Below are 55,029 nucleotides of genomic sequence, written 5' to 3'. Positions count from 1 at the left end.
GGTGGTGGGACGTTGCTGGCGGGTTCCGCCGTCGTACTTCCGCCGTCGTACTGCCTGCCGCTTAGGCGGCGAGGCTCATGGCCCGGCTCCTCGCCCGGGGTGCCGGGTGCGTACCCGGCCGCGCGGGTGCCAGGTCCGTCGGAGCCAGAACGCTGATGTTGCATTCCGACTGGAGCGGATCAATGGACTCCGGCAGGTGGTGGGATTCCGAACATGCCTGCAGCTGCTCCATTGCAGCCGGCTCAACACGTGCGTGGCTCACATCCACCACCAAGTGGAGTCCTTCCTTCAAATGATTTGCCCTCTTCACAACCACATACAGTGCCTGGATGCTTTTGGCCGTCACATGGCCCTGGGCTGCTACTTCTGCCTCTCCGCAATCGAGGTCGAGCTTTACTAAAACCTTGAGTTTGTCGTTCAAGTGTTTCCCCTATTCCTGCATGGCCGCGACGCTGCGACCGCCATCAGCCTATGGAGCGGATGTGACCTACGCAACACTTCGCGTCACATGTGGACCGAGTGGCGTTACGAACGGCGCGGACCGTTGAACCCGGCTGCGGCATGGGGTAATGGGTTCGCCTACGATGGAGCCGGTGAGGATCAGGACATTTGTGGCGTGGATGGAGGGCCGCCAGATCGGCCTGTATCTTGCCGCGATCATCGCCGGCGGTGCCGCAGGATTGCTGGCTCCCGGGGCGGCTGCAGCCATGGAAGCGGCCATCAACCCGGTGCTGGGACTGCTGCTCTACGCCACCTTCCTGGGGATCCCGTTTGCGTCGCTGGGGCGGGCTGTGCGCGACATGCGGTTTATGGCCACCGTGCTGGTGCTCAACTTCGCCGTGGTTCCGCTAGTGGTGTTCGGGCTAAGCCGGTTCGTCGCCGGGGACCAGGCACTGCTGGTGGGCGTGCTGCTGGTACTCCTGACCCCGTGCATCGACTACGTGATCGTGTTCAGCGGCCTGGCCGGCGGAGCCAGCGACCGGCTGCTCGCCGCGTCCCCGGTGCTGATGCTCGCGCAGATGCTCCTGCTCCCGCTGTACCTCCTGGTGTTCGTGGGCCCGGAACTGGTGTCCTTGATCGACCCGGCACCATTCGTGCAGGCCCTGGTGGGGCTCATCATTGCCCCGCTGGCCCTGGCGGCGCTGACGCAGTGGCTGGCGCGCCAGGCGGGCGGCCGGGAAGGCGACCCACCCGGCGTCGGGCGTTCCGCCGTCGGTCGCTCCATCGTCGGGCGTTCCGGCGTCGGGCGTTCCGTTATGGCAGCGATGCAGGCGCTGATGGTGCCGCTCATGATGGCAACGCTGGCCGTGGTGGTGGGCTCGCAGATCGCGGGCGTGCGCCAGGAGTTGGGTTCGCTGCTGGCGGTGGTGCCGCTTTACGCCGCGTTCCTGGTGGTCATGGTTCCGCTCGGCCTGCTCGCGGCCAGGCCGGCCCGCCTTGACGCGCCTTCAACCCTGGCCGTGGTGTTCAGCGGCGCGACGCGCAATTCGCTGGTGGTGCTGCCGCTGGCCCTGGCGCTTCCGGAGCCGCTGGCCCTCGCTGCACTGGTCGTGGTCACGCAGACCCTGGTGGAGCTCGTCGGCATGGTTGCCTACGTGCGTTTCCTGCCGAGGATTGTGCCTGCCGATTCGCGGCTCCGGCACGTGAGCTAAGGGCCGGCGGCGCCTGGGGAAGCCTCGGTCTCAGAAGGCTTGTCACCGCCGGCCCAGCTCAACGTGATCCGGAACGCTGTCCGGGCCAGTTATCGGACTGGCGGGAGTTCCCAGGGGGACCAGGTCCTCCGCCGACCGACTCCTCAAGACTATTTACCGCCAACATCCTGTGCGTGAGTGGCCACTACTTGTCTTTAAGTTGCTCGAGTAACGCGCTGTGCAGGGCGCTACGCAGGGCATAAGCGGACCACTCTATCCCCCGGTAGCGAACGCGTGTGCCTGCGGCGGAATAGCTTTATATATTGAGTCAATGACCCAGACTCCAGTGCAGCACCCAGCCGACAACACCCCTGCGGCCGCCGCCCCCGTAGCCAGGAAGGTCCCCTTCGAACGGACCCACCACGGCGACACCTTCGTGGACAACTACGAATGGCTGCGGGCCAAGGACTCCGCGGACGTGGTGGAGCACCTCAAAGCGGAGAACACTTACCAGGAATCGGTCACCGCCCACCAGAAACCGCTCCGCGAAGCCATCTTCCAGGAAATCAAGGGACGCACCCAGGAGACAGACTTGTCTGTCCCGAACCGCAAGGACGGCTGGTGGTACTACACCCGCTCCGTCGAGGGCAAGGAATACGGCATCCAGTGCCGCGTCAAGGCCCACAACACCGGGGACCCCGTGGCCGACTGGACGCCCCCGGCGGTGGAGGCCGGCGTCGAACTTCCCGGCGAAGAAGTCCTGCTGGACTGCAACGTGGAAGCCGAAGGCAAGCCGTTCTTCGCCGTGGGCGGCACGGCCGTGACCGTGGACGGCAACCTGTACGCCTATGCCGTGGACAACGCCGGCGACGAACGCTTCACGCTGCGCTTCAAGGATCTGCGCACCGGCGAGATGTTGCCGGACGTCATCGAGAACATCTTCTACGGCGTCTCCTTCTCCCCCGACGGCACGCGCCTGTTCTACACCGTGGTGGACGACGCCTGGCGCCCCTACCAGGTGAAGTCGCACGTGCTGGGCACGCCGGTCACCGACGATGAGGTGATTTACCAGGAGGACGACGTCGCCATGTGGCTGGGCTTCGACCTCTCCTCCGACCGTCGCCACCTCGTGCTGAGCATCGGCTGCTCGGAGTACAGCGAGACGCGGCTGCTCCGCTTTGACGATTACGACGCCGGACTCAGCACCGTGATTTCGCGCGACGAACGCGTCCTCTACGAGGCCGAACCGTTTCTGCTCGACGGCGCAGAGAAGATCCTGGTGACGCACAACCGGAACGCCATCAACTCCATGGTGTCGCTGGTGGACGCGGCCGAACTCGCCAAGCCGCTGGCCGAGCAGCAGTGGACCACCGTCGTCGAACATTCCGACCAGGTGCGCGTCAACGGAGCAGGCGTCACCTCCACCCACCTGATTGTGTCCGTCCGGAAGGACACCATTGAACGCGTGCAGGTGCTGCCGCTGGCCGGGCTGGGCACACCGGCGCAGGGCGATCCTGTGGAGCCTGCGTTCGACGAGGAGCTCTACACCGCTGGCGTGGCGGGCTCGGACTACGAGGCCCCGGTGATCCGGATGGGCTACACGTCCTACTTCACGCCGTCGCGTGTGTACGACTTCGTACTGCCCACCGATGCCTTGCCTGCGGGTGAGCTGCTGCTGCGGAAGGAAAGCCCCGTGCTGGGCGGCTACTCCCGGTCCGACTACGTGGCCACCCGTGAATGGGCGACGGCGGCCGACGGCACCCGCATTCCGCTTTCGGTGCTGCGGCACGCCTCAGTGGCCCAGGATTCCTCCGCGGCGGGCCTCGTCTACGGGTACGGCTCCTACGAGATGAGCATGGACCCCGGGTTCGGCATCCCCCGGCTGTCCCTGCTGGACCGCGGGATTGTGTTCGTGATCGCGCACATCCGCGGCGGCGGCGAGCTGGGCCGGCACTGGTACGAGGACGGCAAGAAGCTCCACAAGAAGAACACGTTCACGGACTTCATCGCGGCCACGGACTGGCTGGCTTCTTCCGGGTGGGTTTCCCCGTCCCGGATTGCGGCGATGGGCGGATCGGCGGGCGGGCTGCTGATGGGCGCCGTAGCCAACCTGGCGCCGGAAAAGTACGCCGCCATCGTGGCCGCCGTGCCGTTCGTGGACGCGCTCACCACCATCCTGGACCCGGAGCTGCCGCTGTCCGCCCTGGAGTGGGAGGAGTGGGGCAACCCGATCACGGACCCCGAGGTGTACGCGTACATGAAGTCCTACACTCCGTACGAAAACGTTGGCGCGCTGCCGTATCCGAAGATCGCCGCGGTGACCTCGTTCAACGACACCCGCGTGCTGTACGTGGAGCCGGCCAAGTGGGTGCAGGCGCTACGGTCTGTGACTACCGGCTCGGAGCCCATCGTGATGAAGATCGAGATGGATGGCGGCCACGGCGGAGCGTCCGGCCGGTACGTCCAGTGGCGCGAACGGGCCTGGGACTACGCCTTCGTGGCCGACTCCGTGGGCGCGACGGAGCTGCTGCCGGGGGCCGGGATTAAATAGGGGTCGTTCCGGTCTGGCTGGCTGCGGGGCGGGTGGCTGCGGGGCGGGTGGCTGAGCCTTCCGAACCCCCTCGGCGATTTGACGATTTTGGCCGCTATGCGAAGTGCATAGCGGCCAAAAGCGTCATGTGGATGAGCGCACGGGCCCAACCACAGGGTTACCGCTGCGCAGGCTCCAGCGGGAGCGGAACGATGGGCTGGTCATTGGCCGTCAGGTCGATGCCGAAATCCTTGGCAAAGACGAGCCGTGTGTTCTTGTAGATTCCCGGATGGTTCTCATCCAGTTCGAAGACGCGGGCTCCGCGCAGTCGGTTCCGGTCGGCGCCCGGCAGTCCATAGGCGCCGAATCCTGTCCCCGGCGCGTAGCCCAGCTGAACGCCGTAGTAGTTGCCGACGTAGGTGTTGACGTGGTCGTGCCCCACAAAGTATCCGAGCACATCCCCGCGTTCCAGGAAGGCGTTGAAAAGGCCGGAGTTGATGGGGCCGGGGCACTCGTCTTCGTTCCGTTCTCCAACGATATTGTGCTTGGTGAGTGCCCGGGCGTGATCGGCGTCCGTTCGTGAGTCAAGGCTGGAGAACCACATGTTGCGGTGCTCGTGGAGCGCGATGTGGCCCCACATGAGGGACGGTACTTTCTTGCCGTATTTCTGCTCGGTTGCGATGGAGAGATTCCGGTACCAGGCCACCTGGTCCATGCGTACCCAGTCCCAGTCCGGGTAGCCCTCGAAGTTCTGGCCGTTGATGGTGTCCGGGGCGTAGCGGCCGGTGTCGATGAGCCACAGCCCGAAGGCCGGCGCCTTGGACCGCGAGGATTGCACCAGCAGCTGCGAGTTGGAGGTGCCGGTGAGTTCCGGGGCGGAGTCTGCGTTCATGTTGAATGCATAGCTCTGCAGGAACTGGAGCATTTTGGCCTCGGTCATGCCGGTTCGCTGCACTGAATCTTCATCGTGGTTGCCGAACGTCACGGCCCACGGGATCTGCCGGCTTTCCATGGGCTGCACTACATGGTTGAGCGCCTGCTTGACCTCAAGTTCCGAGTCGCAGCCACCATTGATCACGTCTCCGTTGATCACCACAAAGTCCGGCTTCTCGGCATCCAGGGTCCGGTTCATGAGTTCTATCGTGCGGCGGTCCGTCTGCTCGTCGTCCTGGGTGTCGTTGAACTGGACAATCTTGAACGTGCCGTCGGGCCGGAAGAGCAGGCTCGGCTTTGGCGCCTTCGCTCCCGGCGCTGCCTGGCTGCCGGCCGCTGCGGCCACGGTCATTCCCAGCGCGCCAAGCGTTCCGGCAGCAGCCAGTGCCGCTCTCCTGCTGAGTTTGGGCTGGTGGATTCTGGTGTTCATTGAGACCTCTCCTTGCAGATGCTGCACAGAGGCGGCCGCAGTTCCGGGCCGCCGTTATGCCCAGACAGTAGGAGAAGGAAACGTCCCGCCTTGAAACGTGCGGTGAACGCGCAGTGCCACGCTCCGGAGGTCAGGCGTTCCGGGCCGCCCATTCGTCACGCAGGATGGCGTAGACAACTTCCGTGGCCCACTCCCCCTTGTACCGCCACTTGTCCACGTGCCGCGCCTCGAGTCGCATGCCGAGCCGTTCGCAGATGGCCGCCGAGGCTGTGTTCAGCGCATCCAGCTTGGCGTCGATCCTGTGGAAGTTCAGGCCCTCGAAACCCAGTTTGAGCACCGCCTCCGCAGCTTCGGTGGCGTAGCCGTGGCCCCGCGCGCCGGGCGCCAGGCTCCAGCCCATCTCGGCCTGCCCGAAGCCCGGCAGCCACTTGAGCACCACTTCGCCGATCAGTCCGGGCGAGTCCGCAGCCTCGATCGCCAGCGCCACCCAGTCGCCCTCTTTATCAAACACAAAATTGGCGTACTGCCCCACCCGTTCCATGCACTGCGTGTAGCTCTTGGCCTCCCCGGGAAGGAACCGTGCGGTGCCGGGCAGCGAATGGTAGGCATGGAAGGCGTCCAGGTCCGCGGCCTCGAAACGGCGCAGGACCAGGCGGTCGGTGCGGATGGGCAGTCTGATGTCCGGCATGGATCGAGCGTACCCGTGACCCGCGAAACTAATCATGCTTACTATTGTGTGCACCTCGTTTCCAGCCGAGGGGTCAACTGTCCGGGGTCAACGGTCCGGGGTCAACTGAAGGAGCAGTCATGGCGCTAAGCAAGGGAACGTCCGTGGAATGGAACACGCCCCAGGGGCCCACCCACGGGAAGATCGTGGAGAAGAAGACCAGCGACTTCGAGTTGGACGGAAACAAGCACCGGGCCAGCAAGGAGGAACCCCAGTACGTGGTGGAGTCCGCCAAGACCGGTGCCCGCGCTGCCCACAAGGCGTCCGCCCTGACCGAGAAGGGTTAGGACGGTGGCCGGCCCGGAGCACCACGACGTCCTGATCATTGGCGGCGGAAACGCCGGAATCTCCCTGGCGGCGCGCCTGCACCGCTACGGCGTCAAGGACGTGGCGGTGGCCGAACCCAAAGACCACCACCTCTACCAGCCGCTCTTCTCCCACATCGCCGGCGGCCGGGCCACGGCTTCCGAAGCCATCCGGCCACAGGCTTCCGTCACGCCGCGGGGAGTGACCTGGCTGCACGACGGCGCCACCGCCGTCGACGCCGCCGCCAACACCGTCTCGCTGGCCTCCGGCGCAAACATCACGTATGGCCACCTGGTGGTGTGCCCCGGCCTGCAACTGGACTGGGACCGGATTCCCGGGCTGGCCGAGGCAGTTCACTCGCCGCACGGCGCTTCCCACTACGAGTTCGAACTGGCGCCAAAAGCCTGGGCCCTGCTCAGCACCTTGAAGTCCGGCATCGCCGTGTTCACCATGCCCGCCGGGCCCATCAAATGCGGAGGTGCCGCGCAAAAACCCATGTACCTGGCCTGCGACTACTGGCGGGAGCAGGGGGTCCTGGACGACATCCGCGTGGTGATGGTCCAGCCCTACCCCACCGTATTCGGCGTGCCGGGCGTTGATGAGGAGCTGGACCGGAAGGTGGCCGAATACGGCATTGAGCTGCGGCTCAACAGCGAACTGGTCTCCGTGGACCCGGCGGCCCGGACGGCGCACATCCGGAACAACTCCGACGGCGGCATCGAGGAACTCAGATACGACGTCCTGAATGCGGTCCCGCCGCAGTCGGCGCCGGACTGGCTCAAGCGCACCGACTTGCCCGCGCCCGGCGACGCCGGCGGCTTCGTTCAGGTGGACCCGGAGACTCTGCAGCATGTCCGCTACCCGAATGTCTGGTCGCTGGGCGATGCCGCCGGCACCACCAACTCGAAGTGCGGCGGCGCATTGCGCAAGCAGACCAAAGTGCTGGCCAAGAACCTGGTGTCGGCCCGCAAAGGCAAACCGCTGAAGGAGAAGTACAACGGCTACGCGGTGTGCCCGTTCACCGCCTCCCGGTCAACCGTGGTCTTCGCCGAATTCGACGACCAGTACCAGCCGATGCCCACCATCCCGCGTGTCCCCACGTGGAAAGAAAGCCGGGCTTCCTGGGTGGTGGACCGCGACGTCTTCCCGCAGGTCTACTGGAACCTCATCCTGAAGGGCCGAGCCTGAGCAGGAACGATTTGCCACGAGTGAGAGAGCGTCCCGGGAAAAGCGGTCACAAGTGAGAGAGCGTCCCGGGAAGAGCGGCGAAAACTGAGTAAGCGTCCGGGTCAGGAGGCGGAATGCACGACGGCGGCGGTCGCCTCCGCGATGGCGCGCTCCTCGTCCGTGGGAACCACCAGGACGGGGATCAGCGACGCGGCCGTGGAAATCACGCGCGGCTCCTTGGACCGCTGACTGTTCAGCCCGGCGTCGAGCTCTATGCCCAGCGCCCCCAGTTTGTCCCCCACCAGCGTGCGGAACTGGTGCGAGTTTTCGCCAATGCCGGCCGTGAACACCAGCGCCTTCGCGCCGCCCACGGCCACGTGGTACCCGCCGATGTACTTGGCCAGGCGGTACGACGCGACGGCAAGCGCCATGGCCGCGCGGGCATCGCCGGCTTCGGAGGCTTCCACCACGGAGCGCATGTCGTTGTTCCCGGCGAGGCCCTTGAGCCCGGATTCGCGGTTGAGCAGGGAGTCGATGTCCTCGGTGGACCAGCCGGCCCGGCCCAGGAACACCAGGATGGAGGGGTCCAGGTCGCCCGAGCGCGTGCCCATCACCAGCCCCTCCAGCGGGGTGAAGCCCATGGACGTGTCCACGGACTTACCGCCGCGGATGGCCGTGACAGAGGCGCCGTTCCCCAGGTGGGCGATCACGCCGTCGAACTCGTCCACCGGAAGATCAAGCAGCGCCGCCGCCTGGTGCGAGACGTATTCGTGCGAGGTGCCGTGGAAGCCGTAGCGGCGGATTCCGTGGTTGGTGTACAGCGAGTCCGGTACCGCGTAGCGCCACGCGTGCTCCGGGAGGGTGCGGTGGAAGGCGGTGTCGAACACGGCAACCTGCGGCATGTCCGGCCACTTCTTGGCGATGGCGCGGATGCCCAGCACGTTGGCGGGGTTGTGAAGCGGGGCCAGCGGATTGAGCCGCTCGATGGCGCGGGTGATCTCGTTGTCGATCAGCACCGGCTCGCCGAAGCGCTCACCGCCGTGCACCACGCGGTGGCCCACGGCATCCAGCGTCCGGTCCCCCAGCACCTCGTGGATGGCTGCGTCCACCTGCTCCAGCGCCTCCGCGTGGTCCCGCGGGCCCTCGATCTCGCCGTCACCTTCCCCGCCGTTGCCCATGCCGATCTTTTCGATCAGTCCCTCGGTGAGGACGCTGTGCGATGCCACGTCCCGTACCTGGTACTTGAGCGAGGACGAACCGGAGTTGATGACGAGGACGAGCACTGGGCCTCCTAAGCCTTGGCTGCTGCGGTGGTCGGTGGAAGTTCGATCGTAGCGCCATTGCGAAAGGTTCTGCGGGCGCTTAGAGTCGGCGGACAAATTGGACTACGCAAGGAGGGCCTTTCCATGACTGACAACGCCAGCGAGCCGGGCAGCACCGCGCCGGACACCACCGCGACGGACACCGGGGCGAAGAAGCCGGATCCCACCGGCGTCGAAGGCGCCAACCCGGCCCTGGACGACACGGGTAACGTCAAGGCCGCCGAGGTGGGCGAGTCCCCCGAACCGCCCGAGAACGTGGAGGACCTGGACCTCACGCCGGAGGGCCTGTCGGACGAGCCCGCCAAGCAGGAAGACCCGGACAGTCCGGCAGAGCCGGAAAACAGCTAGCCGGAGGCAGCTGGCCGGACAACAGCTGGCCGGCTCCGGAAGCGGAACCGGCACCGCGGCTAGGCGTGCGGCTAGGCGTGCGCAGCCGCGGCTGCCGGCTCCACGGCCGGCTCCACCGACTGCGCCTGCACTGCAGTGATGGCCACCGTGTTCACGATGTCCTCCACCGTGCAGCCGCGGGAGAGGTCGTTCACCGGCTTGCGGAGCCCCTGCAGGACGGGCCCGACGGCGACCGCACCCGAGGACTGCTGCACCGCCTTGTAGGTGTTGTTGCCCGTGTTGAGGTCCGGGAAGATGAACACGGTGGCCTGCCCCGCCACGGACGAGCCGGGCATCTTGGACTGCGCGATCGCGGCGTCCACCGCGGCGTCGTACTGGATGGGACCTTCGACGGCGAGGTCCGGGCGGCGGCCCTTCACCAGTTCGGTGGCCTGCCGGACTTTGTCCACGGCCTCGCCGGTGCCGGACCCGCCGGTGGAGTAGGACAGCATGGCCACGCGCGGCTCCACCCCGAACTGGGTGGCCGTCTCGGCCGAGGCCAGCGCGATGTCCGCCAGCTGCTCCGCGTTGGGGTCCGGGTTGACCGCGCAGTCGCCGTACACCAGCACCCGGTCCGGCATCAGCATCAGGAACACTGAGGAGACGATCTTCACGCCGTCCCGCGTCTTCACGAACTCCAGCGCCGGGCGGATGGTGTGGGCGGTGGTGTGCGCGGCACCGGACACCATGCCGTCCACCACTCCCAGCTTCACCATCATGGTGCCGAAGTAGCTGCCGTCCAGCATGACCTCCAGGGCCCGCGCCAGGTCCACGCCCTTGTGCGCGCGGAGCTCCGCATACTTCTCGGCAAACTTCTGGCGCAGCTCGGACGTGGCGGGATCCACGATCGTCATGCCGGAGAGGTCGATGCCCTGGGTGGATGCCAGCTCCCGGACATCCGACTCGTTGCCCAGGATGGTGAGGTCGCAGACGTCCCGCCGGTGCAGGATCTCCGCGGCCCGCAGGATCCGCACGTCGTTCCCTTCGGGCAGCACGATGTGCCGGCGCTGCAGCCTGGCCCGTTCAATCAGGTCGTGCAGGAACCGCAGCGGCGTCATGCGCTCCAGCCGCGGCAGGTGCAGGCGTTCCACCAGTTCGGCCTCGTCCACGCGCTTGGCCCACAAGCCGACGGCCGAAGCCACCTTGCGGCGGTGCCCGGACCAGATTTCGCTGCGGACCTCGGACACGCGCTTGGCAGTTGTGTAGGTGTCGTCCGGGCTGGCGAAGACCGGGAACGGCGCCTGCGCCAGCAGCGAGTAGATGTTGGGCTCCGGGGCCAGGCCGCCGGTAAGGATCAGCGCGGACGGCACCGGGAACTCCGGCGAGAACGATGACGCCAGGCACGCAACCATCACGTCCGCGCGGTCCCCCGGGACGATCACCAGCGCGCCGTCGTCGAGCACGTGCAGGAAGTTGGCCACACTCATGGCCGCCACCTTGATGGAGTGGACGTCCCGTTCCATGTCCTGCCGGCCGGCCACCTGGCGGATCCCCAGGGCCGTGGCCACCTCGCCGGTGGTGGGCCGGGCAATATCCTCCAGCTCCGGGAAAACGTACACGGGCCGGCCGGAGGCGCCGGGCTTCACGGCGGCGACGATCCCGTCCACGTCCTCCGGGTCCGCGCGGTTCACCATGATGGCCAGCAGGCTGCAGCGTTCCGCCGCCAGTTCCTTGCGGGCAACTTCGACGGCGTCAGCCGCCTCCTCGACGGTGCGCCCCTTCGCGCCCACCACGGCCACGACGGAGGCGGCCAGGTTGTTCGCGAGGCGTGCGTTCAGGTCAAATTCGACGGCGGCGTCCTGGCCGGTGAGGTCGGTACCCTCCACGATCACCACATCGCAGTGCCGTGACATTTCGGCGAAGATTTCCACGCAGCGGGAGTCGATCTCCGCCCGGTTTCCCTCGGCCAGCAGCGCACGGACCTCGGCGTACGTCAGGCCGCCGCGGCAGCGCTCGTCGTCGAGATCGAAGCGGGACTTCATCAGCGCCACCATGGGGTCCGACGCGGCGTCGGGGCCGTGGACCACGGGCTTGAAGAAGCCGATGCGATCCGCGTGCCGGTGCAGCGTGTCCGCAAGCCCCAGCGCTATGAGCGACTTACCGGATCCCGGTGTGGTCGCGCTGACGTAAATCCCCTTGGCCATGATCCGCCCTTAGGTAGTGACGTGGTGGTGCTCCGTCCCTCCATACTTTCACTTGTTGGCCGGGTTTCTCCACGAGGCTTGCGGGGGCGCCCCCGCCGCCAGGTCGTTGATCCGTTCAGTGGCGGCCCAGCTGGCGAGCAGACGGAGGCGTTCATCCGACGGTGATCCCGGCACGGCCGGATAGACCGTGAGCCGGAAGCCCGGGTCCTCGGCAAGATCCATGGCTTCGTACGTGAGCTCGAGTTCCCCCACCACCGGGTGGTGGAACATCTTGGTTCCGGCGTAATGGCGGCGCACGTTGTGGGCTGCCCAGCGGGTACGGAATTCCTCGCTGCGGGTAGACAGTTCCCCGACGAGGTCCGCCAGGCGCTTGTCAAAGGGGTTTTGGCCGCTGCTGGTGCGCAGGATTGCCACGTTGGTGTTGGCCGCCAGGTCCCAATTGGGGTAGAAGTCCCGGGCCCTGGGGTCGAGGAAGATGAACCGGGAGTGGTTGGCCGGCCGGGCGGGCCCGCGGTACATCTCCGAATACAGGGCGTAGCCCAGCTGGTTGGCCGCCACGATGTCCATGTGCTGGTTGCCGATGAATGCCGGCGCCGCGGTGATGGAGTCCAGCAAGAACTGGAGGCCCGGGCGCACGGTGCCGCTCTGCAGGGGCTGTTGCCTGCTCCTGCCGGATGGGCTGGCCGCACGCGCAAGGTTGTAGAGGTGGTCCCGTTCGGCCTCGTCCAGTTTCAGGGCCCTGGCGATGGCGTCAAGCACGCTCTCGGACGTGCCGGACAGGTTTCCGCGCTCCAGCTTCGTGTAGTAATCCACACTGACCCCCGCCAGCATGGCGACCTCTTCGCGGCGCAAGCCGGGAACCCGCCGTCGTCCGCCAAAAAGCGTCAGTCCGGCCATCTCGGGGGTGATCTTGGCGCGTCTTGAGGCGAGGAACTCCCGCACCGCCAACCTGTTATCCACCCGTTCACGCTACACCGGCACGGCGCAGCGAGGGAGGTACTGGCAGAACCCGGATAAGGAGAGCCGTAGCTAGGAAGGGCGCCGCCCGGTTGACTTGGAATCCAACCCGAAATCATCACTGGAACGGAGCCTGCATGACCGCCATCGGCACCCCGGAGCACGCCACCTCACCCGGGCCTGCTCCCGCAAAGAATGCCGTTGGCCGGCCGCTTGCGGTGCTGCTCGGCCTGCTGACAATCTTCGGTCCGGTGTCCATGGACCTCTACCTTCCCGTCCTCCCGGCCCTCACCGCCGGCCTCAAGAGCACCACGTCCGTGGCGCAGCTGACCATCACCGCCTGCCTGCTCGGGTTGGCGATCGGCCAGGTGGTTGCCGGCCCGCTCTCGGACCGGTTCGGCCGGCGAACGCCGCTGCTCATCGGCGTGATCGCCTACACCGTCACATCGGTCCTGTGCGCGCTCAGCCCCACTGTCGAAACCCTCATCGCCGCCAGGTTCGTCCAGGGCCTGGCCGGCGCCGTGGGCATCGTCATCGCCCAGGCGGCCGGCAGGGACGTGTACTCGGGCGGGAAGCCGATCAGGTACTACGGCCGCCTGACCGTCCTGGGTGGACTGGCCGCCATCATCGGTCCCGTGATCGGCGGCCAGCTCGCAGCCGTCACGGACTGGCGCGGGGTCTTCCTGTTCCTCGCGGCGGTGGGTGTGGCCATCCTCGTGGCGTGCCTGATGATCTTCCGCGAGACGCTGCCGGCGGAGCGGCGTACCACGGGAGGACTCTCCCACACGGTCAACGACTTCCGCAGGCTCCTTGCCGACCGGATGTTCGTGGGAGCCGTCCTGATCACCGGGTTCACCTATTCCGCGATCTTCGCCTACCTGAGCGGGGCAACGTACATCCTGCAGGGCTTGTACGGCCTCTCCCCGCAGGGCTACTCGTTCGCGTTCGGGCTGAACTCCCTGGGCTTCGTCATCTTCGGGTTCATCGCCGGCCGCCTGGCCGAGCACTGGTCCGAACGGGGAACCCTCGCGGTAGGCCTGGCCATGGCCCTCGCCGGTGCCCTGGGCTTGCTGGCGACGGCGGTGCTGCACCTGCCGTTGATCGCCATCATCCTGTCCCTGTTCACCATGGTCAGCGGCGTGGCCGTCACCAGCCCGCCCGCCACCTCGCTTGCGCTCAGGGGGTATCCGGACATCGCCGGCACAGCGTCCTCACTGCTGGGCCTGGCCCGGTTCGCGTTTGGCGGCCTGGCTGCACCCCTGGTGGGCATCGGCGGCGCCAACGATCCGGTGCCGTTCGGCGTCGTCGCGGCCGCAGCCGCAGCCGCAGCAGCGCTCAGCCTGGGACTGCTCCGCCGTCGTCGTAATCCTGTTGGTGAGGCTCAGGCTGTTTCCGAGTCCGAATAGGGTGCCCGCGGGCGCCACAGCGGTTCCAGCGCAAAGTCGTTCACCGCGACGGAAACCATGTCGCGTTCCTTGGTCGACAGCGGCCCGCGGCCCTGGATGTAGGCCAGGACGGGCTGGTAATCGAGGTTCCCGCCAATGCTCAGGTAGTGCAGCCAGAGCGTGAAGGGATCAATGGCCAGTTCATGGATCACCGTGGCAGTGAGCGCCTGCTGATCGTCTTCCCGCATACCAGTACCTCCCCGGTTCCACAGATTCAACATTTCCCCGGTAGAGGTTCGGAACGGTGGTTCAGCAGGATGGGTCCGGTTTTTTGGCAGATGGCTTTGTGGCGGGCCCTCTCAGCAGTGCGGGCCCTGTCAGCCGTGCGGGCGGGGGCGCGGTCGCCGGCGGGGCGGGGGGTCCGGGGGCTGGTGGTTGGCCTGGACCAGCTCCTGGATGAAACGCCCCAGCGCGCCCGCGTCTTCCGGATCGTCGGCCAGGGCCACGAGACCGCACGCGATGCCGGCAAGCTTGATGTTCCTTTTGTTGCTGTAGTTGGTCAGCAACTTGAAGGCCACGGCGGATCCGATGCCCAGCCGCCCCATGAGGATGCCTTCGGCCTTCGTGATGGTGCTCCGTGTACCCAGCGCGCCGCGGACCGCCTCACGCGCGGCCAATTCCGTTTCCCGATGGATGGTCGACGTCAGGTCAAGCATGACTCCCGAAATAGTGGACACCTTCCCGGCTTCATCCAGCACCGCCTCCCCCGCCGTCAGGACCTTGCGCTCGCGCAAAGCGGCATCGATCACGCGATGGTAGATGGCGACATGGCCTCCGTGGGCATAGACCTCAGCACTGATCTCCTGGATCCGGGCCAGGTCTTCAGGGTGTTTATGCGCCAGCAACAGTTTCTGGGTCGGGACGACGTCCCCGCGACGATAGCCGTGGATGGCGTAGAGCTCGTCGGACCACTCCATGGTCCCGGCCTTCACATCAAAAACAAACGTTCCGGCCAGCAATGCAGACGCTCCCAACACACTGGAATACGTCTCCGCCCGCCCCAAAATTCCATCCATTGGGCCCCCGTTCTGGGTAGGCTTCCCCCCGCCTCTGATCGTACCCCCGATGTCTGGGGATACGGCACCGCCGGCAGCGGTGATCAGGTGCGGGCCGCCGTCAGGATTTGAGGGCCGCCGCGGCACACGGCAGGATCCCCAACCCCTTCAGGTCGGGGATCCTGTGGAATCCGGGGCGATTCCTCTAGCCGACCAAGGTGGTGATGAGACGGATCGAGGAAGCGACGATGGCGATGAGGCCGATGGCGCCGAACAGGTTTTGCCACCATTTGTTGCGTAGGTCGCCCATGACGGCCTTTTTATTGGCCATGATGACAATGAGCGCGCCGAGCAGGGGCGCGATGAGGACGGTCAGGGACTGGGCTATCACGATGAGCCCGACCGGCGAGGACTGGAAGGAAAGCGTGACGACCAGACCGAAGGCCAGGATGACACCGGTGAATATGCGTGCAGTCGGTGATCCGGCCTTCGCGCCGCGGCCGAGCCCGTCGGAGAGCATTGTGCCGCCGGCAGTGGCATTGGCGATCATGGATGAGAACGCTGCACCGGAGAGGCCAAGTGCGAAAAGCACGGACCCGACGGGCCCCGCCAGTGGCGCGAAGACGGAGGCCAGGGCGTTGATGGTGCCGGCTTCGGCGCCCGTCTTGCCGAGCACTGCGGCGGCCACCATGATGACCAGGGCGGTCATGATGCCCGGGGCAACGATGCCTGGGATGGTGTCAACGAGGGTGATGTCGCGGTAGTCGGCGCGGGTGCGGCCATTTTCCTTGATGCCGTACGAGGTGTAGAAGGCGGCGTTGATGGAAAAGTTGGTGCCGACCAGGGCCACGATGAGAATTTCGCTCCCTGCCGGAAGGCTCGGGACCATGCCCTCCATGGACCGGTACCAGTCGGGCTGCGCGACGACGGTGCTGGCTATGAACGCTATTCCCATCAGGACGACGATGATGAGCAATGCCTTTTCCACGACTCCGTAGACGTTGCGGAAAGCCAGGACGAAGCCGACAGCCGCCGTGCAGACGACGGACCAGATTACGGGAGAACCGCCAAACACGAGCGAAAGGCCCAGGCCTGATCCGACGGCATTTCCGACCGAGAACATCAGGGTGATTCCAAAGACGCCGAGGCCGGCCAGCACGCCGACCCATTTTCCGAGGTGCTGCTTAATGGCCGTGATCAGGGAACCGGGAGCGGTAATGCCGAGACGGACGCTCATGTCGGTGAAGAAGATCATCAGGACGGTCGAGACGGCAATGACCCAGACCAGGCTGTAGTCGAACCGACTGCCGGCCTGCACGGCGGTGGTGAGGTTCCCGGGCCCGAATTGCCAGGCGCCAACGACGAAAGCGGGGCCCATAAGGGCGAGATAGCCGAGGAAAGTCCGGTGCTTCTTCGCTCCGGCTTGGGCCGGGATTCCTTGCTGGGTTGCCATCTGTTCTTCCCTGGTTCCGGGGCGGGTGATGGTCCTATTCTGCTCGCGCATGGGCGAGTCCTCCTTATACAGCGACGTTGCTGGGGTCGTCATCGACCGGGATGGAGAGTAAGAGACTTTGGAACGGGTGGCGGGCCCGGGGCCCGCCACCCGAAGGATCCGGGAAAGCGGGATCAGACGCTAACGGTGACGTTGCCCAGGTTGGCGGACTTCAGGGCGAGCGCGATTTCCTCGCCCGCACCTTCGGCCAGGGGCAGCAGCGGCGGGCGGACGGTGGCGTGCTCGAGGATGCCGCGGGCGACCAGGCCTTCCTTGAGGGCTACGGTGCCTTCCATGTGTGATCCGCGGTGGTAAACGTTCTTGGTCACAGGCAGGAGGCGGTCGTGAATGGCGCGGGCCGCGGCGTAGTCCTTGGCCTTTCCGGCGGCGATAAGCTCCACCAGCGGCTCGGGGGCGAGTCCGCCGTAGCCGACGAGTGCGCCGTCGACGTCGAACATGGTGTGCAGCAGGTACTCGTCGTGGCAGGTCAGGATTTGCAGGTCCGGATAGGCGGCCCGCAGGACCGGGATCTCGGTGTCCCAGCGCTTCATGTTTCGGACACCGTTCTTGGTCGCGAACACACCTTCCTGGCCCGCGATCTCCAGCTGCGTTTCGAGGTCGTAAGTGGCCTTGGTGGCGTCGGGGTACTGGAAGAGGATCAGCGGCAGACCCGAGGTTTCGTAAATTTCCTTGTAGCGGGTCTGCGGGGCGCCCTTCTGGTACCCGAAGCGAAGCCAGCCGTGGGACGGGTAGACAAGCCCGGCCGCGGCCCCGGCTTCAACCGCACGCTTGGCTTCAAGGGCGGCGACCATGTTGCCCTCACCGGTGATACCGGCGATGATGGGCAGCTCGCCGTTGACAGCGTTCTTGAACTCGCGGATCACCAGGGCCTGCTCGTCCTGGGTCAGGAAGGTTCCTTCGCCGGCGTGGCCCAGCACCACTAGGCCCTTGACGCCGTCAACACTGGCAAGCCAGCCGCCGAGCCGGTGGATCGCGTCGACGTCGACGCTGCCGTCGCGGTTGAACGGGGTGACAGGTGCGGGGACCAGCCCACGGAGATCGATGGTCATTGGAGTTACCTCATGTCTTCTTTGATGGTCGGCAGTTCCGCTAGGATGAGAACGTTTGCGGGAACGTTTTCAATCTTGCAACGTGTCCCACCTCACTGTCAAGAGAACGTTTGCAGAAAGGAGGAATAGAGTGTCTCTTACGCCCATTCTGAAGAGGAGAACCGCCATGGAACCGGCCATCCCCGGCACTATCGTCACACTCAAGGACGTTGCCGCAGCCAGCGGCGTGAGCATCTCTACGGCCAGCCGCGCGCTGGACGAGCGCATGACGTCGCGTTCCGCATCTGCAGCGCACGTTAGAAAGATTGCCGAAGAGCTGGGATACCGGAGGAACTCATTCGCTTCCAGCCTGCGCCGGGGCGAAACGCGGACCCTGGGCGTGCTGGTGCCGCGCCTTAGCGACACTGTGATGGCGCTTATGTTCGAGGAACTTGAAAGAGCTGCGGCCGGCCGTAGCTACTTCGCCATGGTCGCCACCAGCGGCGATGATCCGGAGGACGAACGCCGAGCCGCCGAAACCCTCCTCGACCGCAACGTTGACGGCCTCATCCTCGCAACGGCCCGTCTCGACGACGAACTTCCGCGCCTCCTCCGCCAACGCGGCGTAGCCCACGCCCTTGTCCTGCGCACGGACGGGGAAAGCCCTTCAGCAATCGGCGACGACGAAGTGGGTGGATATTTGGCCGTCCGGCACCTCATCGATCTGGGCCATCGGGACATCGCCGTCGTCACCGGCCCCACCTTCACCTCCAGCGCCGTCGCCCGCCTTGCCGGCGCCCGCAGGGCGCTGGAAGAGGCCGGCATCCAAACACCGGAGGAATGGCTGATTGCCGCAGGTTACGGCATCGAGAATGGATACTCAGCAGGAGAATCCCTCCTCAGCGTCGACCGGACCAGACGCCCCACCGCCATCTTCGCCGCCAACGACAACATAGCCATGGGCATCATGGCTGCAGCACATCGCGCGCACGTCACCGTCGGGGAGGACCTTGCCCTTGTTGGCTACAACGACACCCCGCTCGCCGCACGGCTCCCCACTCCACTGTCATCCGTGCGTGTACCGCTGGACCAAATCGCCAGCACTGCCATCGACCTCATCGTCAATCCAGGCAAGGAACCACGGATCCGCAAATCCATGCCGGCGCTAATCCCCCGCGCATCAAGCGGGGCGCCAAAGCACTCCCCGATCATCCCGTCCTAGTCAGGGCTTCCGGGCTTCGATCAGGATTTGAGGGCCGCCGCGATCTCCGCCGTCCAGGCATCTACCGCGTCCCAGTCCCGGAAATCCCCGGCGGGCAATGCATCTTTGGCGGCCGGCACGAGCTTCATCAGCTTCTCAGCCACCCCGACGGGCGGCGCTTCCGGATCCCGGGCGCCGAAAAAAACTTGCTCCCCGCGGGCATGCACAAGCCCGGACAGCTTTTCGAACTCCTTGGGCCTGGTGGACTCCAGGACATCGTGGCCCTCAGCATCAACACGGTCAGTGCCCAGCGGGCCGCTGCTGAACAGCCAGACCGGCCGGCCGGACAAAAGAACCTCGTGGGTCTTGATGAACGCAGTGACATCCTTCATGACATGGGCCATGTACGTAGCCCCGCCGATCACGAAGGCGTCATACGGGGCGGCGTCGAAGTACTGGCTCACTGAGCGGGCCTCGGCATCGAGTCCGGCCGTCTCCAAGCCGGCAGCGATCCGTTCGGCAATCCCGGCTGTTGCGCCGTGCTTGCTCGCATAGGCCACAAGCACCTTCATAGGAGTTCTCCTTCTCAGCGTCCGGGCAGCAGCGCCGAAGCAGCAGCTGGTGTCGTTTCATGATCGCCGGTGGCAGCCGCCGGGAGATAGGGGCTTCCGACCCGAACCCCAGCCGAACCCCGGCCCGAACCCCAGCCCGAACCCCCGGATCAGCACCGAAATCGTTGCCGGCTCTTGACAGCATGCCCCAAAATGGGATTACCTAATGAACATTCGGTAAATAAAGCTGGAGGCAATGACGCATGGCTGAAGCAACACTCTCCGGGGCTACCCACCCCATCCTTGAAAATGACTATGCCTCCGAATGGATGGGCATCGAAGTCCTCGCCGTCAGCGACGGGCACGCCACCATCCGCATGACCCTCCGGCAGGAAATGCTCAACGGTTTCGGCATGGCCCACGGCGGAATGATCTTTGCCTTCGGCGATACCGCATTTGCCCTGGCCTGCAACCCGGCCGGGCCGCAATTCGGCGCCAACGACGCAGTGGGCGCAGCCGGAACCGGCGCTGACACGATCACCGTAGCCTCCGGCGTCGACATCAATTTCCTTAAGCCGGCCTTCACCGGCCAGGTGATCACCGCCGTCGCAAACCGCCGCGCCCATGCCGGCCGCAGCGGGCTGTACGACGTCCAGATCTTCGCCGCTGATCCCCACCCCGCCGGCTCCCCCGCGGGACCATCCGCCGGTGCCGGCCCAGATGAAACCCCGGGCGAGCTCATCGCCGAGTTCCGCGGCCGCAGCCGCACCATCTCCAAGAAATAGAAACAGGGACCCCCAGATGACCCTCCACGCCACTGAACCAGCAGCTGCCACCGACGCCGTGCTGGACCGCGAAGAAACCATATCCCGCGACGAACTGGAGGCACTGCAGCTGAGCCGCCTCCAGCACACGGTCGCGTACGCCTACGACCGCGTTCCGCTGTACAAGCGCAAGTTCGACGAGGCCGGCGTCCACCCCACGGACCTCCGCGAGCTCTCCGACCTGGGCAAGTTCCCCTTCACCACCAAGGAGGACCTCCGCCTGGAGTACCCGTTCGGCATGTTCGCCGTGCCGCAGCACGAAGTGGCCCGGATCCACGCCAGCTCCGGCACAACGGGCCGCGCCACGGTGGTGGGCTACACCAAGAAGGACCTCGCCGACTGGGCCAAGCTGGTGGCCCGCTCCCTCCGCGCCTCCGGCGTCCGCCCCGGCATGAAGGTCCACAACGCCTACGGCTACGGCCTGTTCACCGGCGGCATGGGCGCCCACGCCGGAGCTGAGGCACTCGGCTGCACGGTCATTCCGATCTCGGGCGGCCAGACCGAACGCCAGATCACCCTGATCCAGGACTTCAAGCCCGACGCGATCCTGGCCACTCCCACCTACCTGCTGACCATCGCCGACGCCATGATGAAGCAGGGCATCGACCCGGCATCCACCTCGCTCAAGTACGCAGTGCTGGGGGCCGAGCCGTGGACCGAGGAGATGCGCCACGAACTCGAAACCACCATGAACCTCAAGGCCTGCGACATCTACGGGCTCTCCGAGGTCATGGGTCCGGGCGTGGCCGGCGAAGCCGTGGAAACCCAGGACGGCAGCCACATTTGGGAGGACCACTTCCGCCCCGAGATCATCGACGCGTTCGACCCCACGAAGGTCCTGGACAACGGCGAACACGGCGAGCTGGTGTTCACCTCGCTCACCAAGGAGGCGCTGCCCATCATCCGGTACCGCACCAAGGACCTCACGCGACTGCTGCCCGGCACCGCCCGCCCCGCGCACCGCCGCATGGGCCGCATCACCGGCCGCAGCGACGACATGATCATCCTGCGCGGCGTGAACCTGTTCCCCTCCCAGATCGAGGAGATCGCGCTGCGCATCCCCGAGCTGAGCCCGCACTTCCAGCTGGAACTCACCCGGCCAGAGGGCCAGCGCATGGACCAGCTCACGGTGAAGATCGAACGCCGGGAATCCGTCACCCTTGAGGGAACCACGACGGCGGCACGCACCCTGCGCGAGCAGATCAAGATCCACGTGGGTTCCTCGTGCACCGTGGATGTGGTGGAGCCCGGTTCGCTGGAGCGTTCAAACGGCAAGCTCCGCAGGATCTACGACCTGCGCCCGAAGGCGTAGCCTCCAACATAGGGATGGTCCCCGGCTGCTGCAGCCGGGGACCATCCTTTTACGGGAGGCATTCAGCGCACTGCTGCCAATGCGCGACAGCGCTGTGACGTGCCGATAGCTAACCGCCAGCCGGGCAGCCCAATGTGCCTGATCCCGTCCCGGTCTATGAAACTGTGTGAGTGCGAACCGGCCCCCGCGCCGATCGTGACTCCTATAAGTTTTCTAGCACCGGGGCCCCGGACAGGCAAGGGATTTCGGGTACATGACACCGGATGCGCCTATTGACCGAACGTTCATGAGAAAATAGCCGGTATGTCTCCAACTGATGCACCAACTAAGCGCGGCCGCCCGGGATACGACCAGCAGTCGGTGCTGCAGATCGCCGTCGAGGTCTTCAACCGGCACGGCTACGACGCCACGTCCATGGGCATCCTCGCCGAAAACCTGGGCATTTCCAAGTCGGCCATCTACCACCACGTGCCTTCCAAGGGCGATCTCCTCAAGCTCGCCCTGGAAGAAGCGCTGGGCGGGCTCGAGGCCATCCTTGAACAGCCGCAGGCCCAGGCCGGGAGTGCCGAAGCCCGGCTGGAGTTCGTGCTCCGCCAGACCATCTCCGTGCTGGTGGAACGGCTTCCGTTCGTCACCCTGCTGCTGCGCCTGCGCGGTAACACCGAGATTGAGCGCGACGCCATGGAACGCCGCCGCACCTTCGACCACAAGGTGGCCGCCCTGATCTCCGCCGCCCGCGACGAAGGCTCCCTGCGCGAGGACATCGATCCCCGCACGGTCACCCGGCTCCTCTTCGGCACCATCAACTCGATCGTCGAATGGTACAAGCCGGGCGGCTCACTGTCCCCCGAAAAGCTGGCCGACGACGTCATCACAATGGCATTCAACGGGCTTCACGCGACACGCTAACCCTGTTCTTCCCCAGGCCTTCCGTTCCGCCGCCGAATAGTTGCCGCGGTGGACATTGACGGCGGGAAAAGTGGCGCTCACCCTGTAGTCATGGCCACGAAGTTATCAGACGTCATCTTCGGCACGTTCCCGGATTTGCGCTACCAGCCCACCCCGAAAAGGGTCCGTGCCTTGGCGGGCGGGAACGCCGTCGTCGACACGAACTACGCACTCCTGGTGTGGGAGCCCAAACGCATCACCCCCGTCTTCGCCGTCCCCGAAGTGGAGCTCCGGGCAGAGCTGGCGCCGCCCGGACAGCAGCCGGCCGACGTCCCCGAATACGGGGTGAAAGTCATGCTGGACGCGCCGCCGTCACTGGATCCGCGCACCGGTTTCGGGCGGCACACAGCGGCAGGCGAGGAGTTCGACGTCGTAACCTCCGACGCGAGGCTGCCCCGCGCGGCCTTCCGGCCGGCCGATCCGGACCTGGCCGGACACGTGGTGCTGGATTTCAACGCCTTCGACTGGCTCGAGGACGACGAGGAAATCATCGGCCATCCCCGCGATCCGTTCCACCGTGTGGACATCCGGTCGTCGTCAGTCACCGTGGAGGTCAGGCTCGACGACGTCACGCTGGCCGCCACGAACGGCGCGCAGCTGCTGTACGAAACCATGCTGCCTGTGCGCTACTACATCCCGCCGGCGGACGTCCGGCTGGATCTCATGGAGGCCAGCGACAAGAAGACGGTCTGCCCATACAAGGGCACTGCGAGCTATCTCAGCTACACACCTGCCGAGAACGGCCGGAACATCGCCTGGATGTACGACCAGCGTTTCCGCGACGCCGCCCAGATCCACGGGCTGGTGTGCTTCTTCAACGAACGCCTGGACATCACCGTGGACGGCGTCCGGCAGGAGCGGCCGGTGACGCCGTGGTCCACGACGCCGGCCGGGTCACCCTGACGGGGCGCTGTTCCTCATGCAGGGTGCCCCGGCCGCGGGTCAAAGCTGGTAGTCAGCTATTGCGCCGATGTTCTCGTGCAAGCAGAGGATGTTGTGCTCGGAGTCCATGAACCAGGCGCACTTCTCGGAGTCAGTTGTACAAATGTGGTTCTCGGTCCTGATATCCGGGAGATCGTAGTCCTGGAATGCGACACCCCTGGCCTCCATTTCCCGGACCGTGCGTTCGATCTCGCTGACTTCGAAACTCAGGGTGGTGTGCTCTGAATGCATACCGTCCTTGACCGGCATCAGCTGCAGCATCGGGCCGCCCTCTGAGCCGAACAATTCGCTTCCGTCATCTGCCACGCCCCGGTGCGGGAGCCCCAAAGTGTCCGCATAGAAATGCCGGGCACGCTCTACATCATCGACTGGCAGGACTGTTGTGGCTTTGTTGAGTAATAGGGACATTTCGCCACCTCCTACGCTCAAAAGTTTACGCCGGGGCGGCCCGGAAAGATCCCGCTCCCTGGTTGCCCTATCACTTGTGGCGGCCATTTCGACCTTTTGGCAGCCACAAATGATAGGGCAACGGGAGGGAGCATCCGGAAGGGTTATTTTTCGACCAGGGTGAGGACGTCGTAGGTGGCTACGATTTCGTCCTTCTGGTTGGTCAGGACCGCGTCCCAGGCCACTTCGCCGTACTCGTCGGTCTCACGCGGGGTGATCTTCTTGGCGGTCAGGGTCACCCGGATGGAATCGCCCGCGGCCACCGGGGTGATGAAGCGCAGGTTCTCCAGGCCGTAGTTCGCCAGCACGGGTCCCGGGGCAGGCTCTACGAACAACCCGGCGCCCCACGCCAGCAGCAGGTAGCCGTGCGCCACGATGCCGGGGAAGAACGGGTTGGCCTCCGCAGCCTCCTGGTTGGTGTGGGCGTAGAACGTGTCGCCCGTGGAGTTGGCGAACTTGGTGATCTCCTCCAGGCTCACTTCGCGCAGCTCGGAGCGGATCGCGTCGCCGATGTGCAGCGTGCTCAGGTGCTTGCGGAACGGGTGCTGGCCCTCGGTCTCGAGCGTGAAGTTACGGTCGGCCCCCGTGTGCCAGATGCCCGTGACGGCGGTGAGCATGTTGGGCGAACCCTGGATCGCCGTGCGCTGCATGTGGTGCATTACCGAACGGATGCCGCCCAGTTCCTCACCGCCGCCGGCACGTCCGGGACCGCCGTGGACCAGGTGCGGGACCGGCGAACCGTGCCCGGTGGAGCTGCGGGCGTCCTCGCGGTTGAGCATCAGGACGCGGCCGTGGTGCGCGGCAATCCCGGTGACCAGTTCGCGGGCAACCTCGGGATCGTTGGTGCACACCGACGCCACCAGCGAGCCGCCGCCACGCGCGGCGAGGCGCACCGCGTCGGCCAGGTCGGTGTAGCCGATCACGGAGGACACCGGACCGAAGGCCTCCAGGGAGTGCACTTCCTCGGCCTCGGCGTCCGCCCAGCTGAGCAGCACCGGGGACATAAAGGCACCGTCTTCCACGACGCCCTTGGCGCCGTCGGCGCGGGTGACCGACGGCGAATCGAGCGTGCCGTACGCAAGCTCGCCGCCGGCGTCGAGCATTGACTGGACAGCGGCGCGGACGTCGGCCAGCTGTTCAAGGGACGCGAGCGCACCCATGGTGACGCCCTCGGCGCGGGGATCACCCAGCACAACACGTTCCTCGATGCGGGCACCCACGGCGGCCACGACGTCGGACACCATGTCCTGCGGCACGATGGTGCGCCGGATGGAGGTGCACTTCTGGCCTGCCTTGACGGTCATTTCGGTGACCACGGACTTGATGAAGGCATCGAATTCAGGGGTGCCCTTGACCGCGTCCGGGCCCAGGATGGCCGCGTTGAGCGAGTCAGTCTCCGACGTGAACCGGACGCCGCCCTGCACCACGTTCGGGTGCGACTTCAGCGAGTTCGCCGTTGAGGCGGAGCCAGTGAAGGACACGAGGTCGCGGTAGTCGAGGTGGTCCAGGATGGTGCGGGCAGAGCCGGAGATGAGCTGCAGCGAACCCTTGGGCAGGATGTTGGACTCCACAATGGCCTTGACCACGGCCGCCGCCACGTAGCCCGTTGGGGTTGCAGGCTTGACGATGGTGGGAACGCCGGCGATGAAGGCGGGCGCAAACTTCTCCAGCATGCCCCACACCGGGAAGTTGAAGGCGTTGATCTGCACGGCAACCCCCGGGATGCGGGTGTAAATGTGCTCGCCGGCGAAGGAACCGTCGCGCGACAGCACCTCCATGGGTCCGTCCACCACAACCTGCGAGTTGGGGAGCTCGCGGCGGCCCTTGGAGCCGAAGGTGAAGAGCACGCCGATGCCGCCGTCGATGTCCACCATGGAGTCGATCTTCGTGGCTCCGGTCTGGGCGGACAGCTCGTAGAAGTGCTCGCGGCGGGCGTTGAGGTACTGTGCCAGTTCCTTGAGCTTGAGGGCGCGCTGGTGGAAGGTCAGCGTGCCGAGTCCCTTCTGGCCGGTGGTGCGTCCGTAATCCACGACGTCGGCAAGGTCCAGTCCCTCGGTGCTCACCTTGGCGAGGAGCTCGCCGGTGCTGGCGTCCAGGACGGGGACGGCGGAAGCCGCGGCACCGGCGTCGGGCGTCCACCAGGCGTCCCGGACGAAACTGGGGACAGTCTCCACAGTGTCCAGCGAGGATTTCGGAGCAGTTGCAGTGGTGGTCATCGTTGACGGGTCCTTCCAGCGGGGGCAAGATCAACACGGCCAGTGCATTACTGACCGTCCGTTCGGTAATATGTCTACAGTACATGAATGTGCCTTGCTGCACACTAGAAGAACCCCAAGGAAAGAGAAGTGGCCATGCAGCCCGAAACCGGCAGCGCCGAACTGTGGAAGATCACCCTCGGGGAACTCGACGAGAAGATGGGCGTGAAGATCGTCGAGGAATCGGTGGAACGCGTCGTCGCCACGATGCCGGTGGAGGGCAACCGGCAGTCGTTCGGGCTGCTGCACGGCGGAGCTTCACTGGCCGTGGGCGAGGCCGTGGGTTCCTGGGCCGCAGTGATCCACGCCAGCACCATGGGCAAGACCGCCGTGGGCGTGGACGTGTCCGCCACCCACCACAAGTCGGCGCGCGAGGGCCAGATCACCATCACGGCCACGCCCATCCACCTGGGCGGAACACTGACCACCCATGAGGTCCTGCTCACCAACGAGGCCGGGCAGCGCCTCTGCACGCTCCGGATCACCAACCTCCTGATGGACCGGAAAAACTAACACCAAAAAAAGTTCCATGACTTTGCATCCACAGAGGGCGTCCCGCAGGTAGTAAGGGCGTAAGCACAAACACAGCCCGTCACCGGGCATCCCCCTGAGGAGTTTGAAAATGCGCAAAACAACGTATGCCGCCGGAGCACTGTCGCTCGCGGCCGCACTGGCCTTCGCGACCCCGGCCCAGGCCGGCGGCTGGCACCACGACCACGACCCCGCCAAGCTCTCGGTCCTGCACGGCGTGCCCGGCCTGACCGTGGACGTATGGGTGGACGGCAAACTCACCCTGGATGACTTCACTCCCGGAACCCTGGCCGGACCGCTGGAGCTGGATGCCGGCGACTACGAGGTCGCAATCACGGCCTCGGACGCCACCAGCGCCGACAATCCGGTGATCGGGCCGGTCAACGTTGAACTCGACGAGGGCGGGAACTACACAGCAGTGGCCCACCTCGACGCCGACGGCGCCCCCACGGCCACCCTCTTCACCAACAACACCAAGGCCCCCCGCAACGACAACAAAGGCAAACTGACGGTCAGGCACGTAGCCGCAGCTCCCGCCGTCGACGTCCTGGCCGGCGGATCGGCAGTGATCGAGGGACTCAGCAATCCGGACGAAGCCACCCTGAAGCTCAAGGCCGGAACCATTTCAGCGTCCGTGGCCGCGGCGGGAACCACCGATCCGGTGATCGGGCCGGCTGACATCACGGTCGAGGGCGGCAAGAACACGATTGTCTACGCCTGGGGAAGCCTCGCCGACGGCACCCTGGCCGTGGCCGTCCAGGTGGTTGACTCCGAGGACCGGTGGCACGGACGTCATTGATGCGGCTCGCAGGAACGACGTGCGCCAGCACTGATCGCCATTGCCGGCGGGGCCGCCTGACGGGCGGCCCCGCCGTCGTGTCGTGCGGCTCCGCCGTCGTGACGGGGTGCCCCTCCACTGTCCGTCCGCGGCTGTCCCATCACCCGGTCCTATGGCGGACCTCCACCGGGCACGGCATAATGTGGTTCCACAGGTCTCACTGCCGCTCGAAGGAGCCATCCATGACGCCTGCCGGCCCGCACGATTGGGACGCCGCTCTCGATCATGCCTTCGCGGCCGGGCAGGAAGCGGCCCTCGCCGAGGCCTACCGGCGGCTGAGCCCGCTCGTGTACACACTGGCGCTGAGGTCGCTGGGGGAACGGGCAGCGGCCGACGACGTCACCCAGGAAGTCTTCATCCGCGCCTGGAAGTCACGCCTCAGCTACCGGCCCGAGGCCGCACGGCTGCCTGCCTGGCTGGTGGGGATCACCCGGAACGCCATCTCCGATGCCTTGTCCGCCCGGATGCGCCGGCAGGAGCTGGAACATGCTGCGGGGCAGTTCGTCGGCGACGAGCGCACCGCCGGTCCGCTGGCCGCCGACGTGGAAGCCGTGGCCGACCGCATAACCTTGGAGGAAGAGCTGGAGCGGTTGGGCGATCCACAGAAAGCGATCATGAAGCTGGCGTTCTACGAGGACCTCACGCACGATCAAATTTCGTCGCGCCTGCAACTGCCCCTCGGGACCGTCAAGAGCCACATCCGTCGCAGCCTTTCACGCATGCGGACCCGCCTGGAGGTGGGCCATGAAGCATCTTGACGACGAACAGCTGAGCCTGATGGCCCTTGGGGAACCCGCCCTGACGCCGGCCGAGGCTGACCACCTGGCGTTCTGCCGCGAATGCGCCGGCACTCTGGCAGCCCTGGAACGGACCGTCCGCGCCGCCACTGTGGATCCCGCCGAAGTGGAACTGGCCACACCGGGCCCGCACAACTGGGCAGCCATCCATCAGGCATTGGGCCTCTCCCCCGAGCAGGCGCAGGACCCGTTGAGCCGGCCGCCCTCCGCGGAAAGGACGACGGCGGGCACGGCACCGGGGACGACGACGGGCGCCGGCACCGCGGCGCCGGTCACGGCGCCTACTCAGCTCCATCCGCGCGCCGCGGGCGGCGCGAGAACGGGTTCCGCGAGGCCGAACGGGTCCTCCGGGACGGGCCCGGGTGCCCGGGGGTGGGTGGCCATGGCCGCGGCGGCAGGGCTCGTGGTGGGCGCCGCCGCAGTGTGGGCGGGCTACAACATCCTTGGACAAGGCCCGGAAGCGGTGCCCTCGCCCACGCCCACAGGCCCGCAGCCCGTGGTCATTGCCCAGGCTCCGCTGCAGCCCCTGAAGTCCTACACTGCCAGCGGCAAGGCCCTCGTGGAGGAGCTTCCTAACGGCACACGCCAGATGGTGGTGCAGCTCTCCGACGCCCAGATCAAGGGTTTCCGGGAGGTCTGGGTGATCTCGCCGGACCTCTCCAAGCTCGTCAGCCTTGGCGTGCTGGATGGCGAGCCCGGCGTCTTCGCCATCCCCCCTGGCCTCGACCTTGCCCAGTACCCCATCGTGGATGTGTCCAACGAGCCATTCGACGGCAATCCAGCGCATTCCTCGGACAGCATCGCGCGCGGTGAACTGGCCGCGGAAAACTGAACCGGACACGCGGGGGCTACACCCATTCTCGCGGACGATGAAGTGCCAATCGGCCCGGAAGTGGACCGGCCGCGACTGCTAGGTTTGCTGTGCCGAGCGACGAACCACCGCCTGCACTAACCGGCAAGACCGGAAGGGATCAACCATGCTCTCAGACACCTCTTCTCCTGTCATCAAGGCAACGCTGCCTGTTGTAGGCGAACACATCGAGGAGATTGCAAAGCGGTTTTACAAGCACATGTTCGAAGCGCGTCCGGACCTCCAGGACGGGCTCTTCAACCGCGGCAACCAAGCGGACGGGCGCCAGCAGCAGGCGTTGGCGGGATCCATCGCGGCATTCGCCGGGTTCCTGGTGGACAAACCGGATCAGCTTCCGGACCATCTGCTCTCCCGGATAGCCCACAAACACGTCTCGCTGGGACTCAGCCCGGACCAGTACCAGGTGGTCCACGACCATCTGATGTGGTCCATCGTGGACGTGCTCGGCGACGCTGTCACCCCCGACGTCGCCGCGGCCTGGGACGAGGTCTACTGGCTCATGGCGAACATGCTCATCAACAAGGAACGCGGGCTCTACAACGCCGTGCACCTCTCACCGGAGACTATCTGGCGGACCTGGCGTGTTGCCCGGCGCATCCAGGAAACGGACGACGTGGTCACGTTCATCGTTGAACGGACCGACGAGCGCGACGTCAAGCCCTCCCTGCCCGGACAGTACGTCACCATCAAGATGAAAATGCACGACGGCGTGCACCAGCCCAGGCAGTACAGCCTCACCAGGGCCGACGACGGGCATCACCGGCAGTTTGCGGTGAAGCGCGTCCACGGACTCCCCACGCCCGACGGCGAGATGTCCAACCTGCTCCACAACGAGGTCCACGAGGGCGACGAAGTGGTGCTCTCGGCACCTTTCGGTGACGTGGTCCTGGAGTACACGGACCGGCCGGTGGTCCTTGCCAGCGCGGGCATCGGCATCACCCCGATGGCCGGAATGCTGTCGCACCTGGTGAAGTCCGGCTCGCAGCGCCAGGTCAAGCTCCTGCACGCCGATGACACACCGGCGTCATTTCCGCTGCGGGCCCAGGTCACCGAGGACCTTGCGACGCTGGCAGACGGGTCCTTGCACACGTGGTTCCTGGAACCGGACGGCTCTGACAATCCGTCCTCGTTCAAGGGGTTCATGGACGTCAACGCGATTGAGCTGCCGGACGACGCCGAATACTACCTCTGCGGTCCCCTGCCCTTCCTGAAGTCAGTCCGGAGTGCGCTGGTTGCACGCGGCGTTCCGGCAAAGGACATCCAGTACGAAGTGTTCGGCCCGGACCTTTGGCTGGCCGATTTCCAGTAGCGCTGAGTTTTTGTCCACTTATCGCGAGATATGGCCCTTTTTGGACGCGATAAGTGGACAAAAACTCGAGGGCGTCGTGCTCACCGGCGGGAACGTCGCTTGGAAACCACCAGCGCGATGCCGCCGAGCAGCAGCACAGCTGCCCCGGCGCCGGCTGCGGTGAGCAGGCCGTCGGCGCCGGTGGCCGGCAACCGGCCGGAGACGCCTGCCGGCGTGATGCCGGCGGGAACAACCACCGGTGCCGGGTCAACCACGAAGGTGAGGTTCACCGGCGCGGAGGCCACGCCGTCGACCGCCTGGCTGACCGTCACGGTGTGGGTTCCGGCCGCGAGCCCGGCCTGCAATGGCGAGCTCCAGGTCCCGTCCGACGCGGCCTGAACTGGCGCGCCGTCAACCGTGACGGTCACCGCAGCGCCTTTCAGCGCTGACCCGGTGATCCGCTGCGGAACGGCGTCGTGGGCGAAATGCTGGCCGTCGCGGATATTGGCAACCGCGGGCGACGGCGGCACCACCGTGAAGCTCCGGCTCGCCGCCGGGCTGCCAGCGGCGCCCCGGGCGGTCTGCACCGCCGTGACCGTGAAGGATCCGAACTTCACATTGCCTGTCACCGGCACTTTCCATGTGCCGTCGAGCCCCACCACGGCCTGGCCGGCGGCGTCACCGGAAAGTTGCACCGTGGCACCGGGCGTTCCGGTCCCTTCAATGCTTTCCAGAGCCGTGAGGGACGCGCCCTCGGCCGGGCTGCCAATGACAGGTGCCGGGAGCTGGGACGGCAGCACGGTGACGGCGAAGCTGCTGGCCCCCGAGTGGCTGAAGCCGTTGATGGTTTCGGCGGTAAACCGCAGCCTGCCGGCCGGGGACGGTGCAGTGAACTGCCATTGCCCGGCGGCGTCCACGGGTACTTCCACGGGCTCCTGCCCGGTGACCGTGATGCGGACTTTCGAACCCGCGGCGACGGCGGAGGCCGGGGCCGCCGGGACCTGCCCGGTGATGGTCTGGCCGAGTGCCACTCCGCCGCCGTCGGCCGGTTCCGTGAGCAGGGGCTTGTTGAGGAACAGCTGAAGCTGCACGCCGGGAAGCCGGGTCATGGCGTCCTCCAGCGTGGTGGCCACGGCGAAGTTGTTGATCGGCTGGCCGGGAACCTCCTGGTCCCCCGCGGAGTGGGTGCCGACGGCGAAGTTGCCGCTGATCCAAGGTCCGCCGGAGTCGCCGCCGCTGGACTGGACGGAGGTGGACAGGAAGCCGCGGAAGGCCCGGAGGTCCGCCGGGTTTGCGGTGAACCCGCCCACCACATAGATCCCCACTTCGTCCACCGTGCCGCAGGACCACCCGGCGGTCCGGCCGGACCGGCAGACAGCCTGCCCCGGCGATGGCGATGCAGTTCCGATGATCTTCACTGCCGTGGATCCGGGGTCCGCGGGCGCGTCCCAGCGGGAAGTTGCTGGCTGGACATCGAGGCCCGGCCGGATGTCCCCGATCACCGCGATGTCCGTACCCACGTTTCCGGGGTCCGACGCGTCGCCGGTGATCCGGGAGTTGCCCGGGCCGCCGAACTGGCTGAAGCCCAGCGTGCCGAGCAGTTTGTTTGCGGGCGATTCCGGACGCTCCACGTTGGCCGTGGTGAGCGTGCCGTCTTCGGTGCAGTGGCCGGCGGTGAGGACCAGCGGTTTCCCTTCGGGGCTGTACGCACCGTAACCGGCGGAGCACGTGACGACGTTGTTGAAGACGTAGCCCTGGCCGCCGAAGAAGTCCTCCTCCGGTGCAAGGGGTGCGCCCTCTTCCAGGCGGACGTTCGAATAGCGGGCCACGAATTCGGACGGCGAGGGCGAGGGAGCCGAGGGTCCGGGGGTTGCCGGGTTCGCCGGGGCGCCTTCGGCCTCCGGCTGGTTGGTGCCGCCGGTGCGGATCACAAAGCTGCCGTTTGCGTACGCCACGGCCTGAAGGCCTTCGGCGCCGACCTCGCGGACGTAGTCCTTGAACAGCTGGTCCGTGCTGGCCGCGACGCGTTCCGGTGCGGCAGGTGCCGGGTCTGATGGCGCCGACGCTGACGGCGCAGCCTGCACCGGCTTCGTCCCCGCAGCCACAAGCACAAAATCTCCGGGCCCCGCGGCATTGAGTTCCGCCACCCGGGCTTCGAGCTCCGGGCCGCTGCCCTCGACCACAATCCGGCCGTCTTTCAAGCTGATTCCCACGTAGCCGGGCAATCCGCCTAGGGAGGCAACGGCGTCGGCCGCGCGTTTGCCCTGGTCACCGGCGGCGTTGAACTGCTCCAGTGTCATGCCCAGGTCGCGGAGGATGGCTTCCGTCAGGCCGGCATCGCTGATGGCGGGTGCGGAACCGCCCGCAGCGGGCGATGCCGTCGCCGGGGGCGCAGTCGCGGCGGGTGCAGGCGTGGATACGGCCGGCGCCGAAACCGAGGGATCGGGAACTGGCGAACCGGATTCTGCCACCGCGGGGACCGCCAGGAAGGTGCCGCCGAACGCCAGGGCGGCGCCAGCGGCCAGCCCCAGGGCGCGGTTGAACGGGTTCCGGCCGGAATGATGCGTCAAGGTGTCCCCCATAGTGTGTTTACGTCGTCACCCTGGTTGCCAGCCGCGAACGGATGGCAGCCAGCTCGGCCACGGTGACCCCGTGCCGCAAGAGATAGTTCCGGGTATCCAGGCCGCGGACGAAATCCAGGGCACCGCCGCCTCGCTTCTCCAGGAGCGGCACCAGGGCGTCCTCCGCCAGGTAGCGCTCGTGTTTGTGCGGCGGCCCGACGAGCCGGTGGCGCTCATTGATGCCCCGCATGGCAGCCTGGTAACCCGATACGATCTCATGATCGCCGGCGCCGGAGAGGTCCTGGAGCATCGCAGCAACCATTCCGCTGCGGTCCCGCCCCGCCGAGCAGTGGATCACCACCCCGGCGGGCGCCGCGGCAACCGCCTTGAAGACGGCCACGAGCTTTTCCGGAAACAGCCGGGCATTGGCCGCGTAGCAGGCAGGGTCGTTCAGGTACGGGGAGCACAACTCTTTGAACTCCGGGTGGTCCGGATCCTCCGTGGGAGCGTGCACCACCTCGAACGCCGCCAACACGTCCGCGCCAACGGCCGGATCGGTGTCCCTCACTCCGTGTTCCGAAGAATTCCGGAGGTCGATCACGGTGCGGACGCCGTCGTCGTACGCCTGTTTCCAGCCCGCCTCGGTGACCCATTCCCGGCGCCCCATCCGGAACACGCTGCCGGAAATGCGCCACGCATTTACGGCTCCGTCCCAGTTCACGGGCTGTCCAGGCTGTTCCATCCAGACAGCTAATCACAGACGCCCGGCATCCGGCACGGGTACCGGCCGGAAAATGGGGTGGTATCCGGCGAATAAACGGGTATTCCGGCCCGTGTCCGGCGGGCGGGTGGCCGGGTACCGTTGGGCGTACTTGCGGCTTGGCCGCCGGCCCGCGGCCCACAAGCCCGGCGCACGGTTCAGAACAAAGGGGAACTGATGAGTGACCGGATATTACGACGGCGGCACGCGGCGTACGCTGCCGGCCTGGCAACGCTGGCCCTGGCTTTGGGAACCGCGGCAGGGCCGGCGGGAGCGGCACCTGCGGGGGAACTTGATTACATAGCAGTAGGCGACTCCTACACCGCGGGAACCGGTGCGGGGGCAGCCATCAAACCTACCGACACGACGTGCTGGCAAAGCAGCCCGGGGTATGTTGCCGACGTCGACAAAACAGGCCGAGTGTCCCTGGTGGTCAATGCCGCCTGCCACGGGGCACTCCTTTTTTCGGGCGATGACCCGCTCCAGAAACAAATTAGCGTCACCACCCAGCTCACGGGCTTGGTCGGCGCAGGGAAACTGAACCCGTCCACCGGAATCGTCACCATCACCGCCGGAGCCAACGATGCCGGAGTGAGCCAGGTGCTGGGCGCCTGCGCCGCCTACGGCGTTGAAGTGTGCGCCGGTGCTGTGGCGTCTTCCGAAAGCGGGATGGGTCAGGTGGGTGAGGCGCTCGCTTACGTCTACGGGCAGATTCACACGGCGGCTCCCACCGCGAAGATCGCCGTCCTGGGGTATCCGAGGCTGTTCGAGCCGGCGGACGGGAACCCGTATTTTTCCGCGGAAAAGCAGCGGCTGATCAACCGGGCCACAGACAATCTCAACACCGCCATCGCCACGGCAGTCTCAAATGCCAATGCTCTAGGGGCGAACGCGCAGTTTGTCGACGTCACAGCGAGGTTTGCCGGGCATGCCGTGAACTCCACCGATCCGTGGATCGCCTACGACGGCGGGAATCCTCTGGCGGATTCCAACTTCCACCCGACCCCCACCGGGCACCGCGCCTATGCGACGGCGGTGATGGCCGAGGTCAAGCCGGGCACGCTGGCGAGGTAGGGCCTGGCCATCCGGACCGTAGCGGCCTGTCAGGACCGGCCGTCTAGCGCCGCTTGGCCAGCCTGAACTCCAGGCCGGCACGGACCATAGGCCACTCATGCTCGAGGATCGAGAACACCACAGTGTCCCGGAGCTGCCCGTCCGCCGTCCGGGTGTGGCTGCGGAGCACGCCGTCCTGCTTGGCTCCCAGCCGCGCAATCGCGTCCCGGGACTGGTGGTTGAGCCAGTGCGTCCGGAACTCGACGGCCGGGCAGCCCAGCGTTTCAAAGGCATGCCGGAGCAGGAGCAGCTTGGAGTCCGCGTTTGTCCCGGTTCCGTGCGAAGAAGCCGCATTCCACGTGGAACCGATCTCCGCGCGGGGAGTGGCGGCGTCGATGTTCATGTACGTGGTCATCCCGATCACCCGGCCGGGGCCGCCGGTGGCGGGATCAAGGAGGCGCGTGGTGAACGGGAGCATGGAGCCGGCTTCCTGGAGCCCGAGCCGGCGGTCGATCTCCGCGCCCATGCCCTCCGGGCCGGGCACGCTCGTGTACCAGAGCTTCCAGAGTTCCCCGTCGCGGGCAGCCTCCACCAGGCCGTCGTGGTGCTCGTGGCTCAGCGGCTCAAGCACAACGTGGTGGCCGGTCAGCGTGATGGGTTCAATGGAGGTCACCGGACTATCGTAGGGGCAGCGGCTAGGCTGTGGGGATGATCACAGTAGCGGGAACCGTCAGCTCTCCCCTCGGGGCAGAGGAAGCCTTCACCTACCTGTCAGCCTTCGAGCACACCGCGGAATGGGATCCCGGCACCCCCGTGGTGAAGAAGCTCTCCGAAGGTCCCGTTGCCGTGGGCCACCGGTACCACGCCGAAGCGGAATTCCGGGGCAAGCGGCAGACTCTCATCTACGAGGTGGTGGAGCTGACCGGGAAGCACATCAAACTCCGGGGCGAAAACAAGACCGTCATCTCCGAGGACTCGATCGACGTCGCCCCGGAAGGGACCGGCTGCACCGTGAAGTACACGGCGGAGTTCCGGCTCAAGGGCGCGCTCAAGCTCATTGAACCGTTCATGAAGCCGGCATTCATGTCACTGCGGGACCCCGCGCTGAATGGCCTGAAGTCCGCCCTCGATGCGCGGGCCGGGCGCTAACCCGCCCGGCCGCACAATAGGCCTCGGACCTTAGGCCGGCCAGTCGAAGAATCCCTTGCCGGTCTTCCGGCCCAGTTCGCCGCGGGCCACCTTGTCACGCAGGATCTGCGGCGGCGCGAAGCGCTCCCCCAGCGTGGACTGCAGGTACTCCGATATGCCCAGCCGGACGTCCAGGCCCACAATGTCGGTGGTCCGCAGCGGACCGGTGGGGTGCTTGTAGCCCAGCACCATGGCGTTGTCGATGTCCTCGGCGGACGCGACACCTTCCTCCACCATGCGCATCGCCTCCAGCGCAATGGCCACGCCCAGGCGCGACGAGGCAAAGCCGGGGGCGTCATTGACGACGACGGCGGTCTTGCCGAGCGCCTCCACCCACCTTTTCGCCGCGGCGGCAAGCTCCGGGGACGTCTGCTCGCCGAGCACCACCTCGATGAGCGTGGACGCGGGAACCGGGTTGAAGAAGTGCAGGCCCAGGAAGTTCCCGGGTCGCTTGAGTTCGCGGGCCAGGCCATTGACGGACAGCGAGGATGTGTTGGAGGCGAGGTAGGCGTCGTCGGAGAGGCGCTCCTCGATGCCGCGGAGCGAAGCGACCTTCAGGTCCCAGTCCTCCGGAACGGCCTCCACCACCAACTGGCGGTCCTTGAAGTCGTCGTAGTCCACCGTCACGGAGAGCCGCGAAACCATCTCGTCCAGGTTGCCGTCCGTAGCGCCGCGCTCGATGCTCTTGGCCGCAGCGGACTCCACGCGTTCCCGGGCGGCTTCGGCCGAGGCCTCGTCCCGCTCCACCACCAGGACGTGTGCACCATTGATCAGGAAGGCGTGGGCGATGCCCGCCCCCATCCGGCCCCCGCCGAGGACGCCTACCGTGGCGGGAAGGCCCGCCGGAAGTACTGAGTTGCCCATGGTTACTTCGTCCCGTCTTGCTGGTTTGAATCCTTGGCTGTTTTTTTGTCTGTTTTCTTATCCAGGAAAGCCTGCATCCGGTCGAACTTCGCCTGGGACTCGAAAAGGATCCCCTGCGCCAGCTGGTCGATCAGCGGATGCGCCTCGGCCGGGGCGTGGAACACGGACTTGGTGATCCGCACGGCCAGCGGATCCTGCCGCGCAATCCGGTCCGCCAGGCTATGCGCGCCGTCCATCAGCACGGGGGCCTCATGGATCTCGGTGATGAGGTTGACGGCGAGGGCCTGCTCGGCGCGCAGCACCAAGCCGGCCAGCAGGATCTGCTTGGCAACGGGTTCGCCCACCAGCTCCTTCAGCCGCCAGCTGGCGCCGGCCGCGGCGAGGATGCCCAGTCCGGTCTCGGGATTGCCGATGCGCACGCTGGGCGTCCCGATCCGGAAGTCCGCGGCGTAGGCGAGCTCCGCGCCGCCGCCCAGGCAGTAGCCGTCCAGGGCGGCGATCACGGGCATGGGCAGCTTGGCGATCCGGACGAAGATCGTGGAGTTGATGCCTTGGAGGGCGTCGTCCCGGCGCCGGTCACGCAGCTGGGCGATGTCCGCACCCGAGGCGAACACACCGTCTGTGCCGGCGATGATGAGCACCTTGGGGTTCTGCTCAAGCGCGGCGCAGACGGCGTGGAGTTCGTCCACCATCTGCTGGTCGATGGCGTTCCGGACTTCGGGGCGGTTGAGGAGCACCACCACGCGGTCGTCACGCTCCTCGACGAGGAGGGTTTTGAAGTCAGTGGTGCCCAAGTGTCCGTTCGCGCTTTCCGGGGCGGGCATTACACGCGCTCCAGCAGCATGGCGGTGCCCTGGCCGACGCCGATGCACATGGTGGCGAGGCCCATCCTGGCGTCCTCGCGTTCCATCCGGCCCAGCAGGGTGATGGCGATCCGTGAGCCGCTGGAACCGAGCGGGTGCCCCAGGCTGATGGCACCGCCGTCGCGGTTCACAATCTCCGGGTCCAGCCCGAGCCGGCGCATGCTGGCCAGCGACTGGGTGGCGAACGCTTCGTTGAGTTCGACGGCGCCGAGGTCGCCGACGCTGTAGCCGCTCCGGCCCAGCACTTTCTGGGTGGCGGGGACGGGGCCGATGCCCATGATCTCGGGTTCGCAGCCGGCAGAGGCGCCGTCAACGATGCGGGCACGCGGGGTGAGGCCCAGCTTCTGGATGGCCGCTTCGGACGCGACGATGATGGCGGAGGCGCCGTCGTTCAGCGTGGAGGAGTTGCCGGCGGTGACGATGGAGCCGCCCTTGACGACGGGGCGGAGCCCGGCGAGCACGTCCATGGTGGTCCCGGCGCGGGGGCCTTCGTCGGTGTCCACCACTGTTTCGCCCTTGCGGGTCTTGACCGTCACCGGGACGATTTCGTCCTTGAACCGGCCGGCGGCGATGGCGGCGAGTGAGCGTTCGTGGGAGCGGACGGCGAAGGCATCGGCGTCTTCGCGGGAGATGCCGTCCACGCGGCCCACTTCCTCGGCGGTTTCCGGCATGGAGTAGGTCATTTTGCCGTCCCGGGAGAGCTCGCCCTTCTGGAACAGCGGGTTGGCGAACCGCCAGCCGATGGAGGTGTCGAAGATGGCGCCGGGCTTGGCGAAGGCCGTCTGGGGCTTTTCCTGCACCCACGGCGCCCGGCTCATGGATTCCACGCCGCCGGCAATAACGATGTCCGCGGCTCCCGACTTGATCATCTGGCTGGCCATGATGATGGCGCTCAGGCCGGAGGCGCACAACCGGTTGACCGTGATGCCCGGGATGTGGAGGGGAAGTCCGGCCAGCAGGGTGGCCATGCGTGCCACGTTGCGGTTTTCCTCGCCGGCGCCGTTGGCGTTGCCGAGGATCACTTCGTCGATGGCATCGGGGTCGAGGCCTGCGCGGGTGACGGCCTCGCGGACCACGAGGGCGGCAAGGTCGTCGGGACGGACAGCGGAGAGCGCTCCTCCGTAGCGGCCCACCGGTGTGCGGGCACCGCCCACCAGAAATGCCTGCGGTCCTGCTACTGCTGAGGCCATGGAAACACCCTTCACGCGATTAACGGCAATGTCATCTGCGGCGGCAAGAGCCTGGCGACTAATTTACCGACCGTTCGTTCTATAAAGATTACACTGCGGCCGCAAGGGGTCAACCAAGGTCCCCTCCTGCTGCTTGAGTTTTTGTCCACTTATCGCGGGATAGAACCGGCTTTGGTCGCGATATGTGGACAAAAACTCCAGCAGGTTTAGAGGACAGTGACGCCGAGGTGGGCTGCCAGCAGCGGAGCCAGCAGGGTCAGCTGGTAGTCATCGATCACCACGCCGGACAGGCTTCCGAGCCCGCTGATGGTGCGGAAGTCCGTGCCGCGCAGGTCAAAGTCCTTGAGCTTGGCGCCGGCGAGGTCGAGGGTGCCGATGGTGCAGTTCTTCAGCGCCACCCGGGTCCCCGTCACCGAGCCCAGGTCCAGCTCGTTGATGATGCAGTCGCTGATCTGCACATCCGTCAGCCGTGACCCGCGCAGGTTCACGTAGTCCAGCTTCCCGCCGTCGATCCGCACCGACGTCCAGCCGCTCTCGTACAGCTCCGCTGAACCCCACCGGGGATTGCCAATTTCCACATCCCGCAGCGTGGCCCGCGCCGCGGTCAGCACCGGGGCATACATCTCGGCCAGGATGCAGTCCCGGAACGTCGCGCCGCGCAGCTGAGTCTCGTTGAAGGAGACCCCCTCGAAGGCGCACTCGGCGAAGTCCGTGCCGCTGAGCTCGAGGCCGTCAGCATCGGTGCGGCTGAACCTGAGGCCGTCGTACCGTTCGCCCCGCTGGAAATTCGGTGCGGGCTCGTCCCGCAGCTCCTCCAGGCTGACCGGCGAAAGCCTGGGGGCCGTTACCTTGGGCGCTTTACTTGCCCTTCCTGCCACACGACCGTCAGCCATCAGAGGGACTCCGCCTTCGCTGCAATGTCAGCGACATCCCTGGTCAGCGCCTTACGGGTGATGCTCATGCCGATCCTGCCGACGAGGGCCAGCAGAACCTTGCTAAGGAACGTGGGCCTGGCCACCTGTGCGCCGAAGGTCAGCGTGAGGTCAGTCCCGCCGTCGCGCTCCGCGAGGATGAACCGCGTGGTGTAGTCGGCACCGCTCTGGCGCGCCTTGACCGTGGTGGTTCCGGCCCGCGTGGGCGACGGCGGCTCCGCCTGGGACACCCACATCTCCACGGTGTCAGCCCGGCCCATCATGGTCCGGGTTTCCTTCCACCGGGTGCCTTCACCGTATCCGCCCTCGCTCAGCATCTGGACGGACTCGACTCCGGAGAGGGTGGCGGCGGAGCCCGGGATGTCCGAGATCACGGCCCAGACCTTGTCCGGACTGGCATTGACGCGATGCGTGAGCGTGGTCGTGTGGTCCATGCCTTCGAGCCTATCCGGGAGCGCCGTCAAAGGTCAGCGGCGACGCTGTATCGACCGCCGTGCGGACGGTGGCACCGGAAAGCCTGAATAGGCCGCCTTGATTTAGTAAGCATGCTTCGTGTTATGGTAAATGTGCTTAGTTTTTTTACCGGCAACGAGAGGTGGAACACACCATGGGTATCGGCGACAAAATTCAGAACGAAGCAGAGCACCTCGGCGGCAAGGCCAAGGAAGCGGCCGGCAACGCCACGGACAATGACCGTCTGCGTGCAGAGGGTCAGAAGGACCAGGTTGTTGCTGACGCCAAGAAAGTTGGCGAAAACGTGAAGGACGAGTTCAAAAGAGACTAAAGCATCCTGGGCAGTGGCCACGGCCGCTGCCCCGGAGAAACGGCGGGCATTCCTTTGGGGGATGCCCGCCGTTTTTTGTGAGATTCTCGGGTGGACAGCAACCGCCGACGGAAGGCCCGCACCATGACGATCATTGACCTCAGCGGTGCCGGAAATACCGCGGGCACGCCCGCGGGCGCCGCCGTAACGGGCTCCCCGAACCTGCGCGGCTACCTGGCTGAACCTGCGGGACCCGGCCCGTTCCCCGCCGTCGTGATGATCCACGAGGCATTCGGCCTCAACGACATGTCACGCCGCCAGGCGGACCGGCTGGCGGCCGCCGGCTACCTGACCCTGGCGGTGGACCTCTTCAGTGACGGCGGACCACGCCGGTGCCTCGTCTCCACCATGCGGTCGCTGTTGTCCGGCACGGGCAAGGCGTTCACCGACCTGGCCCGCGCTCAGGCCTGGCTGGAGAATTCCGGCCGGACCAACGGCAAGGTGGGCGTGATCGGCTTCTGCATGGGCGGCGGTTTCGCGCTGCTGCTCGCCAACAAGGGCTTCGACGCCGCTGCCGTGAACTACGGCCGGCTGCCCAACAACCTGGAAGAAGCGCTGCAGGGCGCCTGCCCCGTGGTGGGCAACTTCGGCAAGGCGGACCGCACGCTTCCCGGGGCCGCGGCGAAACTCGAAGCGGCACTGGAGCACCTCGGCGTCGAGCACGACATCAAGGAATTCGACGGCGCCGGCCACGCCTTCATGAATGACGGCGAGGAGGGTCCCCGACTTCTCCGCCCGCTGTTCCGGGTGATGGGCATCAAACCGGACCCGGAGGCGGCCGTGGAGGCCTGGCAACGGATCGAGGACCACTTCGCCAAACACCTCAAGGATTAACACCTGAAGGACAAAGCGCGAACGGACACTTATGGCCCAACGCAAAGGGGCCACAAGTGTCCGTTCGCGCTCCTCGCCGGGGAGTTCGCGCTCCTCGCCGGGGAGAACGACGGCGGCGGCCACCCCGTGAGGTGACCGCCGCCGTCGTCGTACTGCTTGGGTGAACAGGGTTAGCTGAAGAGTTCGCTCTTCGGCTCGTTGTCCTTGACCTTCTGCCAGCCCAGCCACAGCACCAGGACGAAGAACGGGATGGTGGCGAGGGTCCACAGGCCGAGGTGGAAGACCTCACCGGACTTGCTGGTCATGGTGTCGAAGCCGATCAGCACGGTGATGGCCAGCAGGGCAACCAGGCCGGCCCAGCTGCTCCAGGTTCCGCCGGGCGCGGGCAGGGAGGAGACTTTGCCCTTCGTCTTGCGCAGCGCGATCTGGCTGGCGAAGATGGCGCCCCAGGTGAAGATCACGCCGATCGACGCGGAGTTGAGCGCGAGGTCGAAGGCGTGCGAGCCGCCCAGCCAGATGTTCAGCAGGATGCCGACCAGGTAGACGGCGCCGATGGCCAGGATGGCCGCGTACGGCACGTGGCTCTTGGACATCCGGGTCAGCCACTCCGGAGCGTGTCCGTTGTTGGCCATGGTGCGGAAGATCCGGCCGATCGAGTACAGGCCCGAGTTGCAGGAGGACAGGGCGGCGGTGATGACGATCATGTTCATGACATCGCCCATCCAGCCAAGGCCCATCTGGCCGAACACGGTGACGAACGGCGAGGTGCCTGCCACATACTGGTCCGAGGGCAGCAGCATGGCCAACAGGGTCACCGAACCGACATAAAACACCACGATGCGGAAGACCACGGCGCGGATGGCCTTGGGCACCTCCTTGGCGGGGTCCTGCATTTCACCGGCCGTGATGCCGACGAGCTCAATGCCGTTGTAGGCGAAGATCACGGCGTTCAGGACGAGGATCATCACCAGCGCACCCTTGGGGAACATCCCGCCTTCGGCTGCGAAGAGGTTGTTGACCGAGGCGTGGCCGTCGCCCACCTGGGCGTTGGTGACCACCATGAAGGTGCCTACGGCCAGGAAGATGAGGATGGCGCCAACCTTGAGGCAGGACGCCCAGAATTCGAACTCACCGAACGCCTTGACGCTCATGAGGTTGACGCCCACGAGCAGCAGCAGGGCCGCGATGGCGGTCAGTTCCACCGGCACGTTGGGGAAGAAGAACTGGAAGTACAGTCCGATCGCGATGAGCTCGGCGATGCCGGTCATGGCCCAGTTGATGAAGTACATCCAGCCGGACACATACGCGCCCTTCTTGCCGAACATTTCGCCGGCGTAGCTGACGAACGAGCCCGACGTCTGGCGGTACATGATGAGCTCGCCCAGGGCACGCATCAGCAGGTAGGCGATGACGCCGGCAATGGCGTAGGAGAAAATCAGCGCGGGGCCCGTGGAGGCCAGGCGTCCGCCGGCACCCATGAAGAGGCCGACGCCGATGGCGCCGCCCATGGCGATCATGGTGACCTGGCGGCCGCTCAGGGACTTCTTGTAGCCCTCGGCACTGAGGGTGGAGTCGACGACGGCGGATTGCGCCGTCGGGCTCTTAAGTTCTGTTGGGGTACTTTGTGGCACAACTGTTCCTTGTGGGTCGGGGTATGGCCGGCTCAGGAACGCAGAGTTTTTGTCCAGATAATTCGGGTTTATCCCCCGTTTGGGGCAACTATCTGGACAAAAACTCGCAAGGCGTCGAAGTTCGCGCGGCCTCCCCAGTTTACAAGGCCGCCGGAACCGCCCGTGACGCAGACAACAGCAGGGAGGAGTTATGCCGAATAAATTCAGCTACCTTGCGGAGGTTCGCAGAATAATATTCTGATGGTTGTCGATTTGGACGTCGTAGCTGGTCAGAGGTTCGGCGCCGGTGGTGGAGCACCCGGTGTCCAGCCTGAAGGCGTTCTGATGCAGCGGACACAGTACCACGTCCTGATCGATGGTGCCGTCCGCGATGGGACCGCCCTTGTGCGGACAGACGGCGGACAGTGCCCGCAGGCTGCCGTCGCGGAGCCGGAACACCGCCACCTGTTCACCGTCGACGCCGAACGCCCGCCCCTCCCCGAAGGGCACCTGACTTACGGGGCCCAGGTTGCGGCCGGCATTCATCGGACCGGCACCTGGGGAAGCACCGTGAGCGGCAGCGAGGTGCGGAACTGCCCGGGCGTGAGCGGGACGTCCCGTTCGGTCCAGGGATCCACGTAGCTGTCCACGGACGCCTGCATGGCGGCGTCCAGTCCGGCCGCGAGGCCTTCCGCGTCGTCCACCACCACGGCACGGATGCGGTCAATGCCCACCCGCGGCACAAAGGAGTAGGTCCGCTCCAGCCAGTTGGCGTTCTCCCGGTAGAACTGCATGAACCGGCCCGTCAGCACCTTGACCTCCTCGGGGTCCTCGACGGTGGCCAGCAGGTCTCCCTTGCGGATGTGGGCGCCGGCCGCTCCTCCGATATAGATTTCCCAGCGGCCGCCTTCCACCGCCACCACGCCCACGTCCTTGACCAGCGACTCGGCGCAGTTCCGCGGGCAGCCCGAGACGGCCAGCTTCAGCTTGGCCGGCGCTTCGATCCCTTGGAACCGAGATTCGATCTCGATGCCCAGCTTGGTGGAATCACCGGTGCCGTAGCGGCAGAAATCCTTTCCCACGCAGGTTTTGACCGTGCGGAAGCTCTTCCCATAGGCATAGCCGGAGGGCATGTCCAGATCAGCCCAGACCTGCGGCAGGTCCTCCTTGGGCACCCCCAGCAGGTCGATGCGCTGGCCGCCGGTCAGCTTGATCAACGGAATACTGTGCTTCTCGGCGACGTCGGCAATCCGGCGCAGCTGCTGCACGGACGTCACCCCGCCCTTCATCTGCGGCACCACGGAGAACGTGCCGTCGCGCTGGATGTTCGCATGCACGCGGTCGTTGATGAACCGGGCGTCCCGCTCGTCGATGTACTGGTCCGCGAGCATCATCTTCATCAGTGAGGCGAGGCCCATTTTTGATTTCGCGTCCTCGGCGCTGCCCGGCGCCAGCGCGGCGAACACGGCTGAGACAGAGCGGAGTCCGTGTTTGCGGATGGCCGCCATCAGCGAGGGCTTGTCCAGTGGAATGCCCGGCACGTAATAGCTGGCGGCGGGGTCCTCCTCCACTGCGCCGTCGGCAGCCCATTCCACCACCTGCTTCACCAGCAGCTTGCAGGAACCGCAGCCCTTGCCCGCCCGGGTGGCGTCCATGGCTCCGGTGAGGGTGTTGCACCCGCCTTTGACCACGTCCACGAGTGATTTTTTGCTGACGCCGTTGCAGTTGCACACCTGGGCGTCGTCACCGAGTTCGGCCACGCCCTGCTCCTCCGCGGGGCCGCCCAGATCGAACATCAGCGAGATCCGCTCCTCCGGCAGGGGCAGCCCCTTGTCGAAGGCCTGGGTCAGGTAGGCCACCTTGCGGCTGTCGCCGAGCAGGGTGGCGCCCACCATCTTGTTGTCCCGGATGACGATCGACTTGAACACGCCGCGGCTGGGCTCGGAGAAGACGATATGTTCGTCCGTGTCCCGCTCCGGGCCCTGCAGGCCCATGGACGCGACCTCGACGCCGGCAACCTTGAGTTTCGTGGCAATCCGGGAGCCGAGGTAGGCCGCGGAGGAGTCCGCGCCCGTGATGTGGTTGGCGAGCACCACGGCCTGCTCCCACAGTGGAGCCACCAGGCCGTAGACCTCGCCGCGGTGCTGGACGCATTCGCCTACCGCATAGATGTCGTCCTCGTCCACCACCCGCAGCTGGTCGTCCACCACGATGGCGCGTTCCACGTGCAGCCCGCTGAGGACGGCGATGTCCACGTTGGGGCGGATGCCGGCGGCCACCACCACCATGTCGCAGTCAATGTCCGGCCGGTCCCGCAGCCGGACGCCGGTGACCTTGTCCGTGCCCAGGACCGCTGTGGTGCGGCTCCCGGTGTGCACCCGGATGCCCAGGGCCTCGACGCTCCGGCGGAGGATTGCCCCGCCGTCGGGCCCCATCTGGGCGTTCATGAGGTGCCCGCCGGAGTGCACCACGTCGACGGCGATACCGTGGCTCTGGAGACCACGCGCGGCCTCCAGGCCCAGCAGGCCGCCGCCGATCACTACCGCCCTCCGTTCCCTGTCCGAGGGATGGTCGTCGACCTGCGCGTGCTGGACCATGTTGCGGGTGTCGTCAATGGTGCGGAACGTGAAAACGCCGGGTTTGATCGAGCCGCTGGGGGTGTAGAGCCCGTCCATCGGCGGCATGAATGATTGGCTCCCCGTGGCGATAATCAGCACGTCGTACGGGACCACGTGGCCGTTGTTGGCGAAGACGTATTTGGTGAAGCGGTCGATCCGTTCCACCCGGACACCGGCGTGCAGCGTGATGTCGTTGTCCTGGTACCAGTGCAGGGAGTTCAGGAAGATGTCCGCGTCGCTTTCCTCGCCGGAGAGGACGTGGCTGAGCATGATCCGGTTGTAGTTGCCGTACGGCTCGTCGCCGAACATGGTGATGGTGAACTGTTCGGCGCCGCCGCGGGCCAGGATCTCCTCCACTGCCCGGGCACCGGCCATGCCGTTGCCGATCACCACGAGCCGACGGCGGGCGTTCGGCTTGACCTGCGGGGCCTTGCCCTTCGGAAGGGGACCGCGCTGGCGGTTACCGAGGGTGGCTGTCATCAGTGTTCCACCATGCCCAGGTCGATGACCACGAAGCCCGTGACGCCTTCGGCCGCCAGGAGGTACACCTCGATCACGGAGCCCCCCTCGATGTCCTCCACCACGCGGAGCGGCACGTGGACGTCGCTCTTGGCACCGATGGGGAAATACCGCATGGGCACGCCGTCGCGCATCAGGACCACGGTGACCAGCTCGGAGCTGGAGTTGCCGCCGCGAAAGTAGAGGGTCTGGTTGATGATTCCGTCCGGAACGAAGTGCGCGAGTTCCCGGTGGATGGGAACGGGCTTTTCAAGTCCGGCTCCCACAAAGGGGAAGACGCCCTGCAGGAAAAGGTTCTTGGTGATCACGGGACGGATCCTTTCGGCCGGCTGGGTAGGCCCGGCGGCGGACCGCGCGGGTGCTACTTGAGCGTGGGAATCACTGACTCCCTTCCATCCTGCTCCGCAGTTGTTTCGGCCCGGCGCGCAGGGAGTAACGATCCCTTAACGCAAATCTCACCGTTTTTCGGGGCCGCCTTCCATGGCCCGCCACAGCCCGGAGCTACCGGCGCAGCCCCGGAGCTAAACGAGCGCGCCGTCCCGCATGGTGTACCGAAGCCAGGTCCCGTCCCCACGTGCCGCGCAGGTGCTGAACCACTCCCCCAGCGCCCGGTCGTGGCTCACCATGATCAGCGTTCCGCCGAACTCCGACAGTGCCGTTTCCAGCTGTTCCACCAGCACGGGGGCCAGGTGGTTGGTGGGTTCGTCAACCAGCATCGTTCCGTAGCCGCCCAGCAGGAGCCGGGCAAGCGCCAGCCGGCGCTGTTGACCGGCGGAAAGGCCGCCCACAGGCACATGGAATTCGGTGGTCCGGAAGAGGCCCAGCCGCAGGAGGGCCTCTGCGTGCTCGTCAATGTTGCCGCCCAGGCCGGCCACGAAAGCCGGAAGAAGCCGCTGCGCGGGGCGGAGCGGCGGTTCCAGTTCCTGCTGCAGATAGCCGATCCGGCCATGCCGTTCCACGGTGCCCGCGTCCGGCTCCAGGGTGCCCGCGAGCACGGACAGCAGTGTGGATTTACCGGCACCGTTGGGGCCCGTGATCAGGATCTTCCGGCCGGCCTCCACCCGGAAATCCGTCCGTTCCAGCCGTCCGTGCACCTCTATGCCGCGTGCGTCCAGGGCAGGGTCTTCGGCCTGGGAGGCATCCGCGCCGGGAGCAACCCGTTCACCGACGCCGGACTCGCCCCGTTGCAGGTCCACCGCCAGTTTCAAGGGAACCGGCGGACGGTCCACCGGGTTGGCTTCGAGCCGGCGCAGCCGTTCCTGGGCGTTGCGGACCTTGCTGCTGGCCGCCTGCTGCCAGGTGCCGGCTTTGAAGTCGAAGCCCATTTTGTCGCCGTCGCGCCGGCGGGCATAGCCCATCTTCCCGGCTACGGTGTCCGCCTGGAGGCGTTCGGCGGCCATCGCGTCCAGCCAGCCGCGGTATTGCTGCACCCAGCGTTCACGCTCGGCGGCCTTCTCCCGCAGGTACCCTTCGTAGCCGTTCCCGTAGCGGTTGACGGCGCACCGTTCGGCGTCCACTTCGATAATGGAAGATGCCACCGTGCGCAGCAGCGCCCGGTCGTGGGAAACGACGACGACGGTGCCCCGGTGGGCGGCCAGCCGCGCCTCCAGCCAGGCCGTTCCGCTGGCGTCCAGATGGTTGGTGGGCTCGTCCAGGAGGAGGATGTCCGCGGGATCAGCGAGCACACAGGCCAGCGCCACCCGGTGCTGCTCACCGCCGGAGAGCGAACCCAGCGTCCGCTTCCGGTCCAGCCCGCCCAGGCCAAGGCGGTCCAGGGCTGCCTCGACGCGCGACTCCGCGGCGTAGCCTTCCCGGAGCTGGTATTGGGTCTGCAGGTTGCCGTAGCGGTCCAGCTGCTCTTCGTCGGCATCCGCGAGGCCGGCCTCCAGGCGGTCCAGCTCGGCCTCCACGGCGCGGAGTGACGCCAGCGCGTCGTCGACGGCGTCGCCCACGGTGAACGTCGCCGGTAGCCCGGTGGTCTGGGCAAGGTAGCCGACGCGGCCGTGGCTGACGGCGGTGCCCTCGTCCGGGGCCTCGAGCCCGGCCAGGATCCGAAGCAGGGTGGATTTGCCGGCTCCGTTTTCGCCGACGACGGCCACGTGCTCGCCGGCGCCGATCGTGAGGTCCACGGCGGTGAAAAGCCGGCGGTCGCCGTAGCCATGGGTGACGCCGGTCAGGGAAAGGTGTTCAGTCAAGGGAAGTCCTCGCGGGTCCGAAGTGTGGCGCCGGAGACTCAGGCCGAACGGGGTCGGCGGTCTTTGCGGGGCCTTGGTACCGGTGCGCAGCGCCTGGCCGGCTTCTACACAGCGTGTGCTGCACAGCGTGCCGGCGCTGCTTCTTAGGACTTCATCCGTCCAGCCTGCCCGGCCCTGCGCCCAACGTCAAGCGCAGCCCTGGGACGGCCTGGCAGACACGGGTCCGCGCCCTAAAGTAGCGACGCCGAAACTCTACTTTTCGGTATGCCTAAATTAAGCTATTCTCGTCTTATCAGCACCCCCGATGACGAGGATCAACGATGGCTATCTCCACCCTCCAGGCAAAACCGGCCAGCGGCCGGAAATGGTCGCGCCTGCTGCTCATGGGTCCGGCGTTCGTCGCCGCCATCGCGTACGTGGATCCCGGAAATGTCGCCGCGAACCTGACGGCCGGTGCAAATTACGGATATCTGCTCGTGTGGGTCCTGGTCGCCGCGAACGCGATGGCAGTGCTCGTCCAGTACCAGTCCGCGAAGCTCGGCCTCGCCACAGGCCTGAGCCTTCCGGAAATACTGGGCAAGCGCCTGGGCACCCGTCGCCGGAGGCTGTACTGGGTCCAGGCCGAGGTCGTCGCCGGCGCCACGGACATGGCGGAGGTCATCGGCGGTGCCGTGGCCCTGAACCTGCTTTTCGGACTGCCGCTGCTGGCCGGCGGCATCATCATCGGCCTGGCATCCATGCTGCTGTTGACATTGCAGTCAGCCAGGGGCCAGAAGTCCTTCGAATACGCCATCCTGGTCCTTTTGGGGATTATCGCGGTGGGATTCGTTTCCGGGCTCTTTGTTACTCCTCCGGATGCCGGAAGCGCACTTGGCGGCCTCGTTCCGCGCTTCGAAGGAACGGACACCGTCCTGCTTGCAGCCAGCATGCTCGGGGCCACGGTCATGCCGCACGCGATCTACCTGCACTCTGCCCTCGCCCGGGACCGGCATGGTTTCTCCGAGGATCCGGCGGAGCGGACGCGTCTCATCCGAGCCACCCGGTTTGATGTTGCGGGCGCGCTGATGCTGGCTGGCGTCGTGAACATCGCCATGCTCCTGCTCGCCGCATCCAGCCTGCGGGGCATCGAGGGAACCGACACCATCGCCGGAGCGCATGCAGCAGTCACCTCGGCCCTTGGTCCGGTCATCGGGGTTGTGTTCGCGATCGGGCTGCTGGCTTCCGGGCTGGCCTCCACCTCCGTCGGCTGCTACGCCGGCGCCACCATCATGGGCGGCCTCCTCAAGGTCAAGGTGCCGCTGCTCACCCGCCGCGTAATCACACTGATTCCTGCCCTGGTCATTCTGGGCGCGGGCATCGAACCCACGCTCGCACTGGTCCTTAGCCAGGTACTCCTCAGCTTCGGCATACCGTTCGCCCTGATCCCGCTCATCCGGCTCACGGGCAAACGCGACGTCATGGGTATCCACACGGACTCGACGGCACTGAAGATCGCCGGATGGACCAGCGCGACGCTCATCGTCGGACTCAACTGCGTCCTCATCGCCCTGACCATCACCGGGCAATCCTGACCCGCATCCCGCCTGACTACCGTGTGCCCCTGAGGGCTTTAGTGCCCCTGGTGCACCGCTAGGCTGGACCCATGGGAACAGCTGTCCGCAAATCCCCGGCGCCACAGCCGGAGCTCTACCGTTTCTCCGCGCTCGACTACACCACTGTGGGGCTGTACGTGGCCGTCGCGGCGCTCTTTGCCGTTGCGGGCCCGCTGCTCCAACCCCTGCTGCTTCAGCTGTCCCCGGACCCCACAACTGCCGTCTACTCGGTGAACCTGCTGTTCTATGGCGGCGTGGGCATCCTGGCCGTCGCCGCCGCCCGCCGCGTTGCCTCCCGCGACCTGCGGGTGCTGGGCACCAGGCCGTGGTTCACGCTCATCATGATCCCCGCGGCAGTGGTGGCCATGCTGATCCTGACAGCCGTCCTGGTGGCGCTTACCGGGCCCGTGCAGGGCTCCGCCAACCAAGCCAACGTGCAGGCGCTCGTTCAGCAAGTTCCGCCATGGTTGATCGTGCCCCTGCTGGTCATTGTGGGCCCGTTCGTGGAGGAGTACATCTTCCGCCACCTGCTGATCGGCAAGCTGAGCCGGCGCGTCAACATCTGGGTGTGCTGCATCCTGTCCACTTTCCTCTTCGCGGCATTGCACATCGTGGGCCAGGAAACCCTGACCCTGCCCGTGCTGATGCCGTACCTCGCCATGGGCGCCACCCTGGTGTTTGTGTACGTGTGGACCGGGAAAAACCTGATGTTCTCCTACTTCGTCCACGCCGCCAAGAACCTGTTGGCCGTAGTGTTCATCTACGCCATCCCGCCCGAACTGATGGAACAGCTGCAGCAGGTCCAGGGCTGATCCGAGCGTCGGCACCCTTTTCCGCGGGGATGCCGGCGTCGTAGTTTTGACCCATGGGACTCAACATTCAGATAGCAATCGACTGCAGGAATCCGCACCAGCTCGCCGACTGGTGGGCGGAAACCCTCGACTGGGCCGTGGAGCCCCAGGACGAGGCGTTTATCCGGTCCATGATCGACCAGGGCTATGCCACCGAAGCCGAGACCACCGTCCACAACGGCAAGCTGGTCTGGCAGGCCGGGGCGGCCATCCGGCCGGTGGAAGAGATCGACGCCAAGGCGCCCGCACGCCGCCTGCTCTTCCAGACCGCACCGGAAGAAAAGACCGTCAAGAACCGGGTGCACTGGGACGTAAGGCTGGACGGCCGGGACAAGGATGAGGTCCGCAAGGAGCTCGAGGCACGAGGCGCAACGTTCCTCTGGACGGCCAGCCAGGGGCCGCACGAATGGCACACCATGGCGGACCCGGAAGGCAACGAGTTCTGCATCAGCTGAGGCGATTACTAGACTCGGTCTGTGAGCAACGTATTCCCAGCCAAGGTATCCGACGTCTTTGACCCCTCCCGGTGGCGCACCGTGGCCGGCTTCGACGACTTCCAGGACATGACGTACCACCGGCAGGTGGAGCGGGATTCGGACGGCGCAGTGCTGCGGGACCTCCCCACGGTCCGCATCGCCTTCAACCGCCCGGAGGTCCGGAACGCCTTCCGCCCCGGCACCGTGGACGAGCTCTACCGCGCCATGGACCACGCCCGGATGACCCCCAACGTGGCCACCGTGCTCCTCACCGGAAACGGGCCCTCGGCCAAGGACGGCGGGCACTCGTTCTGCTCCGGCGGGGACCAGCGGATCCGCGGGCGTGACGGCTACCGGTATGCAGAGGGTGAGACCAAGGAGACCATCGACCCCGCCCGCGCGGGCCGGCTCCACATCCTGGAGGTCCAGCGGCTGATGCGCACCATGCCCAAGGTGGTCATCGCCGTCGTGAACGGCTGGGCCGCCGGCGGCGGGCACTCGCTGCACGTGGTCTCGGACCTCACCATCGCCTCGCGCCAGCACGGCAAGTTCAAGCAGACCGACGCCACGGTGGGCAGTTTCGACGCCGGCTACGGCTCCGCGCTGCTGGCCCGCCAGATCGGCCAGAAGGCCGCGCGGGAAATCTTCTTCCTGGCCCGCGAATACTCGGCCGAGGACATGGTCCGGATGGGCGCCGTGAACGAGGCCGTGGACCACGAACGCCTTGAGGACGTCGCCCTGGAGTACGCAGCGGACATCGCCCGGCAGTCGCCGCAGGCCATCCGCATGCTCAAGTTCGCGTTCAACCTGGCCGACGACGGCCTGGCCGGGCAGCAGGTGTTCGCCGGCGAAGCCACCCGGCTGGCCTACATGACCGACGAGGCCGTGGAGGGCAAAGAGGCCTTCCTCGAGAAGCGCGATCCCGACTGGTCGCAGTTCCCGTACTACTTCTAGCCCGCCCTACTGACGAAGGCAGCCCCTGTGACTTCCCAGCCCCCGAACATCGAACCGGCGCTCAAGGCGCTGGCGGACGCCCTTCACGGCGAGGGCCCCGCCGTCGAATTTTCCGCCGACGCCGACGGGAACATCGTGGTCTCGGCTGTGGAAACGCCGGGGGTCGAGGATGCCGCCGTGGTGGTGCGCACCTCCGGTTCCACGGGCACGCCCAAGGCGACGGTCCTCACCGTGGATGCCCTGGCGGCGTCCTCCGTGGCCACTGCCTTCGCACTCAAAGGTGAGGGCCAGTGGCTGCTCGCACTCCCCCTGCAGTATGTGGCCGGGGTCCAGGTCCTGGTGCGCTCCCTCTTCGCCGGCACTCGGCCCTGGGCCATGGACCTCTCGGACGGGTTCACAGCGGAGGCCTTCACCGCAGCCGCGCAGGAGCTCACGGACAAGATCCGCTTCACCTCGCTGGTTCCCACCCAGCTGCAGCGGCTGCTGGAGTCGCCGTCGGCCGAGACGCTGGCCGTCCTGCGCCGGTTCAACGGAATCCTGCTGGGCGGCGGCCCCGCCTCGCCCGAGCTGCTGGCCGCTGCCCGCGACGCCGGCGCCCGGGTGATCACCACCTACGGTTCCGCGGAGACCTGCGGCGGCTGCGTGTACGACGGCTTCCCGCTCGAGGACGTGCTGGCCCGGGTGGACGGGAACGGCCGGATCCTGCTGGGCGGCGCCACTCTGGCCGCCGGGTACCTCGACGAGCCCGGCCTCACGGCCGACGCCTTCTTCGAGGAGGACGGGGTCCGCTGGTACCGCACCAGCGACCTCGGCGCCATTGACGCCACCGGCAAGCTCACCGTTCTGGGCAGGGCCGACGACGTCATCATCACCGGAGGCGTGAAGGTTTCCGCCGCGCACGTGCAGGCGGAGCTGGAAAAGCTCGACGGCGTGCTGGCGGCTTTTGTGGCAGGTGTCCCCTCCGCGGAGTGGGGCCAGGCCGTGGCCGCCTACGTCGCAGTTGCGGACAGCTCCCCCGCCGGCATTGAAGGCTTCACTGCCAGGCGGCACGATGCCCTGGGCCAGCTTGCACCCAAAACCGTCCTCGCGGCCGGCGAACTCATGATGCTGCCTAACGGCAAACCGGACCGGCTGGGCATGACTGTTCTGCTGGATGCCCGGCATCAGGGAAAATAGAGAAGCCCCTCTCCGGATTCACGCCGGAGCAGGCAGTTTTTCGGCGGGTGGAAGCCGCCTGCCAGACCGAACCGAACAACGAACCACATCGGAGTACTGACCGTGGCCACAGCCGCACAATGGATCCAAGGCGCCCGACCGCGCACCCTGCCGGCTGCCATCGCACCGGTCCTGATCGGCACCGCCGCGGCCTTTGACCTGGACGCGTTCAAGCCCCTCAACGCCATCCTGGCCGCACTGGTGGCACTGCTGCTCCAGGTCGGCGTGAACTATGCCAACGACTACTCGGACGGCATCCGCGGCACTGACGAGGACCGCGTGGGCCCGCTCCGCCTGGTTGGCTCGGGCGCCGCGAAGCCTGAAATGGTGAAGCGCGCGGCCTTCGCCGCATTCGGCGCGGCCATGCTGTTCGGTCTGGTCCTGGTGCTCATCACGCAGGCGTGGTGGCTGATCCTGGTGGGACTGGGCTGCGTCCTGGCCGCCTGGGGCTATACCGGGGGCAAGAACCCCTACGGTTACATGGGCCTGGGCGACGTGTTCGTGTTTGTGTTCTTCGGCCTGGTGGCCACCCTCGGCACCACCTACACGCAGGCGGGACAGATCAGCCTCCCCGCCGTCATCGGCGCGATCGGCACCGGGCTGATCGCCTGCGCGCTACTGATGGCAAACAACGTCCGGGACATCCCCACGGACATGCAGGCGGGCAAGAAGACCCTGGCCGTGCGGCTGGGCGACAAGCACGCCCGCGAAAGCTACGTCCTGATGCTCGCAGTCGCCATCCTGCTGGTAGTGGTCCTGGCACCGGGACGTCCGTGGATGCTCATCGTGCTGCTGCTGATCCCCGCCAGCCTGATGCCGTCATGGCTGATGATCAACGGCCGGAAGCGCAAGAGCCTCATCCCGGTCCTGAAGCAGACGGGCCTGATCAACCTGGGCTACAGCGTGCTGTTTTCGCTGGGCCTGGTGCTCAGCCACGGCCTATAAGGGATCCAGGCCTGGCCTAGCGAGCCGCTTCAGGGCCGGCTCAGGCTTCCTTGCGGGGAGCTTCCGTGCGGGGAATTTCGGAACGGACGGTGATGTCCGGGTTTGCGTCCACCAAGGTGTCCTCGGCGTCTGCGTCTTCAACCTCTCCGGCGCTGCGGATCGGCTTGGCCCGGCCGGAAAACCGCTCGTGCAAGGTGGCCGTGGCGGCGTCGCGCTGCTTCTGGAAGAACAGGTAGCTGATGGCGAAAGCGATCAGGCCGGCACAGACCGCGGCAAGCAGGATGCCTATTTGGAGGACGCTGAACAGCACGAACAGCGGCACGAAGAGTGCCAGTCGGATCAGGGAGTATTTCATAAAGGCCACAGTCCAAGTTTAGCCGTCCGGCGCCTGCGCCCCTGACGGTAGACTGGTGGTATGCCCCGTGTATTGGTCGCCGTTGCCGTTCTTGCCATATTCGTCTATGGCCTCGTGGACGTGATCCGGACTGATAAGCACCTCACCAGGGGCATCTCCAAGACAGCCTGGATCGTGGTGATGGTTGTCCTCCCCGTGGTGGGAGCGGCATTGTGGTTCATCATCGGACGGCCGCGCGGAAGCCGGCCCGCCCCGCAGTCCTACAGCCACACGACGGCACCGGATGACGATCCCGACTTCCTGCGCAACCT

Annotated in this window: 54 protein-coding genes (1 of these 54 cut by a window edge); 27 read left to right on the top strand and 27 right to left on the bottom strand. The window is 66.4% G+C overall.

The genetic code is table 11. The features are described from left to right. Positions 1-61: 61 nt before the first annotated feature. The gene (locus ACFVWT_RS01290; RefSeq protein WP_390244535.1) at positions 62-421 is read right to left on the bottom strand and encodes a hypothetical protein; all 360 of its coding nucleotides are present in this window, start codon (positions 419-421) and stop codon (positions 62-64) included. Positions 422-584: 163 nt separating this feature from the next. On the opposite strand from ACFVWT_RS01290, the gene ACFVWT_RS01285 reads away from it, so the two are divergent. Together ACFVWT_RS01285 and ACFVWT_RS01280 are read left to right on the top strand one after the other, a co-directional pair. Next, a complete protein-coding gene (locus ACFVWT_RS01285; RefSeq protein ID WP_390247023.1) occupies positions 585-1,652 on the top strand; it encodes an arsenic resistance protein in 1,068 nt (355 codons plus the stop codon). Positions 1,653-1,962: 310 nt separating this feature from the next. Then, positions 1,963-4,182 (top strand): S9 family peptidase, encoded by a 2,220-nt coding sequence (locus ACFVWT_RS01280; RefSeq protein WP_390244533.1) that lies wholly within the window; start codon positions 1,963-1,965, stop codon positions 4,180-4,182. Between the two features lie 157 nt (positions 4,183-4,339). On the opposite strand, the gene ACFVWT_RS01275 is transcribed toward ACFVWT_RS01280, so the two are convergent. Both ACFVWT_RS01275 and ACFVWT_RS01270 read right to left on the bottom strand, forming a co-directional pair. Then, a complete protein-coding gene (locus tag ACFVWT_RS01275) occupies positions 4,340-5,524 on the bottom strand; it encodes a metallophosphoesterase family protein (protein WP_390244531.1) in 1,185 nt (394 codons plus the stop codon). A gap of 130 nt (positions 5,525-5,654) precedes the next feature. After that, on the bottom strand, positions 5,655-6,212 hold the full coding sequence (locus ACFVWT_RS01270) for a GNAT family N-acetyltransferase (RefSeq protein ID WP_390244529.1): 558 nt from the start codon (positions 6,210-6,212) through the stop codon (positions 5,655-5,657). A gap of 119 nt (positions 6,213-6,331) precedes the next feature. Here ACFVWT_RS01270 and ACFVWT_RS01265 point away from each other — a divergent pair, with 119 nt between their 5' ends. Next, entirely contained in the window at positions 6,332-6,538 is a 207-nt protein-coding gene (locus tag ACFVWT_RS01265) for a DUF2945 domain-containing protein (RefSeq protein WP_390244527.1), read from the top strand. Positions 6,539-6,542: 4 nt separating this feature from the next. Then, entirely contained in the window at positions 6,543-7,745 is a 1,203-nt protein-coding gene (locus tag ACFVWT_RS01260) for an NAD(P)/FAD-dependent oxidoreductase (protein WP_390244525.1), read from the top strand. Between the two features lie 101 nt (positions 7,746-7,846). On the opposite strand, the gene ACFVWT_RS01255 is transcribed toward ACFVWT_RS01260, so the two are convergent. Further along, entirely contained in the window at positions 7,847-9,007 is a 1,161-nt protein-coding gene (locus tag ACFVWT_RS01255) for an acetate kinase (RefSeq protein WP_390244523.1), read from the bottom strand. A 123-nt stretch (positions 9,008-9,130) separates the two neighbouring features. On the opposite strand from ACFVWT_RS01255, the gene ACFVWT_RS01250 reads away from it, so the two are divergent. Beyond that, positions 9,131-9,394, top strand: a complete 264-nt coding sequence (locus ACFVWT_RS01250; protein ID WP_390244521.1) for a hypothetical protein — start codon at positions 9,131-9,133, stop codon at positions 9,392-9,394. A gap of 71 nt (positions 9,395-9,465) precedes the next feature. On the opposite strand, the gene pta is transcribed toward ACFVWT_RS01250, so the two are convergent. Together pta and ACFVWT_RS01240 are read right to left on the bottom strand one after the other, a co-directional pair. Next, on the bottom strand, positions 9,466-11,577 hold the full coding sequence (gene pta / locus ACFVWT_RS01245) for a phosphate acetyltransferase (protein ID WP_390244520.1): 2,112 nt from the start codon (positions 11,575-11,577) through the stop codon (positions 9,466-9,468). 48 nt (positions 11,578-11,625) lie between these two features. Continuing rightward, positions 11,626-12,537: a helix-turn-helix transcriptional regulator gene (locus ACFVWT_RS01240; RefSeq protein WP_390244518.1), complete on the bottom strand. Its 912-nt coding sequence runs from the start codon at positions 12,535-12,537 to the stop codon at positions 11,626-11,628. Positions 12,538-12,671: 134 nt separating this feature from the next. Between ACFVWT_RS01240 and ACFVWT_RS01235 the strand changes: the two genes are divergently transcribed. After that, a complete protein-coding gene (locus tag ACFVWT_RS01235; RefSeq protein ID WP_390244516.1) occupies positions 12,672-13,940 on the top strand; it encodes a multidrug effflux MFS transporter in 1,269 nt (422 codons plus the stop codon). On the opposite strand, the gene ACFVWT_RS01230 is transcribed toward ACFVWT_RS01235, so the two are convergent. From ACFVWT_RS01230 to ACFVWT_RS01215, 4 genes are all read right to left on the bottom strand, one after another. After that, positions 13,916-14,167, bottom strand: coding sequence for a hypothetical protein (locus ACFVWT_RS01230; RefSeq protein WP_390244514.1), 252 nt, complete (start codon positions 14,165-14,167; stop codon positions 13,916-13,918). The genes ACFVWT_RS01235 and ACFVWT_RS01230 overlap by 25 nt on opposite strands. A 129-nt stretch (positions 14,168-14,296) precedes the next feature. Further along, the gene (locus tag ACFVWT_RS01225; protein ID WP_390244512.1) at positions 14,297-14,995 is read right to left on the bottom strand and encodes a PAS and ANTAR domain-containing protein; all 699 of its coding nucleotides are present in this window, start codon (positions 14,993-14,995) and stop codon (positions 14,297-14,299) included. Positions 14,996-15,179: 184 nt separating this feature from the next. Further along, positions 15,180-16,478 carry an Nramp family divalent metal transporter gene (locus ACFVWT_RS01220; protein ID WP_390244510.1) on the bottom strand — a complete coding sequence of 433 codons (1,299 nt, stop codon included), beginning with the start codon at positions 16,476-16,478 and terminating at the stop codon, positions 15,180-15,182. Positions 16,479-16,600: 122 nt separating this feature from the next. Beyond that, positions 16,601-17,536, bottom strand: a complete 936-nt coding sequence (locus ACFVWT_RS01215; RefSeq protein WP_390244508.1) for a dihydrodipicolinate synthase family protein — start codon at positions 17,534-17,536, stop codon at positions 16,601-16,603. Between the two features lie 166 nt (positions 17,537-17,702). Between ACFVWT_RS01215 and ACFVWT_RS01210 the strand changes: the two genes are divergently transcribed. Continuing rightward, on the top strand, positions 17,703-18,737 hold the full coding sequence (locus tag ACFVWT_RS01210) for a LacI family DNA-binding transcriptional regulator (RefSeq protein WP_390244506.1): 1,035 nt from the start codon (positions 17,703-17,705) through the stop codon (positions 18,735-18,737). Between the two features lie 20 nt (positions 18,738-18,757). Here ACFVWT_RS01210 and ACFVWT_RS01205 read toward each other — a convergent pair whose 3' ends face one another. After that, positions 18,758-19,288, bottom strand: a complete 531-nt coding sequence (locus tag ACFVWT_RS01205; protein WP_390244504.1) for a flavodoxin domain-containing protein — start codon at positions 19,286-19,288, stop codon at positions 18,758-18,760. Positions 19,289-19,530: 242 nt separating this feature from the next. Here ACFVWT_RS01205 and ACFVWT_RS01200 point away from each other — a divergent pair, with 242 nt between their 5' ends. The 4 genes from ACFVWT_RS01200 to ACFVWT_RS01185 all read left to right on the top strand — a co-directional run bounded on the left by ACFVWT_RS01200 (position 19,531) and on the right by ACFVWT_RS01185 (position 23,254). Continuing rightward, positions 19,531-20,052 carry a hotdog fold thioesterase gene (locus ACFVWT_RS01200; protein WP_390244502.1) on the top strand — a complete coding sequence of 174 codons (522 nt, stop codon included), beginning with the start codon at positions 19,531-19,533 and terminating at the stop codon, positions 20,050-20,052. Between the two features lie 16 nt (positions 20,053-20,068). Then, a complete protein-coding gene (gene paaK, locus ACFVWT_RS01195) occupies positions 20,069-21,403 on the top strand; it encodes a phenylacetate--CoA ligase PaaK (protein ID WP_390244500.1) in 1,335 nt (444 codons plus the stop codon). Positions 21,404-21,706: 303 nt separating this feature from the next. Further along, a complete protein-coding gene (locus ACFVWT_RS01190) occupies positions 21,707-22,312 on the top strand; it encodes a TetR/AcrR family transcriptional regulator (protein WP_390244498.1) in 606 nt (201 codons plus the stop codon). 90 nt (positions 22,313-22,402) lie between these two features. Beyond that, a complete protein-coding gene (locus ACFVWT_RS01185; protein ID WP_390244496.1) occupies positions 22,403-23,254 on the top strand; it encodes a DUF427 domain-containing protein in 852 nt (283 codons plus the stop codon). A 39-nt stretch (positions 23,255-23,293) separates the two neighbouring features. Here ACFVWT_RS01185 and ACFVWT_RS01180 read toward each other — a convergent pair whose 3' ends face one another. Together ACFVWT_RS01180 and paaZ are read right to left on the bottom strand one after the other, a co-directional pair. Beyond that, complete coding sequence (locus ACFVWT_RS01180; protein WP_390244494.1) at positions 23,294-23,701, bottom strand: VOC family protein; 408 nt, start codon at positions 23,699-23,701, stop codon at positions 23,294-23,296. 143 nt (positions 23,702-23,844) lie between these two features. Next, the gene (paaZ, locus tag ACFVWT_RS01175) at positions 23,845-25,956 is read right to left on the bottom strand and encodes a phenylacetic acid degradation bifunctional protein PaaZ (protein ID WP_390244492.1); all 2,112 of its coding nucleotides are present in this window, start codon (positions 25,954-25,956) and stop codon (positions 23,845-23,847) included. 135 nt (positions 25,957-26,091) lie between these two features. Between paaZ and ACFVWT_RS01170 the strand changes: the two genes are divergently transcribed. The 5 genes from ACFVWT_RS01170 to ACFVWT_RS01150 all read left to right on the top strand — a co-directional run bounded on the left by ACFVWT_RS01170 (position 26,092) and on the right by ACFVWT_RS01150 (position 30,341). Continuing rightward, positions 26,092-26,508, top strand: a complete 417-nt coding sequence (locus tag ACFVWT_RS01170) for a PaaI family thioesterase (RefSeq protein ID WP_043430976.1) — start codon at positions 26,092-26,094, stop codon at positions 26,506-26,508. Positions 26,509-26,617: 109 nt separating this feature from the next. Then, complete coding sequence (locus tag ACFVWT_RS01165; RefSeq protein WP_390244490.1) at positions 26,618-27,325, top strand: DUF4397 domain-containing protein; 708 nt, start codon at positions 26,618-26,620, stop codon at positions 27,323-27,325. 221 nt (positions 27,326-27,546) lie between these two features. Then, positions 27,547-28,122: an RNA polymerase sigma factor gene (locus tag ACFVWT_RS01160; protein WP_390244488.1), complete on the top strand. Its 576-nt coding sequence runs from the start codon at positions 27,547-27,549 to the stop codon at positions 28,120-28,122. Beyond that, positions 28,109-28,993: a hypothetical protein gene (locus ACFVWT_RS01155; RefSeq protein ID WP_390244486.1), complete on the top strand. Its 885-nt coding sequence runs from the start codon at positions 28,109-28,111 to the stop codon at positions 28,991-28,993. Before ACFVWT_RS01160 ends, ACFVWT_RS01155 begins: the two co-directional genes overlap by 14 nt. Before the next feature lie 145 nt (positions 28,994-29,138). After that, positions 29,139-30,341, top strand: coding sequence for a globin domain-containing protein (locus tag ACFVWT_RS01150; protein ID WP_390244484.1), 1,203 nt, complete (start codon positions 29,139-29,141; stop codon positions 30,339-30,341). Positions 30,342-30,421: 80 nt separating this feature from the next. Here ACFVWT_RS01150 and ACFVWT_RS01145 read toward each other — a convergent pair whose 3' ends face one another. Both ACFVWT_RS01145 and ACFVWT_RS01140 read right to left on the bottom strand, forming a co-directional pair. Further along, positions 30,422-32,890 carry a trypsin-like serine protease gene (locus ACFVWT_RS01145; protein WP_390244482.1) on the bottom strand — a complete coding sequence of 823 codons (2,469 nt, stop codon included), beginning with the start codon at positions 32,888-32,890 and terminating at the stop codon, positions 30,422-30,424. A 19-nt stretch (positions 32,891-32,909) separates the two neighbouring features. Then, the gene (locus ACFVWT_RS01140; protein ID WP_390244480.1) at positions 32,910-33,623 is read right to left on the bottom strand and encodes a tyrosine-protein phosphatase; all 714 of its coding nucleotides are present in this window, start codon (positions 33,621-33,623) and stop codon (positions 32,910-32,912) included. Between the two features lie 195 nt (positions 33,624-33,818). On the opposite strand from ACFVWT_RS01140, the gene ACFVWT_RS01135 reads away from it, so the two are divergent. Then, positions 33,819-34,715: an SGNH/GDSL hydrolase family protein gene (locus tag ACFVWT_RS01135; protein WP_390244478.1), complete on the top strand. Its 897-nt coding sequence runs from the start codon at positions 33,819-33,821 to the stop codon at positions 34,713-34,715. 43 nt (positions 34,716-34,758) lie between these two features. Here the strand turns inward: ACFVWT_RS01135 and ACFVWT_RS01130 are convergent, their stop codons facing one another. Beyond that, positions 34,759-35,367 (bottom strand): GNAT family N-acetyltransferase, encoded by a 609-nt coding sequence (locus tag ACFVWT_RS01130; RefSeq protein ID WP_390244476.1) that lies wholly within the window; start codon positions 35,365-35,367, stop codon positions 34,759-34,761. A gap of 35 nt (positions 35,368-35,402) precedes the next feature. Here ACFVWT_RS01130 and ACFVWT_RS01125 point away from each other — a divergent pair, with 35 nt between their 5' ends. After that, complete coding sequence (locus ACFVWT_RS01125; RefSeq protein ID WP_390244474.1) at positions 35,403-35,843, top strand: SRPBCC family protein; 441 nt, start codon at positions 35,403-35,405, stop codon at positions 35,841-35,843. 30 nt (positions 35,844-35,873) lie between these two features. Here the strand turns inward: ACFVWT_RS01125 and ACFVWT_RS01120 are convergent, their stop codons facing one another. From ACFVWT_RS01120 to ACFVWT_RS01100, 5 genes are all read right to left on the bottom strand, one after another. Next, positions 35,874-36,746 carry a 3-hydroxyacyl-CoA dehydrogenase family protein gene (locus ACFVWT_RS01120; RefSeq protein ID WP_390244472.1) on the bottom strand — a complete coding sequence of 291 codons (873 nt, stop codon included), beginning with the start codon at positions 36,744-36,746 and terminating at the stop codon, positions 35,874-35,876. Positions 36,747-36,748: 2 nt separating this feature from the next. Then, on the bottom strand, positions 36,749-37,570 hold the full coding sequence (locus ACFVWT_RS01115; RefSeq protein WP_390244470.1) for an enoyl-CoA hydratase/isomerase family protein: 822 nt from the start codon (positions 37,568-37,570) through the stop codon (positions 36,749-36,751). Further along, positions 37,570-38,799 (bottom strand): thiolase family protein, encoded by a 1,230-nt coding sequence (locus ACFVWT_RS01110; protein WP_390244468.1) that lies wholly within the window; start codon positions 38,797-38,799, stop codon positions 37,570-37,572. The genes ACFVWT_RS01115 and ACFVWT_RS01110 overlap by 1 nt, the downstream gene beginning before the upstream one ends. Positions 38,800-39,005: 206 nt before the next feature. Continuing rightward, the gene (locus ACFVWT_RS01105; RefSeq protein WP_390244466.1) at positions 39,006-39,692 is read right to left on the bottom strand and encodes a pentapeptide repeat-containing protein; all 687 of its coding nucleotides are present in this window, start codon (positions 39,690-39,692) and stop codon (positions 39,006-39,008) included. Continuing rightward, positions 39,692-40,165 carry an SRPBCC family protein gene (locus ACFVWT_RS01100; RefSeq protein WP_390244464.1) on the bottom strand — a complete coding sequence of 158 codons (474 nt, stop codon included), beginning with the start codon at positions 40,163-40,165 and terminating at the stop codon, positions 39,692-39,694. The genes ACFVWT_RS01105 and ACFVWT_RS01100 overlap by 1 nt, the downstream gene beginning before the upstream one ends. Before the next feature lie 173 nt (positions 40,166-40,338). Between ACFVWT_RS01100 and ACFVWT_RS01095 the strand changes: the two genes are divergently transcribed. Together ACFVWT_RS01095 and ACFVWT_RS01090 are read left to right on the top strand one after the other, a co-directional pair. Continuing rightward, complete coding sequence (locus ACFVWT_RS01095; RefSeq protein WP_011693098.1) at positions 40,339-40,515, top strand: CsbD family protein; 177 nt, start codon at positions 40,339-40,341, stop codon at positions 40,513-40,515. Positions 40,516-40,638: 123 nt separating this feature from the next. Beyond that, positions 40,639-41,388: a dienelactone hydrolase family protein gene (locus tag ACFVWT_RS01090; protein WP_390244462.1), complete on the top strand. Its 750-nt coding sequence runs from the start codon at positions 40,639-40,641 to the stop codon at positions 41,386-41,388. Between the two features lie 170 nt (positions 41,389-41,558). Here the strand turns inward: ACFVWT_RS01090 and ACFVWT_RS01085 are convergent, their stop codons facing one another. The 5 genes from ACFVWT_RS01085 to ACFVWT_RS01065 all read right to left on the bottom strand — a co-directional run bounded on the left by ACFVWT_RS01085 (position 41,559) and on the right by ACFVWT_RS01065 (position 48,330). Continuing rightward, a complete protein-coding gene (locus tag ACFVWT_RS01085; RefSeq protein WP_390244460.1) occupies positions 41,559-43,019 on the bottom strand; it encodes an amino acid permease in 1,461 nt (486 codons plus the stop codon). A gap of 207 nt (positions 43,020-43,226) precedes the next feature. Beyond that, positions 43,227-43,544 carry a Rieske (2Fe-2S) protein gene (locus ACFVWT_RS01080; protein ID WP_390244458.1) on the bottom strand — a complete coding sequence of 106 codons (318 nt, stop codon included), beginning with the start codon at positions 43,542-43,544 and terminating at the stop codon, positions 43,227-43,229. Continuing rightward, the gene (gene nirB, locus ACFVWT_RS01075) at positions 43,541-46,096 is read right to left on the bottom strand and encodes a nitrite reductase large subunit NirB (RefSeq protein ID WP_390244456.1); all 2,556 of its coding nucleotides are present in this window, start codon (positions 46,094-46,096) and stop codon (positions 43,541-43,543) included. The genes ACFVWT_RS01080 and nirB overlap by 4 nt, the downstream gene beginning before the upstream one ends. Beyond that, positions 46,096-46,443: a molybdopterin oxidoreductase gene (locus tag ACFVWT_RS01070; RefSeq protein ID WP_390244454.1), complete on the bottom strand. Its 348-nt coding sequence runs from the start codon at positions 46,441-46,443 to the stop codon at positions 46,096-46,098. The genes nirB and ACFVWT_RS01070 overlap by 1 nt, the downstream gene beginning before the upstream one ends. A 213-nt stretch (positions 46,444-46,656) precedes the next feature. Further along, a complete protein-coding gene (locus ACFVWT_RS01065) occupies positions 46,657-48,330 on the bottom strand; it encodes an ABC-F family ATP-binding cassette domain-containing protein (RefSeq protein ID WP_390244452.1) in 1,674 nt (557 codons plus the stop codon). A 320-nt stretch (positions 48,331-48,650) separates the two neighbouring features. Between ACFVWT_RS01065 and ACFVWT_RS01060 the strand changes: the two genes are divergently transcribed. From ACFVWT_RS01060 to ACFVWT_RS01035, 6 genes are all read left to right on the top strand, one after another. After that, complete coding sequence (locus tag ACFVWT_RS01060) at positions 48,651-49,901, top strand: Nramp family divalent metal transporter (RefSeq protein WP_390244450.1); 1,251 nt, start codon at positions 48,651-48,653, stop codon at positions 49,899-49,901. A gap of 71 nt (positions 49,902-49,972) precedes the next feature. After that, complete coding sequence (locus tag ACFVWT_RS01055) at positions 49,973-50,734, top strand: CPBP family intramembrane glutamic endopeptidase (RefSeq protein ID WP_390244448.1); 762 nt, start codon at positions 49,973-49,975, stop codon at positions 50,732-50,734. A 53-nt stretch (positions 50,735-50,787) separates the two neighbouring features. Further along, complete coding sequence (locus ACFVWT_RS01050; RefSeq protein WP_390244446.1) at positions 50,788-51,228, top strand: VOC family protein; 441 nt, start codon at positions 50,788-50,790, stop codon at positions 51,226-51,228. A 21-nt stretch (positions 51,229-51,249) separates the two neighbouring features. Continuing rightward, on the top strand, positions 51,250-52,203 hold the full coding sequence (locus tag ACFVWT_RS01045; RefSeq protein ID WP_390244444.1) for a 1,4-dihydroxy-2-naphthoyl-CoA synthase: 954 nt from the start codon (positions 51,250-51,252) through the stop codon (positions 52,201-52,203). 27 nt (positions 52,204-52,230) lie between these two features. After that, positions 52,231-53,379 carry an AMP-binding protein gene (locus tag ACFVWT_RS01040; protein ID WP_390244442.1) on the top strand — a complete coding sequence of 383 codons (1,149 nt, stop codon included), beginning with the start codon at positions 52,231-52,233 and terminating at the stop codon, positions 53,377-53,379. A 102-nt stretch (positions 53,380-53,481) separates the two neighbouring features. Continuing rightward, positions 53,482-54,363: a 1,4-dihydroxy-2-naphthoate polyprenyltransferase gene (locus tag ACFVWT_RS01035; protein WP_390244440.1), complete on the top strand. Its 882-nt coding sequence runs from the start codon at positions 53,482-53,484 to the stop codon at positions 54,361-54,363. Positions 54,364-54,403: 40 nt separating this feature from the next. Here ACFVWT_RS01035 and ACFVWT_RS01030 read toward each other — a convergent pair whose 3' ends face one another. Continuing rightward, the gene (locus ACFVWT_RS01030) at positions 54,404-54,718 is read right to left on the bottom strand and encodes a DUF4229 domain-containing protein (RefSeq protein WP_390247021.1); all 315 of its coding nucleotides are present in this window, start codon (positions 54,716-54,718) and stop codon (positions 54,404-54,406) included. A gap of 60 nt (positions 54,719-54,778) precedes the next feature. Between ACFVWT_RS01030 and ACFVWT_RS01025 the strand changes: the two genes are divergently transcribed. After that, positions 54,779-55,029: the 5' portion of a PLDc N-terminal domain-containing protein gene (locus ACFVWT_RS01025; protein ID WP_390244438.1), read on the top strand. 214 nt of this gene lie beyond the right edge of the window; 251 of the gene's 465 nt are visible here — the first part of the coding sequence; it begins with the start codon at positions 54,779-54,781; its stop codon lies off the right edge, out of view.

The sequence above is a fragment of the Arthrobacter sp. NPDC058288 genome (assembly GCF_042880995.1).
In the GTDB taxonomy this organism is placed as follows: domain Bacteria; phylum Actinomycetota; class Actinomycetes; order Actinomycetales; family Micrococcaceae; genus Arthrobacter.
Note: the sequence above shows the minus strand (reverse complement) of the source record. Positions and strands in the feature narration are given on the sequence as shown.

Bases quoted from the DNA above. Each gene is read 5' to 3' on its own strand.
- ACFVWT_RS01285 (WP_390247023.1), top strand. From the start codon at position 585: ATGGAGCCGGTGAGGATCAGGACATTTGTGGCGTGGATGGAGGGCCGC.
- ACFVWT_RS01280 (WP_390244533.1), top strand. From the start codon at position 1,963: ATGACCCAGACTCCAGTGCAGCACCCAGCCGACAACACCCCTGCGGCC.
- ACFVWT_RS01275 (WP_390244531.1), bottom strand. From the start codon at position 5,524: ATGAACACCAGAATCCACCAGCCCAAACTCAGCAGGAGAGCGGCACTG.
- ACFVWT_RS01270 (WP_390244529.1), bottom strand. From the start codon at position 6,212: ATGCCGGACATCAGACTGCCCATCCGCACCGACCGCCTGGTCCTGCGC.
- ACFVWT_RS01265 (WP_390244527.1), top strand. From the start codon at position 6,332: ATGGCGCTAAGCAAGGGAACGTCCGTGGAATGGAACACGCCCCAGGGG.
- ACFVWT_RS01250 (WP_390244521.1), top strand. From the start codon at position 9,131: ATGACTGACAACGCCAGCGAGCCGGGCAGCACCGCGCCGGACACCACC.
- pta (WP_390244520.1), bottom strand. From the start codon at position 11,577: ATGGCCAAGGGGATTTACGTCAGCGCGACCACACCGGGATCCGGTAAG.
- ACFVWT_RS01235 (WP_390244516.1), top strand. From the start codon at position 12,672: ATGACCGCCATCGGCACCCCGGAGCACGCCACCTCACCCGGGCCTGCT.
- ACFVWT_RS01230 (WP_390244514.1), bottom strand. From the start codon at position 14,167: ATGCGGGAAGACGATCAGCAGGCGCTCACTGCCACGGTGATCCATGAA.
- ACFVWT_RS01225 (WP_390244512.1), bottom strand. From the start codon at position 14,995: ATGGATGGAATTTTGGGGCGGGCGGAGACGTATTCCAGTGTGTTGGGA.
- ACFVWT_RS01220 (WP_390244510.1), bottom strand. From the start codon at position 16,478: ATGCGCGAGCAGAATAGGACCATCACCCGCCCCGGAACCAGGGAAGAA.
- ACFVWT_RS01215 (WP_390244508.1), bottom strand. From the start codon at position 17,536: ATGACCATCGATCTCCGTGGGCTGGTCCCCGCACCTGTCACCCCGTTC.
- ACFVWT_RS01210 (WP_390244506.1), top strand. From the start codon at position 17,703: ATGGAACCGGCCATCCCCGGCACTATCGTCACACTCAAGGACGTTGCC.
- ACFVWT_RS01205 (WP_390244504.1), bottom strand. From the start codon at position 19,288: ATGAAGGTGCTTGTGGCCTATGCGAGCAAGCACGGCGCAACAGCCGGG.
- ACFVWT_RS01200 (WP_390244502.1), top strand. From the start codon at position 19,531: ATGGCTGAAGCAACACTCTCCGGGGCTACCCACCCCATCCTTGAAAAT.
- paaK (WP_390244500.1), top strand. From the start codon at position 20,069: ATGACCCTCCACGCCACTGAACCAGCAGCTGCCACCGACGCCGTGCTG.
- ACFVWT_RS01190 (WP_390244498.1), top strand. From the start codon at position 21,707: ATGTCTCCAACTGATGCACCAACTAAGCGCGGCCGCCCGGGATACGAC.
- ACFVWT_RS01185 (WP_390244496.1), top strand. From the start codon at position 22,403: ATGGCCACGAAGTTATCAGACGTCATCTTCGGCACGTTCCCGGATTTG.
- ACFVWT_RS01180 (WP_390244494.1), bottom strand. From the start codon at position 23,701: ATGTCCCTATTACTCAACAAAGCCACAACAGTCCTGCCAGTCGATGAT.
- paaZ (WP_390244492.1), bottom strand. From the start codon at position 25,956: ATGACCACCACTGCAACTGCTCCGAAATCCTCGCTGGACACTGTGGAG.
- ACFVWT_RS01170 (WP_043430976.1), top strand. From the start codon at position 26,092: ATGCAGCCCGAAACCGGCAGCGCCGAACTGTGGAAGATCACCCTCGGG.
- ACFVWT_RS01165 (WP_390244490.1), top strand. From the start codon at position 26,618: ATGCGCAAAACAACGTATGCCGCCGGAGCACTGTCGCTCGCGGCCGCA.
- ACFVWT_RS01160 (WP_390244488.1), top strand. From the start codon at position 27,547: ATGACGCCTGCCGGCCCGCACGATTGGGACGCCGCTCTCGATCATGCC.
- ACFVWT_RS01155 (WP_390244486.1), top strand. From the start codon at position 28,109: ATGAAGCATCTTGACGACGAACAGCTGAGCCTGATGGCCCTTGGGGAA.
- ACFVWT_RS01150 (WP_390244484.1), top strand. From the start codon at position 29,139: ATGCTCTCAGACACCTCTTCTCCTGTCATCAAGGCAACGCTGCCTGTT.
- ACFVWT_RS01140 (WP_390244480.1), bottom strand. From the start codon at position 33,623: ATGGAACAGCCTGGACAGCCCGTGAACTGGGACGGAGCCGTAAATGCG.
- ACFVWT_RS01135 (WP_390244478.1), top strand. From the start codon at position 33,819: ATGAGTGACCGGATATTACGACGGCGGCACGCGGCGTACGCTGCCGGC.
- ACFVWT_RS01125 (WP_390244474.1), top strand. From the start codon at position 35,403: ATGATCACAGTAGCGGGAACCGTCAGCTCTCCCCTCGGGGCAGAGGAA.
- ACFVWT_RS01120 (WP_390244472.1), bottom strand. From the start codon at position 36,746: ATGGGCAACTCAGTACTTCCGGCGGGCCTTCCCGCCACGGTAGGCGTC.
- ACFVWT_RS01115 (WP_390244470.1), bottom strand. From the start codon at position 37,570: ATGCCCGCCCCGGAAAGCGCGAACGGACACTTGGGCACCACTGACTTC.
- ACFVWT_RS01110 (WP_390244468.1), bottom strand. From the start codon at position 38,799: ATGGCCTCAGCAGTAGCAGGACCGCAGGCATTTCTGGTGGGCGGTGCC.
- ACFVWT_RS01105 (WP_390244466.1), bottom strand. From the start codon at position 39,692: ATGGCTGACGGTCGTGTGGCAGGAAGGGCAAGTAAAGCGCCCAAGGTA.
- ACFVWT_RS01100 (WP_390244464.1), bottom strand. From the start codon at position 40,165: ATGGACCACACGACCACGCTCACGCATCGCGTCAATGCCAGTCCGGAC.
- ACFVWT_RS01095 (WP_011693098.1), top strand. From the start codon at position 40,339: ATGGGTATCGGCGACAAAATTCAGAACGAAGCAGAGCACCTCGGCGGC.
- ACFVWT_RS01090 (WP_390244462.1), top strand. From the start codon at position 40,639: ATGACGATCATTGACCTCAGCGGTGCCGGAAATACCGCGGGCACGCCC.
- ACFVWT_RS01080 (WP_390244458.1), bottom strand. From the start codon at position 43,544: ATGAATGCCGGCCGCAACCTGGGCCCCGTAAGTCAGGTGCCCTTCGGG.
- nirB (WP_390244456.1), bottom strand. From the start codon at position 46,096: ATGACAGCCACCCTCGGTAACCGCCAGCGCGGTCCCCTTCCGAAGGGC.
- ACFVWT_RS01060 (WP_390244450.1), top strand. From the start codon at position 48,651: ATGGCTATCTCCACCCTCCAGGCAAAACCGGCCAGCGGCCGGAAATGG.
- ACFVWT_RS01055 (WP_390244448.1), top strand. From the start codon at position 49,973: ATGGGAACAGCTGTCCGCAAATCCCCGGCGCCACAGCCGGAGCTCTAC.
- ACFVWT_RS01050 (WP_390244446.1), top strand. From the start codon at position 50,788: ATGGGACTCAACATTCAGATAGCAATCGACTGCAGGAATCCGCACCAG.
- ACFVWT_RS01030 (WP_390247021.1), bottom strand. From the start codon at position 54,718: ATGAAATACTCCCTGATCCGACTGGCACTCTTCGTGCCGCTGTTCGTG.